Source organism: Micromonospora sp. NPDC020750 (assembly GCF_044334565.1).
Classification (GTDB): domain Bacteria; phylum Actinomycetota; class Actinomycetes; order Mycobacteriales; family Micromonosporaceae; genus Micromonospora.
The window spans coordinates 1-56,216 of the sequence record NZ_JBIRTH010000003.1 but is presented as its reverse complement, the minus strand read 5'-3'; the positions used below and the strand labels follow the sequence as shown (position 1 = coordinate 56,216).

Annotated in this window: 53 protein-coding genes (1 of these 53 running past the window's edge); 33 read left to right on the top strand and 20 right to left on the bottom strand. The window is 73.7% G+C overall.

Features of this window, described 5'->3' with window-relative positions:
- The 6 genes from pgl to tkt form a co-directional block, all read right to left on the bottom strand.
- On the bottom strand, nucleotides 1-626 hold the 5' portion of the coding sequence (gene pgl, locus ACH4T9_RS10465) for a 6-phosphogluconolactonase (RefSeq protein WP_396670818.1). It extends 145 nt beyond the left edge of the window; 626 of the gene's 771 nt are visible here — the first part of the coding sequence; it begins with the start codon at nucleotides 624-626; the stop codon falls past the left edge of the window.
- A gap of 127 nt (nucleotides 627-753) precedes the next feature.
- The gene (locus tag ACH4T9_RS10460; RefSeq protein WP_396670817.1) at nucleotides 754-1,770 is read right to left on the bottom strand and encodes a glucose-6-phosphate dehydrogenase assembly protein OpcA; all 1,017 of its coding nucleotides are present in this window, start codon (nucleotides 1,768-1,770) and stop codon (nucleotides 754-756) included.
- A 31-nt stretch (nucleotides 1,771-1,801) separates the two neighbouring features.
- On the bottom strand, nucleotides 1,802-3,352 hold the full coding sequence (gene zwf / locus ACH4T9_RS10455; RefSeq protein WP_396670816.1) for a glucose-6-phosphate dehydrogenase: 1,551 nt from the start codon (nucleotides 3,350-3,352) through the stop codon (nucleotides 1,802-1,804).
- 2 nt (nucleotides 3,353-3,354) lie between these two features.
- On the bottom strand, nucleotides 3,355-5,001 hold the full coding sequence (locus ACH4T9_RS10450; RefSeq protein WP_396670815.1) for a glucose-6-phosphate isomerase: 1,647 nt from the start codon (nucleotides 4,999-5,001) through the stop codon (nucleotides 3,355-3,357).
- 46 nt (nucleotides 5,002-5,047) lie between these two features.
- Nucleotides 5,048-6,226 carry a transaldolase gene (gene tal, locus ACH4T9_RS10445; protein WP_396670814.1) on the bottom strand — a complete coding sequence of 393 codons (1,179 nt, stop codon included), beginning with the start codon at nucleotides 6,224-6,226 and terminating at the stop codon, nucleotides 5,048-5,050.
- A gap of 16 nt (nucleotides 6,227-6,242) precedes the next feature.
- On the bottom strand, nucleotides 6,243-8,381 hold the full coding sequence (tkt, locus tag ACH4T9_RS10440; protein ID WP_396670813.1) for a transketolase: 2,139 nt from the start codon (nucleotides 8,379-8,381) through the stop codon (nucleotides 6,243-6,245).
- A 251-nt stretch (nucleotides 8,382-8,632) separates the two neighbouring features.
- Here tkt and ACH4T9_RS10435 point away from each other — a divergent pair, with 251 nt between their 5' ends.
- From ACH4T9_RS10435 to ACH4T9_RS10425, 3 genes are all read left to right on the top strand, one after another.
- Nucleotides 8,633-9,592 carry a heme o synthase gene (locus tag ACH4T9_RS10435; RefSeq protein ID WP_396670812.1) on the top strand — a complete coding sequence of 320 codons (960 nt, stop codon included), beginning with the start codon at nucleotides 8,633-8,635 and terminating at the stop codon, nucleotides 9,590-9,592.
- Nucleotides 9,593-9,955: 363 nt separating this feature from the next.
- Entirely contained in the window at nucleotides 9,956-10,291 is a 336-nt protein-coding gene (locus ACH4T9_RS10430; protein WP_387023893.1) for a hypothetical protein, read from the top strand.
- A gap of 7 nt (nucleotides 10,292-10,298) precedes the next feature.
- Nucleotides 10,299-11,225, top strand: a complete 927-nt coding sequence (locus ACH4T9_RS10425) for a RimK family alpha-L-glutamate ligase (protein ID WP_396670811.1) — start codon at nucleotides 10,299-10,301, stop codon at nucleotides 11,223-11,225.
- A 77-nt stretch (nucleotides 11,226-11,302) separates the two neighbouring features.
- On the opposite strand, the gene ACH4T9_RS10420 is transcribed toward ACH4T9_RS10425, so the two are convergent.
- Complete coding sequence (locus ACH4T9_RS10420) at nucleotides 11,303-12,313, bottom strand: heme A synthase (protein ID WP_396670810.1); 1,011 nt, start codon at nucleotides 12,311-12,313, stop codon at nucleotides 11,303-11,305.
- A gap of 96 nt (nucleotides 12,314-12,409) precedes the next feature.
- Between ACH4T9_RS10420 and ACH4T9_RS10415 the strand changes: the two genes are divergently transcribed.
- From ACH4T9_RS10415 to ACH4T9_RS10360, 12 genes are all read left to right on the top strand, one after another.
- Complete coding sequence (locus tag ACH4T9_RS10415; RefSeq protein ID WP_396670809.1) at nucleotides 12,410-13,180, top strand: helix-turn-helix transcriptional regulator; 771 nt, start codon at nucleotides 12,410-12,412, stop codon at nucleotides 13,178-13,180.
- Entirely contained in the window at nucleotides 13,177-14,607 is a 1,431-nt protein-coding gene (sufB, locus tag ACH4T9_RS10410; protein ID WP_387023901.1) for a Fe-S cluster assembly protein SufB, read from the top strand. Before ACH4T9_RS10415 ends, sufB begins: the two co-directional genes overlap by 4 nt.
- A gap of 95 nt (nucleotides 14,608-14,702) precedes the next feature.
- A complete protein-coding gene (gene sufD / locus ACH4T9_RS10405) occupies nucleotides 14,703-15,845 on the top strand; it encodes a Fe-S cluster assembly protein SufD (protein ID WP_396670808.1) in 1,143 nt (380 codons plus the stop codon).
- On the top strand, nucleotides 15,845-16,189 hold the full coding sequence (locus ACH4T9_RS10400; RefSeq protein WP_387023905.1) for a non-heme iron oxygenase ferredoxin subunit: 345 nt from the start codon (nucleotides 15,845-15,847) through the stop codon (nucleotides 16,187-16,189). The genes sufD and ACH4T9_RS10400 overlap by 1 nt, the downstream gene beginning before the upstream one ends.
- Nucleotides 16,189-16,962: a Fe-S cluster assembly ATPase SufC gene (sufC, locus tag ACH4T9_RS10395; RefSeq protein ID WP_387023907.1), complete on the top strand. Its 774-nt coding sequence runs from the start codon at nucleotides 16,189-16,191 to the stop codon at nucleotides 16,960-16,962. Before ACH4T9_RS10400 ends, sufC begins: the two co-directional genes overlap by 1 nt.
- Before the next feature lie 20 nt (nucleotides 16,963-16,982).
- Entirely contained in the window at nucleotides 16,983-18,287 is a 1,305-nt protein-coding gene (locus tag ACH4T9_RS10390; protein WP_396670807.1) for a cysteine desulfurase, read from the top strand.
- Nucleotides 18,287-18,760 carry a Fe-S cluster assembly sulfur transfer protein SufU gene (gene sufU, locus ACH4T9_RS10385; RefSeq protein ID WP_396670806.1) on the top strand — a complete coding sequence of 158 codons (474 nt, stop codon included), beginning with the start codon at nucleotides 18,287-18,289 and terminating at the stop codon, nucleotides 18,758-18,760. The genes ACH4T9_RS10390 and sufU overlap by 1 nt, the downstream gene beginning before the upstream one ends.
- A gap of 76 nt (nucleotides 18,761-18,836) precedes the next feature.
- A complete protein-coding gene (locus ACH4T9_RS10380; protein ID WP_396670805.1) occupies nucleotides 18,837-19,307 on the top strand; it encodes a metal-sulfur cluster assembly factor in 471 nt (156 codons plus the stop codon).
- A gap of 607 nt (nucleotides 19,308-19,914) precedes the next feature.
- Nucleotides 19,915-20,541, top strand: a complete 627-nt coding sequence (locus tag ACH4T9_RS10375; RefSeq protein ID WP_396670804.1) for a LysE family transporter — start codon at nucleotides 19,915-19,917, stop codon at nucleotides 20,539-20,541.
- Between the two features lie 84 nt (nucleotides 20,542-20,625).
- Nucleotides 20,626-21,285: an acVLRF1 family peptidyl-tRNA hydrolase gene (locus tag ACH4T9_RS10370; protein ID WP_396670803.1), complete on the top strand. Its 660-nt coding sequence runs from the start codon at nucleotides 20,626-20,628 to the stop codon at nucleotides 21,283-21,285.
- A 58-nt stretch (nucleotides 21,286-21,343) separates the two neighbouring features.
- Nucleotides 21,344-22,669: a helix-turn-helix domain-containing protein gene (locus ACH4T9_RS10365; RefSeq protein WP_396670802.1), complete on the top strand. Its 1,326-nt coding sequence runs from the start codon at nucleotides 21,344-21,346 to the stop codon at nucleotides 22,667-22,669.
- Nucleotides 22,670-22,739: 70 nt separating this feature from the next.
- Entirely contained in the window at nucleotides 22,740-24,056 is a 1,317-nt protein-coding gene (locus ACH4T9_RS10360; RefSeq protein ID WP_396670801.1) for a helix-turn-helix domain-containing protein, read from the top strand.
- A gap of 88 nt (nucleotides 24,057-24,144) precedes the next feature.
- Here the strand turns inward: ACH4T9_RS10360 and ACH4T9_RS10355 are convergent, their stop codons facing one another.
- Both ACH4T9_RS10355 and ACH4T9_RS10350 read right to left on the bottom strand, forming a co-directional pair.
- Nucleotides 24,145-24,993, bottom strand: coding sequence for a carbohydrate-binding protein (locus ACH4T9_RS10355; protein WP_396670800.1), 849 nt, complete (start codon nucleotides 24,991-24,993; stop codon nucleotides 24,145-24,147).
- Nucleotides 24,994-25,071: 78 nt separating this feature from the next.
- Nucleotides 25,072-26,046 carry a helix-turn-helix domain-containing protein gene (locus ACH4T9_RS10350; protein ID WP_396670799.1) on the bottom strand — a complete coding sequence of 325 codons (975 nt, stop codon included), beginning with the start codon at nucleotides 26,044-26,046 and terminating at the stop codon, nucleotides 25,072-25,074.
- A gap of 190 nt (nucleotides 26,047-26,236) precedes the next feature.
- Here ACH4T9_RS10350 and ACH4T9_RS10345 point away from each other — a divergent pair, with 190 nt between their 5' ends.
- Nucleotides 26,237-27,577: a carbohydrate-binding protein gene (locus ACH4T9_RS10345; RefSeq protein WP_396670798.1), complete on the top strand. Its 1,341-nt coding sequence runs from the start codon at nucleotides 26,237-26,239 to the stop codon at nucleotides 27,575-27,577.
- 76 nt (nucleotides 27,578-27,653) lie between these two features.
- On the opposite strand, the gene ACH4T9_RS10340 is transcribed toward ACH4T9_RS10345, so the two are convergent.
- On the bottom strand, nucleotides 27,654-28,574 hold the full coding sequence (locus ACH4T9_RS10340; protein WP_396671446.1) for a neutral zinc metallopeptidase: 921 nt from the start codon (nucleotides 28,572-28,574) through the stop codon (nucleotides 27,654-27,656).
- A gap of 245 nt (nucleotides 28,575-28,819) precedes the next feature.
- Here ACH4T9_RS10340 and ACH4T9_RS10335 point away from each other — a divergent pair, with 245 nt between their 5' ends.
- Nucleotides 28,820-30,424 (top strand): ABC-F family ATP-binding cassette domain-containing protein, encoded by a 1,605-nt coding sequence (locus ACH4T9_RS10335; RefSeq protein ID WP_396670797.1) that lies wholly within the window; start codon nucleotides 28,820-28,822, stop codon nucleotides 30,422-30,424.
- Between the two features lie 99 nt (nucleotides 30,425-30,523).
- On the opposite strand, the gene ACH4T9_RS10330 is transcribed toward ACH4T9_RS10335, so the two are convergent.
- A complete protein-coding gene (locus tag ACH4T9_RS10330; protein WP_396670796.1) occupies nucleotides 30,524-31,117 on the bottom strand; it encodes a cadmium resistance transporter in 594 nt (197 codons plus the stop codon).
- A gap of 208 nt (nucleotides 31,118-31,325) precedes the next feature.
- On the opposite strand from ACH4T9_RS10330, the gene ACH4T9_RS10325 reads away from it, so the two are divergent.
- The 3 genes from ACH4T9_RS10325 (at nucleotide 31,326) to ACH4T9_RS10315 (ending at nucleotide 34,496) form a co-directional block, all read left to right on the top strand.
- On the top strand, nucleotides 31,326-31,553 hold the full coding sequence (locus ACH4T9_RS10325) for a helix-turn-helix domain-containing protein (protein WP_007462679.1): 228 nt from the start codon (nucleotides 31,326-31,328) through the stop codon (nucleotides 31,551-31,553).
- Nucleotides 31,554-31,599: 46 nt separating this feature from the next.
- Nucleotides 31,600-32,367, top strand: a complete 768-nt coding sequence (locus ACH4T9_RS10320) for an enoyl-CoA hydratase/isomerase family protein (RefSeq protein ID WP_396670795.1) — start codon at nucleotides 31,600-31,602, stop codon at nucleotides 32,365-32,367.
- A 149-nt stretch (nucleotides 32,368-32,516) separates the two neighbouring features.
- On the top strand, nucleotides 32,517-34,496 hold the full coding sequence (locus ACH4T9_RS10315; protein WP_396670794.1) for an ABC transporter ATP-binding protein: 1,980 nt from the start codon (nucleotides 32,517-32,519) through the stop codon (nucleotides 34,494-34,496).
- A 36-nt stretch (nucleotides 34,497-34,532) separates the two neighbouring features.
- Here ACH4T9_RS10315 and mug read toward each other — a convergent pair whose 3' ends face one another.
- From mug to ACH4T9_RS10285, 6 genes are all read right to left on the bottom strand, one after another.
- Complete coding sequence (gene mug, locus ACH4T9_RS10310) at nucleotides 34,533-35,093, bottom strand: G/U mismatch-specific DNA glycosylase (protein WP_396670793.1); 561 nt, start codon at nucleotides 35,091-35,093, stop codon at nucleotides 34,533-34,535.
- 206 nt (nucleotides 35,094-35,299) lie between these two features.
- Nucleotides 35,300-36,061, bottom strand: a complete 762-nt coding sequence (locus ACH4T9_RS10305) for an SDR family oxidoreductase (RefSeq protein ID WP_396670792.1) — start codon at nucleotides 36,059-36,061, stop codon at nucleotides 35,300-35,302.
- Between the two features lie 33 nt (nucleotides 36,062-36,094).
- Nucleotides 36,095-36,577 carry a hypothetical protein gene (locus ACH4T9_RS10300; protein WP_396670791.1) on the bottom strand — a complete coding sequence of 161 codons (483 nt, stop codon included), beginning with the start codon at nucleotides 36,575-36,577 and terminating at the stop codon, nucleotides 36,095-36,097.
- Nucleotides 36,574-37,485, bottom strand: coding sequence for a DUF692 domain-containing protein (locus tag ACH4T9_RS10295; RefSeq protein ID WP_396670790.1), 912 nt, complete (start codon nucleotides 37,483-37,485; stop codon nucleotides 36,574-36,576). Before ACH4T9_RS10295 ends, ACH4T9_RS10300 begins: the two co-directional genes overlap by 4 nt.
- On the bottom strand, nucleotides 37,482-38,393 hold the full coding sequence (locus tag ACH4T9_RS10290) for a TIGR04222 domain-containing membrane protein (protein WP_396670789.1): 912 nt from the start codon (nucleotides 38,391-38,393) through the stop codon (nucleotides 37,482-37,484). Before ACH4T9_RS10290 ends, ACH4T9_RS10295 begins: the two co-directional genes overlap by 4 nt.
- Nucleotides 38,394-38,507: 114 nt before the next feature.
- Nucleotides 38,508-39,080, bottom strand: a complete 573-nt coding sequence (locus tag ACH4T9_RS10285) for a TetR/AcrR family transcriptional regulator (protein WP_396670788.1) — start codon at nucleotides 39,078-39,080, stop codon at nucleotides 38,508-38,510.
- Between the two features lie 148 nt (nucleotides 39,081-39,228).
- Between ACH4T9_RS10285 and ACH4T9_RS10280 the strand changes: the two genes are divergently transcribed.
- From ACH4T9_RS10280 to ACH4T9_RS10270, 3 genes are all read left to right on the top strand, one after another.
- Nucleotides 39,229-40,086: a carbon-nitrogen hydrolase family protein gene (locus ACH4T9_RS10280; RefSeq protein WP_396671445.1), complete on the top strand. Its 858-nt coding sequence runs from the start codon at nucleotides 39,229-39,231 to the stop codon at nucleotides 40,084-40,086.
- Nucleotides 40,087-40,149: 63 nt separating this feature from the next.
- Entirely contained in the window at nucleotides 40,150-40,794 is a 645-nt protein-coding gene (locus ACH4T9_RS10275) for an HAD family hydrolase (protein WP_396670787.1), read from the top strand.
- A gap of 224 nt (nucleotides 40,795-41,018) precedes the next feature.
- Nucleotides 41,019-41,972 carry a serine protein kinase RIO gene (locus ACH4T9_RS10270; RefSeq protein ID WP_396670786.1) on the top strand — a complete coding sequence of 318 codons (954 nt, stop codon included), beginning with the start codon at nucleotides 41,019-41,021 and terminating at the stop codon, nucleotides 41,970-41,972.
- Between the two features lie 52 nt (nucleotides 41,973-42,024).
- Here ACH4T9_RS10270 and ACH4T9_RS10265 read toward each other — a convergent pair whose 3' ends face one another.
- Entirely contained in the window at nucleotides 42,025-42,270 is a 246-nt protein-coding gene (locus ACH4T9_RS10265) for a DUF2630 family protein (RefSeq protein WP_350888148.1), read from the bottom strand.
- 104 nt (nucleotides 42,271-42,374) lie between these two features.
- Between ACH4T9_RS10265 and ACH4T9_RS10260 the strand changes: the two genes are divergently transcribed.
- The 8 genes from ACH4T9_RS10260 to ACH4T9_RS10225 all read left to right on the top strand — a co-directional run bounded on the left by ACH4T9_RS10260 (nucleotide 42,375) and on the right by ACH4T9_RS10225 (nucleotide 51,649).
- Complete coding sequence (locus tag ACH4T9_RS10260; RefSeq protein ID WP_396670785.1) at nucleotides 42,375-43,292, top strand: GNAT family N-acetyltransferase; 918 nt, start codon at nucleotides 42,375-42,377, stop codon at nucleotides 43,290-43,292.
- A 224-nt stretch (nucleotides 43,293-43,516) separates the two neighbouring features.
- Nucleotides 43,517-44,842: a cytochrome P450 gene (locus ACH4T9_RS10255; RefSeq protein WP_396670784.1), complete on the top strand. Its 1,326-nt coding sequence runs from the start codon at nucleotides 43,517-43,519 to the stop codon at nucleotides 44,840-44,842.
- Nucleotides 44,839-45,753: a terpene synthase gene (locus ACH4T9_RS10250; protein WP_396670783.1), complete on the top strand. Its 915-nt coding sequence runs from the start codon at nucleotides 44,839-44,841 to the stop codon at nucleotides 45,751-45,753. The genes ACH4T9_RS10255 and ACH4T9_RS10250 overlap by 4 nt, the downstream gene beginning before the upstream one ends.
- Nucleotides 45,750-47,483 (top strand): prenyltransferase/squalene oxidase repeat-containing protein, encoded by a 1,734-nt coding sequence (locus tag ACH4T9_RS10245; protein ID WP_396670782.1) that lies wholly within the window; start codon nucleotides 45,750-45,752, stop codon nucleotides 47,481-47,483. The genes ACH4T9_RS10250 and ACH4T9_RS10245 overlap by 4 nt, the downstream gene beginning before the upstream one ends.
- 98 nt (nucleotides 47,484-47,581) lie before the next feature.
- Nucleotides 47,582-50,158 carry a nitrate- and nitrite sensing domain-containing protein gene (locus ACH4T9_RS10240; RefSeq protein WP_396670781.1) on the top strand — a complete coding sequence of 859 codons (2,577 nt, stop codon included), beginning with the start codon at nucleotides 47,582-47,584 and terminating at the stop codon, nucleotides 50,156-50,158.
- An 87-nt stretch (nucleotides 50,159-50,245) separates the two neighbouring features.
- Nucleotides 50,246-50,668, top strand: a complete 423-nt coding sequence (locus tag ACH4T9_RS10235) for a roadblock/LC7 domain-containing protein (protein ID WP_350888154.1) — start codon at nucleotides 50,246-50,248, stop codon at nucleotides 50,666-50,668.
- A gap of 5 nt (nucleotides 50,669-50,673) precedes the next feature.
- Nucleotides 50,674-51,060, top strand: a complete 387-nt coding sequence (locus tag ACH4T9_RS10230; protein WP_161689993.1) for a DUF742 domain-containing protein — start codon at nucleotides 50,674-50,676, stop codon at nucleotides 51,058-51,060.
- On the top strand, nucleotides 51,041-51,649 hold the full coding sequence (locus tag ACH4T9_RS10225) for a GTP-binding protein (protein ID WP_396670780.1): 609 nt from the start codon (nucleotides 51,041-51,043) through the stop codon (nucleotides 51,647-51,649). Before ACH4T9_RS10230 ends, ACH4T9_RS10225 begins: the two co-directional genes overlap by 20 nt.
- A 99-nt stretch (nucleotides 51,650-51,748) precedes the next feature.
- Here ACH4T9_RS10225 and ACH4T9_RS10220 read toward each other — a convergent pair whose 3' ends face one another.
- On the bottom strand, nucleotides 51,749-54,601 hold the full coding sequence (locus ACH4T9_RS10220) for an aconitate hydratase (protein WP_396670779.1): 2,853 nt from the start codon (nucleotides 54,599-54,601) through the stop codon (nucleotides 51,749-51,751).
- A gap of 159 nt (nucleotides 54,602-54,760) precedes the next feature.
- On the opposite strand from ACH4T9_RS10220, the gene ACH4T9_RS10215 reads away from it, so the two are divergent.
- Nucleotides 54,761-55,117, top strand: coding sequence for a VOC family protein (locus ACH4T9_RS10215; protein ID WP_396670778.1), 357 nt, complete (start codon nucleotides 54,761-54,763; stop codon nucleotides 55,115-55,117).
- A 102-nt stretch (nucleotides 55,118-55,219) separates the two neighbouring features.
- A complete protein-coding gene (locus ACH4T9_RS10210; RefSeq protein WP_396670777.1) occupies nucleotides 55,220-55,885 on the top strand; it encodes a DedA family protein in 666 nt (221 codons plus the stop codon).
- Nucleotides 55,886-55,976: 91 nt separating this feature from the next.
- Here the strand turns inward: ACH4T9_RS10210 and ACH4T9_RS10205 are convergent.
- The coding region (locus ACH4T9_RS10205) for a C39 family peptidase (RefSeq protein WP_396686826.1) at nucleotides 55,977-56,216 on the bottom strand (240 nt) is incomplete at its 5' end.

Sequence of the window (56,216 nt, the reverse complement as noted above, 5' to 3'; positions counted from 1 at the left end):
TTGTCGGCGCCGCTGGCGACCAGCCAGACCTCCTCGGCGGTGTTGATCGCCGGGAGGGTGAGCGTGGTGCGCACCGGCGGCGGCTTGGGGCTGCCCCGCACAGCGCTGACCGGCCGGCTGTCGTGGTGCACGGGGTGCTCCGGGAAGACCGAGGCGACGTGCCCATCCTCGCCCACCCCGAGCATCAGCACATCGAAGTGGGGGAGCACGGCGTGCCCGGGGCGGGCCGCCCGGGCCAGCTCGGCGGCGTACCCGGCGGCGGCGGCCTCGGGGTCGGCCCCGGCCGGGCCGTCGGACGCCGGCATCGGGTGCACCCGGGCCGGGTCCAGCGGCAGCGCGTCCAGCAGTGCCGCCCGGGCCTGCGTCTCGTTGCGCTCCGGGTCCCCGGCCGGCAGGAACCGCTCGTCGCCCCACCAGACGTCGACCCGGGACCAGTCGACCGCGTCCCGCGCCGGCAGCGCGTCCACCGCCCGGTACACGGCGGCGGCGATCCGGCCGCCGGTCAGCACCATCGCCGCCTGGCCGCGATCCGCCTGCGCGTCGAGCAGCTTCACCAGCAACCGGGCCGCCACCGCCTGCGCCAGCAGTTCGGCATCGGCGTGGACGGCGACACTCGTCTCACTCATGTGTTGTGCCCTCGTCTCCGGACCGCCCTCGCGGTTCCTGTTCGTCGTGCCCGGGGGCCGGCGGCCCTCCGTCGCGCGTGCCCGCGGACCGGGCCGGCGGGCCGGACCCGGCCCGCCGGCGCCGTCGTCAGGGCCTCGCGCTGGTGCCGGTGTGGGCGGTGACCCCCGCCTCGGCCCGCTTCGCGGTCGCCGGGTCCTTCCAGACGTGCACCCGCTGGGCGGGCCGCTCGTCCAGCCCGGAGACACCGGCCATGGCACCCAACGCCTCGGCGTAGACCTGGTCGGCGTCCAGCCGACGCAGCTCCTCGGCCAACTCGTCACCGAGCGGCCGGCGCATCAGCGGCAACTGCCGGTCGTCCTGCCCGGTGCGCCGGAAGGTGGCCAGGCTTTCCTCCCGGGTCAGGGTGAGCACTTCGCCGTTGGCGCAGCTCAGCTGCACCTCCCGCATCCGGGGGGCCGCGTCGCTGGGCTCCCAGCGCGGGGTGATCCCGAGCCGGCTGCCCAGCCAGCCGCACATCAGCGCGGCCGTCGGGTCGGTCGGCGGGGCCACCACCCGGGCCTCGGTTACCCGGGCCTCCGTGGTGTCGAACGCGCCGGCCACCAGGGTGCGCCACGGGGTGATCCGGGTCCACGCCAGGTCGGTGTCCCCCGGGGCGTAGTCCCGGGCCCGCTGGCGTAGCGCCTCGATCGGGTCGGCGGCCTGCGCCGTGTCGGTGATCCGCCGGTCGGCGACCACGCCGAGGAAGTCCGTCGCGATCTCCGCCGCCGGCTCGCCGTGCCACCACGTCACCACCGGAACGTCCGGCACCAGCAGCGGCATCACCACCGACTCGGCGTGCAGCGCCAGCCGGCCGTACATCCGGGTGACCACCGCCTCGCACGGGCCGAGCCGGCCGCCGACGACGATCTCCGCGTCCAGCCGGTTGCGCTCCCGCTCGACGTCCGTGCGGACCACCACGAGCAGCCGGCACGGGTGGGCGGCGGCGGCGATGGTCGCTGCCGCCTCCGCCTCGCGGACCCGCTTCTCGTCGACCACCACGATCAGGGTGAGCGCCATGCCGCTGGCCACCCCGCCCGCGCTGCGCCGCTCCGCGGCGAGCGCCTTGACCACCTCGTTGCCGGTGGTGTCCCAGAGCCCGATCAATGGAACCTCCTGGTTCGCTCGCTGTGCCCGCTCACGCTCTCCGCCACGCCCGGCCCTCGCGGGCCAGCATCTCGTCGGAGGCCCGGGGGCCCCACTCGCCGGCCCGGTACGGCTCCGGCTTCGTGCCCTCCCAGGCGTGCTCCAGGGGGTCCACCACCGCCCAGCTCTGCTCGACCTCGGCGGCGTCGGGGAAGAGGGTACGGTCGCCGATCAGCACGTCCAGCACCAGCCGCTCGTACGCCTCGGGGCTGGACTCGGTGAACGCCTCGCCGTACTGGAAGTCCATCGCGATGTCGCGGACCTCCATCGTGGTGCCCGGCACCTTGGAGCCGAACTTCAGCACCACGCCCTCGTCCGGCTGCACCCGGATGACGAGCTGGTTGTTGCCGAGCATCTCCATGTCGGCCGCGTTGAACGGCAGGTGCGGGGCCTTCTTGAACATGATGGCGACCTCGGTCACCCGCCGGGGCAGCCGCTTGCCGGCCCGGATGTAGAACGGCACCCCCGCCCAGCGGCGGTTCTGGATGCCCAGCTCCACGGCCACGTACGTCTCCGTGGTGGAGTCCGCCGGGACGCCCTCCTCGTCCAGGTAGCCGACCGCCCGCTGCCCGGCGACCCAGCCCGGCAGGTACTGCCCGCGTACGGTGCCCCGGGAGACGTCCTTCGGCAGGGTGATCGCCTTGAGCACCTTCAGCTTCTCGGCCCGGATCTCGTCGGCGTCGAAGCTGGTCGGCTCCTCCATCGCCACCAGCGCCAGGAGCTGGAGCAGGTGGTTCTGGAAGACGTCCCGGGCGGTGCCGACCGAGTCGTAGAAGCCGGCCCGGCTGCCGATGCCGACGTCCTCGGCCATCGTGATCTGCACCGAGTCGACGTACTTGGAGTTCCACAGCGGCTCGAACAGGCTGTTGGCGAACCGCAGGGCCAGGATGTTCTGGACGGTCTCCTTGCCCAGGTAATGGTCGATCCGGAAGACGTCCTGCCGGGTGAACACGTCGTCGACGAGGTCGTTGAGCTCCTTCGCCGAGGGCAGGTCGTGCCCGAACGGCTTCTCCACCACCACCCGGCGCCAGCCGCCGCACTTGTCGTTGTCGGCCATTCCGGTGCGGGCGAGCTGCTTGAGCACCACGGGGAACGCCGCCGGGGGGATGGAGAAGTAGAAGGCCGCGTTGCCGTGGATGCCGTGGGTGCCGCGCAGCTCGTCCAGTGTCCGGTTGAGCTGGTCGAAGGCGTTGTCGTCGTCGAACGAGCCGCCGACGAACTTGATGTTGCCGGCCAGCCGGGCCCAGACCTCCTCCCGCCAGGGCGTCCGGGCGTGCTTCTTGGCCGCCTCGTGGGCCAGCGACTCGAAGTCGCCGTCGCCCCAGTCGCGCCGGGCGAAGCCCAGGACCACGAAACCGGGTGGCAGCAGCCCCCGGTTCGCCAGGTCGTAGACCGCCGGTAGCAGCTTCTTCCGCGCCAGGTCACCGGTCACCCCGAAGATCACCAGAGCGCAGGGCTCCGGGATCCGCGGCAGCCGCCGGTCCTGCGCGTCGCGCAGCGGGTTCACGCCGCCTCCTCGCTCCGCTGGTGTCACATCGTCCATCGTCAGGTTCGTAGTTGCCGGACCGCGTCGAGCAGCTGGGCCACTCCCGCCGACCGGTCGGTCAGGTGCAGCCGCAGCACCGGACGCCCCCGGCCGGCCAGGGCCTGCCGGTCGCCCGCAGCCTGGGCAGCCTGAAGTTCCCCGAAGGAATACGGCTTCCCGGGCACGTGCAGATCATTGTCGACGGTACCGGTCACCTGGAGGTAACGGCCCACCTGAGGACCACCCCTGTGGTACTGGCCGGTGGAATGCAGGAAGCGCGGCCCCCAGCCGAAGGTGACCGGCCGGCCGGACGCCTCGGCGAGCAGCGGACGCAGCCGGGCCGCGTCGGCGTCGGCGAGCCGGTCCAGGTACGCCAGCACGGCGAGGTAGCCGTCGCCGACGCCGTCGAGCAGGTGACGCAGCGCGCCGGCCAGGTCGCCGGGGCTGCCCGCCGGGGCGTACACCTCGATCGCGCCCGCGGTGGACGACGGCGGCTCCGCCGGCGCGGCCGAGGCCAGGACGCGTGCGGTGTTCTCCTTGCTCTCGGCGACGTTCGGCTGGTCGAACGGGTTCACCCCGAGCACCGCGCCGGCCACCGCCGTGGCGTACTCCCAGGCCAGGAACTGGGCGCCGAGCGGACCGTTGACCGCGACGTCCGGCGCGCACCCGCCGCCGGGGACGGCCCCGGGGGGCAGCGCCCCGCCGTAGCTGACGGTGAGCACGTCCGGGCCGGCGCCGCCGGGGGCGTCAGGGGACTCCAGCACGACCGGCAGGATGCCGAGGCCGGCCTTGCCGGTGGACTCGGCGAGCAACTGCTCGATCCAGTCGCCGAGCCCGTCGATCCCGGTGCCGTCGCCGATCAGGGCGATCTTGTCCCGGCCCCCGGTGGCCGCCGCGCCGAGCGCAGCGCCCAGCGCCAGGCCCGGGTTGTCGGTGTCCCGGGCCAGCGACTGCGACAGCGCCTCGGCCTGTTCGAGCAGCTCCGTCACCTCGACCCCGGCCAACGCCGCCGGCACCAGCCCGAACGCGGTCAGTGCCGAGTACCGGCCGCCCACCTGCGGGTCGGCGAGCACGGTGACCGCGCCCAGCTCGGCGGCGACGGACTCCAGCGGGGAGCCCGGGTCGGTGACCACCACGAAGTGCCGGCCGGCCTCCGCCTCGGTCAGCCCGGCGTCGAGGAACGCCTGGAGGTAGGCCCGCCGGTGGCTGTCGGTCTCCACCGTGCTGCCGGACTTGCTGGCCAGCACCACCACGGTGCGTTCCAGCCGGTCGGCCAGCGCCGCCCGGACCTGGCCCGGATCGGTGGTGTCCAGCACGGTCAGCGGCCGACCCAGGGTGCGGGTGATCACCTCGGGGGCCAGCGACGAGCCGCCCATCCCGGCGAGCACCACGTGGTCCAGGTCCGCCAGTTCGGCGGTCAGCTCGGCGAGCTGGGGGATCAGCTCCCAGCTGCGCCGGTGGGTGTCCAGCCAGCCGAGCCGGGCCCTCGCCTCGGCCTCGACCTCCGGCCCCCACAGCGTGGGGTCCTTCGCGGCCAGTCTCGCCGGGACGCCCCGGGTCACCAGGGCGTCCCGGGTCGACGCGGGCGCGGACCGGTCGACCGCATCCGCGCCGTGCACGACCAGCCCGGCGGACGCGTCCGCCGGGCCGGCGAGCAGGTCGCTCACGCGACCGTCCCGGGGTGGTGCCCCGGGGCGGCCACGTGAGCGTCGGTCACGCGTTGCCCCCCGCCTGCTGGGCGGCCTGCGCGTTGCCCTGCGCGGCCTGGCCGGGCCGCCCGGTGCCCTGGCCCGCCGCGGCGAGCGACTTGCGCACCCCGTCGAGCAGCTCCAGCCAGCTCGCCTCGAACTTCTCCACGCCCTCCCGCTCCAGGACGGCGATGACGTCGGACATGTCGACGCCGACGGCCGCCAGGTCGGTGAAGACCTTGCGGGCCGCGTCGTACGCGCCGGTGATGGTGTCGCCGGGGGTCTCACCGTGGTCGGCGTACGCGTGGATGACCGACTCCGGCATCGTGTTGACCGTGCCGGGGGCGATCAGCTCCTCGACGTAGATGACGTCCCGGTAGTCCGGGTTCTTCGTCGAGGTGGACGCCCACAGCGGGCGCTGCGGGTGGGCGCCCGCGTCGGCCAGGGACTGCCACCGGTCGGAGGAGAAGACCTCGCCGTAGCGCTCGTACGCGAGCTGGGCGTTGGCGACGGCGGCCTTGCCGCGCAGCGCCTTGGCCTCGTCGGAGCCGATCTTCTCCAGCCGCTTGTCGACCTCGGAGTCGACGCGGGAGACGAAGAACGACGCCACCGAGCCGATCTTGGACAGGTCGTGGCCGTTGGCCCGCGCCTGCTCCAGGCCGGCGAGGAACGCCTCCATCACCTGCGAGTACCGGTCCAGGCCGAAGATCAGCGTGACGTTGACGCTGATCCCCTCGGCCAGGGTCGCGGTGATCGCCGGCAGGCCCGCCTCGGTGGCCGGGATCTTGATGAACAGGTTCGGCCGGTCGACCAGCCACCACAGCGCCTTGGCCTCGGCGACCGTCTTGTCGGTCTCGTGGGCCAGCCGCGGGTCCACCTCGATGGAGACCCGGCCGTCGACGCCGTGGCTGGCGTCGTACGACGGTCGCATCACGTCGCACGCCCACCGCACGTCGTACGTGGTGAGCATGCGCACCGACTCCTCCACCTCCACCCCACGGGTGGCGAGGTCGCGCAGCTGCCAGTCGTACTCGTCGGCGTCGGCGAGCGCCTTCGCGAAGATCGTCGGGTTGGTGGTCACCCCGACCACGTGCTTCTCCCGGCGGAGCTGGTCCAGCCCGCCGGAGCTGAGCCGCACGCGGGAGAGATCGTCGAGCCAGACCGCCACCCCGGCGGCGGTGAGCTTGCTAATCCTGTCCGTCATGCCGTCCACGCTCCCCTCAGTTGCCGGTCGTGAAACCGGTGATGTCGCCCACCCGGGTCAGCGCCGCGTGCGCGGCGGCCACGATCCGGTCGGGGGTGAACCCGAACTGCTCGAAGAGCACGGAGTGCGGGGCGCTCGCGCCGTAGTGCTCAAGGCTCACGCTCTCGCCGGAGTCACCGACGATCCCGCGCCAGGACATGCCGATGCCCGCCTCCACGCTCACCCGTGCCTTTACCCCGCGCGGCAGGACCGACTCCCGGTACGCCTCGTCCTGCGCGTAGAACCACTCCTGGCACGGCATCGACACCACCCGGGTCGGGGTGCCGTCGGCCTCCAGCCGCTCCCGGGCGGTGAGGCAGAGCTGTACCTCGGAGCCGGTCCCGACGATGATCACCTGCGGCTTGCCGTTGGACGCCTCGGCCAGCACGTAGCCGCCCTTGGTGACGCCCTCGGCGCCGCCCAGCGTCGAACGGTCCAGGGTCGGCAGGGCCTGCCGGCTCAGCGCCAGCGCGGTCGGCCGGTCGGTGTGCTCCAGCGCCTGCCGCCATGCCCACGCGGTCTCGTTGGCGTCGGCCGGCCGGACCACGTCCAGGCCGGGGATCGCCCGGAGCGCGGTCAGGTGCTCCACCGGCTGGTGGGTCGGGCCGTCCTCGCCGAGGCCGATCGAGTCGTGCGTCCAGACGTAGACAACCGGCAGCTTCATCAGCGCGGCGAGCCGCACTGACGGGCGCATGTAGTCGCTGAACACCAGGAAGGTGCCGCCGTACGGGCGGGTGCCGCCGTGCAGGGAGATGCCGTTGAGGATGGCGCCCATGGCGTGCTCGCGGATGCCGAAGTGCAGCGTGCGGCCGTACTCGTGGCCCGGGAAGTCCTTGGTCGCGTGCGCCGCCGGGATGAACGACGGCTCGCCCTTCATCGTGGTGTTGTTGCTCTCCGCCAGGTCGGCCGAGCCACCCCACAGCTCGGGCAGCACCGGGGCGAGGGCCTCCAGCACCTTGCCGGACGCGGCCCGGGTGGCGACGCCCTTGGCGTCGGCCGGGAAGGTCGGCAGCGCCTCGGTCCAGCCCTCCGGCAGCACCCGCTGGGACATCCGGTCCCACAGCGCCTTGCGCTCCGGGTTGGCCTTCGCCCAGCCCTCGTACGCCTTCTCCCACTCCTGCTGGGCCTGCGCGCCGCGCTCCAGCACCCGGCGGGCGTGGCCGAGGACCTCCTCGTCGACCTCGAAGCTCTGGGCCGGGTCGAAGCCGAGGAGCTGCTTGGTGGCGGCCACCTCGTCGGCGCCCAGCGCCGAGCCGTGGATCTTGCCGGTGTTCTGCTTGTTCGGGGCGGGCCAGCCGATGATGGTGCGCAGCGCGACGAACGAGGGGCGGCCGGTCTCGGCCTTCGCCGCCAGCAGCGCCCGGTGCAGCGCCTCGACGTCCTCGTGGTAGTCGCCCTGGTCGGCGTCGCCGGTGCGCCAGTCGACGGTCTGCACGTGCCAGCCGTACGCCTCGTAGCGGGCCGCGACGTCCTCGCTCTTGGCGATGCGGGTGTCGTCCTCGATCGAGATCTCGTTGTCGTCGTAGATCACCGTGAGGTTGCCGAGCTGCTGGTGCCCGGCGAGCGCGCTGACCTCGTGGCTGATGCCCTCCTCGATGTCACCGTCGGAGACGATGCACCAGATGTCGTGGTCGAAGACCGACGCGCCCGCCTCGGACTCCGGGTCGAACAGGCCGCGCTCGCGGCGGGCCGCCATCGCCATGCCGACCGCGTTGCCCAGGCCCTGGCCGAGCGGGCCGGTGGTGGTCTCCACGCCCGGGGTGTGCCCGTGCTCCGGGTGGCCCGGGGTGAGCGAGCCCCACTGCCGCAGCGCCTTGAGGTCGTCCAGGGCCAGCGGGTAGCCGGAGAGGAAGAGCTGGATGTAGAGGGTCAGGCTGGAGTGGCCGGCGGAGAGCACGAACCGGTCCCGGCCCGCCCAGTTCGGGTCGGTCGGGTTGTGCCGGATCACCCGGTTGAACAGGAGGTACGCCGCGGGGGCGAGGCTCATCGCCGTACCGGGGTGGCCGTTGCCGGACTTCTCCACGGCGTCCATGGCCAGCACGCGGACGAGGTCGACGGCCCGGCGGTCGAGGTCGGACCAGTTGAGTGCGGGTTGCTCGGGTCGGTTGGCAGCCACGATGGTTGTGCTCCTCGGCAGTTGGGCGGAACCCTCACTGATGACCCTATCGAGCGGCCCTAAACCTGCGCCCGGGGATCTCTGCACGCCAGGCCGTGCGGTTCCGAACTTCCACCGGGGTGTGACGACCCGCACCGTTGTCGGGTCGCGCGGGCAGCCAAAACGACGACGCGTAGTGTGTGGATCGGTGTGTGGACCCGGACGGGTCCGACCGACCCAACCCCCCTGCCGACGCCGGAAGGTGGCTATCCGTGAGCATGATCACCGAGCGCCCCGTCAGCAACCCTGCCGGGCAGCCGCCGGTGCGCACGGTGGCCGAGACGCCGGCGGCGTCCCGGCGGGACGTCCGGGCGGTGGTCTCGGCGTACGTCTCGCTGACCAAGCCCCGCATCGTCGAGCTGCTGCTGGTCACGACCGTCCCGGCGATGATGCTGGCCCAGGGGGGCCTGCCGTCGCTGTGGCTGATGGCGGTGGTGCTGGTGGGCGGCTCGCTCGCCGCCGGCGCGGCCAGCGTGCTCAACTGCTACATCGACCGGGACATCGACCAGCTCATGCGGCGCACCAAGCGCCGCCCGCTGCCGACGCACATCGTCTCGCCGCGCAGCGCGCTCACCTTCGGGCTGGTGCTGGCGGTGATCTCGGTGACCCTGATGGCCGCGTTCACCAACTGGCTGGCCGCCGGGCTGACGCTGGCCGCGATCGCCTACTACGACCTGGTCTACACGCTCTGGCTGAAGCGGACCACGCCGCAGAACACCTTCTGGGGTGGCGCGTGCGGCGCGGCCCCGGTGCTGATCGGCTGGGCCGCGGTGACCGGCTCGCTGGCCCCGGCGGCGTGGGCGTTGTTCGCGGTGGTCTTCTTCTGGCAGATGCCGCACTTCTACCCGCTCGCCATGAAGTACAAGGCGGACTACGCCCGCGCCGGCATCCCGATGCTGCCGGTCGTCGCCTCGACCCGCCGGGTCAACGCCGAGATCATCGGCTTCGCCTGGCTGACCCTGCTCTCCTCGCTGGCCGTCTGGCCGCTCGGGATGAGCGCCATCTACGGCGTCACCGCGCTGGTGTCCGGCGGGGTCTTCGTGTACGAGGCGCACAAGCTGTGCCGCCAGGTGGCCCGGGGCGGGGCGGTCAGGCCGATGCGACTGTTCCACTGGTCGTACGTCTACCTGACCATCCTGTTCGCCGCCGTCGCCGTGGACGCCCTGATCTAGACGCGGTCTCCGCGAGGGCGCGGGCCGGGGCCGTTCGGGTCCCGGCCCGCGCCGTATCACCGCCCGGGCCCGGCGGTCCGGCTCCGGCGGTCCGGGTTACGCCGGCCTTCCGGGTCGCTCCGACAAATCATCATCGTTGATGAGTTGTCCACCTTTGGTGACCTATCGGAATGATTTTCGCCCTGAGTCGGGTTCACTCAACTCAGGTAACAACGGGTGACTTTGTCGCTGAGTTATAGGAGTTTAAGTCGGATAAATCCGCGCAAAGCGCCTGTGGGCTTCCTTAAACGGTCGGGTAATGGGTATCACAAATAGTTCATGGTTCTGGCACCTCAGAAGGGAACTCTGCTTAGGCTTCGCGTCATGGCAGAAGGTTCCGATACGACGCTGGCGGCTCAGCAGACCGTCGCCGACCAGACCCCCAACGGTCTGGTCGCGGGCATCAAGTCCTTCGCCGCCGGGCACGGCGGGGCGAAGGCGGTCATCGAGTACGTCGGCAAGCGCGGCGCGCGCATCGTCCTCGTAGGCTCCGACGGGGCCTGGGGCGACCAGTTCGCGGAGGACACCGGCGTCGCGCGGGAGGCGTGCGCCAGGGCGGGAGTCACCGTCGAGAACGCCTGGGAGCGCGAGCTGATGGACCAGATGCGTCCGAGCAACGACCTCTGGCGGTCGATGGCCCGGCGCGCGATGGCCCGTTGACACCCGGATGACCGAACAACACCACCACCAGTCGACCCGGGGGGAACCCCGGGTCGCCCTCGTGACGTGCGCCGAGCTGTCCGACCTCGACCCGGACGAGCGGCTTCTGTTCGCCCCGTTGACCGGGCGCGGCGTTTCGGTCACCGTCGCCGTCTGGGACGATCCGGCGGTCGACTGGGCCGCGTACGACCTGGTCGTGATCCGCTCGCCCTGGGACTACGCGCTACGTCGCGACGAGTTCGTGGCCTGGGCCGACACCGTGCCCCGGCTGGTCAACCCGGCCGACGTGGTGCGCTGGAACACCGACAAGCGCTACCTCGGCGAACTGTCGGCCGCCGGCGTGCCCACCGTGCCGACCGGCTGGGTCCTGCCGGGGGAGAGCTGGGAACCACCGGCCACCCACGGCGAGTACGTGGTCAAGCCGGCGGTCAGCGCCGGCAGCCAGGACACCGGCCGGTACGACCTGGCCGACCCCGGGCACCGCGAGCTGGCCACGGCCCACGTGCGTCGGCTGTCCCGGGCCGGCCGGGTGACCATGGTCCAGCCGTACCTGACGGCGGTGGACACCGCCGGGGAGACCGCGCTGCTGTACCTGGCCGGACCGGACGGGCTCCGGTTCAGTCACGCGATCCGCAAGGGCCCGATGCTCACCGGCCCCGACCTGGGCCCCGACGGGCTGTACAAGGTCGAGGACATCAGCTCCCGGACGGCCACCCCCGACCAGCTCGCCGTCGCCGAGCGGACCCTGGCGGCGGTCCCCGGCGGGTCGGAGCGCCTGCTCTACGCCCGGGTCGACCTCATCCCGGGCCCCGACGGGTCACCCGTGCTGGTCGAGCTGGAACTGACCGAGCCGTCCCTGTTCCTCGGGTACGCCGACGGCGCCCCCGACCGCCTGGCCGAAGCGATCCTCACCCACCTGTCCCACCCCCGCTGAACCCAACCCGCCCCGCCCCGCCCTGCCCCGCCCCGCCCTGCGGGCCTGCGGGGGCGCGCCGCCCCGGTCGCGCAAATTCACGGAATGAGTGGCCCCGCACCCTCGCGGAGGCCACTCATTCCGTGAATTTGCGCCGCGTGCGGTCGGGCCTCGCGCGGGGTGGGGGGCGCCGGGGTCTCGGTCGGGTGGCGTTCCCGGGTCGACCAGAGCACCGCCAGGGTGGCGAGCAGGACCAGGCAGGAGCCGAGCATGTGCGCTGCGACCAGCACACCGGGCAGGTGGGTGAAGTACTGGACGAAGCCGATCAGGCCCTGACTCAGCTCCACGGCGACCAGCACGAGGGCAGCCCGCTCGGCCCGTCGGGCGCCGACCGCGCGGAACGCGAAGACCAGCGCCACCGAGAGCCCGATCAGCAGGAACACCCCGTCGGCGTGCACCTGCGAGATCGACTGTGGGTCGAGGCCGTTGCGGGCCGCGCCCTGGTCGCCGGCGTGCGGGCCGCTGCCGGTGACCCAGGTGCCGATCACCAGCACCGCGACGCTCACCACGGTGGTGACCAGCGCCAGCGTCCGCAGCGGCCCCGGCACCGTGGGCGCCGTCGGGCCGTCCGGCTCGCCGACGCGCCGCCAGAGCGCGTACGCCACCGCGATCACCGCCATCGAGGCCAGGAAGTGCAGGCCGACCACCCACGGGTTGAGGTTGGTCAGCACGGTGATCCCGCCGATCACCGCCTGCGCGGGGATGCCGAACAGCACCCCGACCGCGAGCGGGAGCAGGGCCCGCCGCCGCGCGCCGTGCAGCAGCACGGCCACCACCACCGCCAGCGCGATCGCGCCGACGGCGAAGGTCAGCAGCCGGTTGCCGAACTCGATGACGCCGTGCACGCCCATCTCCGATGTCGTCGTGTACGACGCGTCGGTGCACCTGGGCCAGGTGGGGCAGCCGAGGCCGGACGCGGTCAACCGGACCGCCCCGCCGGTGACCACGATGGCCACGTTCGCGATGATGGAGGCGAGCGCCAGGCGGCGCAGCAGGGTGGTGGAGGCCGGGAACCGGACGGATCGCTTCACGGGGCAAATCCTACGCAACGTAGTGGAGCCCGATCGGGTGACTCCGCCGCGCCGGTGGCTCGGATCACCGTCCCGGGTTTGCGGGCCTCCGGCGAATTACGTAACGTTGGCGTTGTGAAAAACGCGGCGGCGCTTTCCGGGCGACAGCCGGTGACCGGTCCGGTCACCGGTGCGCCCATGTCCGCCGGTTCCGCCGCGACCGACCTCTCCACCCGGGACCGGGTGACCCAGCTACTGCTGGAGCGGGGGGCGACCACCGCCGCGCAGCTCGGCTCGGCGCTCGGGCTCAGCCCGGCGGCGATCCGCCGGCACCTCGACGCGATGCTCGTCGAGGGCGACGTGACCGCCCGCGAGCAGACCGTCCGGGGCAGCCGGGGGCGGGGCCGCCCGGCGAAGGTGTTCGTGCTGACGGACGCGGCCCGGGGCCGCTGCGGCACCCACCACTACGACAACATCGCCACCGCCGCGCTCCGCTGGATCGCCCGCAACAGCGGTTCCAAAGCGGTGGAGGCGTTCGCGGCCGACCAGGTCGCCGCCCTGGAGGACCGCTGTCGGGCCGCCATGGAGGACGCCGGCGACGACCCCCTCGCGCGGGCCGAGGCGCTCGCCGGAGCGCTGACCGCCGAGGGCTACGCCGCCAGCGCGTCCACGATCGCCTCCGGCGGCCAACTCTGTCAGCACCACTGCCCGGTGGCGCACGTGGCCGCCGAGTTCCCCCAGCTGTGCGAGGCCGAGACCACGGTGATCTCCCGCCTGGTCGGCACCCACGTGCAGCGTCTGGCCACCATCGCGCACGGCGACGGGGTGTGCACCACGCACATCCCCGCCCAGCCGGGGCGTGCCCAGTCCGGTAGAACCGTCACCACTGTGAGGACAGATAGATGACCGAGCAGATCGTCCAGCCCCTGACCCAGGAGGAGCAGCTCGCTGCCCTCGGTCGCTACGAGTACGGCTGGTCCGACTCCGACGTCGCCGGCGCCACCGCCCAGCGCGGCCTCAACGAGGCTGTGGTGCGGGACATCTCGGCGAAGAAGAGCGAGCCGGCCTGGATGCTCGACCTGCGCCTGAAGGGTCTGCGGCTGTTCGGCCGCAAGCCGATGCCGGCCTGGGGCGCCGATCTCACCGGGATCGACTTCGACAACATCAAGTACTTCGTCCGGTCCACGGAGAAGCAGGCCACCAGCTGGGAGGACCTGCCCGAGGACATCAAGAACACCTACGACCGGCTGGGCATCCCCGAGGCGGAGAAGCAGCGGCTGGTCGCCGGCGTCGCGGCGCAGTACGAGTCCGAGGTGGTCTACCACAAGATCCGCGAGGACCTTGAGGAGCAGGGCGTCCTGTTCCTGGACACCGACACCGCGCTCAAGGAGCACGAGGACGTCTTCAAGGAGTACTTCGGCACGGTGATCCCGGTCGGCGACAACAAGTTCGCCGCGCTGAACACCTCCGTGTGGTCCGGCGGCTCGTTCATCTACGTGCCGAAGGGCGTGCGCGTGGACATCCCGCTGCAGGCGTACTTCCGGATCAACACCGAGAACATGGGCCAGTTCGAGCGGACGCTGATCATCGTCGACGAGGGCGCGTACGTGCACTACGTCGAGGGCTGCACCGCGCCGCTGTACTCGTCCGACTCGCTGCACAGCGCGGTCGTGGAGATCATCGTCAAGAAGAACGCCCGGTGCCGTTACACGACCATCCAGAACTGGTCGAACAACGTCTACAACCTGGTCACCAAGCGGGCCGTGTGTCACGAGGGCGCGACCATGGAGTGGGTCGACGGCAACATCGGCTCCAAGGTCACCATGAAGTACCCGGCGGTCTACATGACCGGCGAGCACGCCAAGGGCGAGGTGCTCTCGGTGGCCATGGCCGGCGAGGGCCAGCACCAGGACGCCGGCGCCAAGATGGTGCACGCCGCGCCGCACACCTCCTCCACGATCATCTCCAAGTCGATCGCCCGGGGCGGCGGCCGTACCTCGTACCGGGGTCTGGTGCAGGTGCTGGAGGGCTCGCACCACAGCCGCAGCACGGTCAAGTGCGACGCGCTGCTGGTTGACACCATCTCCCGCTCGGACACCTACCCGTACGTCGACATCCGCGAGGACGACGTGTCGATGGGGCACGAGGCGACCGTCTCCAAGATCAGCGACGACCAGCTCTTCTACCTGATGAGCCGGGGCCTGAGCGAGGACGAGGCGATGGCGATGATCGTGCGCGGCTTCATCGAGCCGGTCGCCAAGGAGCTCCCGATGGAGTACGCCCTTGAGCTGAACCGCCTGATCGAGCTGCAGATGGAGGGCGCGGTCGGCTGACCCGGCGCGGCCCCGACCCGTTGCGTCGCGTCGCGTCCAGCCCAACCCGCCCTCCGGTTGATGACACCGTCGTCGAAGAACAGACCAAGGAAGAGATGACTATCCAGGCTTCCGCGCCGCCCAGCACCAAGTCGCAGGCGCTCCGCTCGTACGACGTCGCCGACTTCCCGGCCCTCACCGGCCTGGAGGAGGAGTGGCGCTTCACCCCGCTCAAGCGGCTGCGCGGGCTGGTCGGCGAGGCCCAGGCCTCGACCGGCGCGGTCCGGCACGAGTACGGCGACCTGCCCTCCGGCGTCGCCGTCTCCCGGATCGGCAAGGACGACCCACGGGTGGGCAGCGTGCTCACCCCGGTCGACCGGGTCAGCGCGCTGGCGTACGGCGGTGCCGGCGAGGCGCTGCTGGTGGAGGTCGCCCGCGACGCGGTGGTCGGCGAGCCGGTGGCGCTGCGGGTGGTCGGCGACGGCGCCGAGCACCTGGCGTTCGGGCACACCTTCGTCGACGTGGGCCGGTTCGCCGAGGTGACCCTGGTGCTGGAGCACGTCGGCTCGGCGACCCTCGCCGACAACGTCGAGGTGTCGGTGGCCGACGGGGCGAAGCTGACCCTGGTCACCGTGGCCGACTGGGCCGCCGACGCGGTGCAGGCCCAGCACCTGCGGGTGAAGCTCGGCCGGGACGCCAAGGTGGTGCACATCCAGGTCAGCCTCGGCGGCGACCTGGTCCGGCAGTACACCTCGGTGGAGTACACCGGGCGGGGCGGCGAGGCCGAGCTGTACGGCGTCTACTTCGCCGACGGCGGCCAGCACCTGGAGCACCGCCAGCTCGTCGACCACAACGTGCCCGACTGCCGCAGCTACGTCGGCTACCGGGGCGCGTTGCAGGGCGCGGACGCGCACACGGTCTGGGTGGGCGACGTGCTGATCCGGGCCGAGGCGACCGGCACCGACACGTACGAGATCAACCGGAACCTGCTGCTCAGCGACGGTGCCCGGGCGGACTCCGTGCCGAACCTGGAGATCGAGACCGGCGAGATCGCCGGCGCCGGGCACGCCAGCGCGACCGGCCGTTTCGATGACGAGCAGCTGTTCTACCTGATGGCCCGGGGCATCCCGGAGGGCGAGGCCCGCCGCCTGGTGGTCCGCGGCTTCTTCGCCGAGATGATCAACAAGATCCCGGTCGAGGAGTTGCGCGAGCGGCTCGGTGACGCGATCGAGGCCCGGCTGGCCAGGACGGGCGCCTGATGATCCGGATCTGCGCCACCGAGGACGTGCCGAAGGGCACGGTGATCAGCGCCGACGTCGACGGCACGCAGGTCGCCCTCGTACACGGCGAGGACGACCGGTTCTACGCCGTGCACGACGAGTGCTCGCACGCCGCGGTCGCCCTCTCCGAGGGCGAGGTCGAGGGCTGCACCCTGGAATGCTGGCTGCACGGCTCCCGTTTCGACCTGCGTACCGGTGAGCCGACCGGGCTGCCAGCCACCGAACCCATTCCCGTCTACGCCGTCGAGATCCGCGACGGCGACATCTACCTTCCCGTGGGCGCCGACGGCCGCCCGATGCCGAGCAATGGAGTGACCCGATAATGAGCACCCTGGAGATCCGCGACCTGAAGGTGTCGGTCAAGCTGCCCGAGGGTGAGCTCAAGCCGATCCTGGCCGGCGTCGACCTGACCGTGAGGTCGGGCGAGACCCACGCCATCATGGGCCCGAACGGCTCCGGCAAGTCCACCCTGGCGTACTCCATCGCCGGTCACCCGAAGTACGAGATCACCAGCGGCTCGGTGACCTTGGACGGCGAGGACGTGCTCGCCATGTCCGTCGACGAGCGGGCCCGCGCCGGGCTCTTCCTCGCCATGCAGTACCCGGTCGAGGTGCCCGGCGTCTCGGTGGCCAACTTCCTGCGTACCGCCAAGACCGCGATCGACGGCACGGCGCCGAAGCTGCGCACCTGGGGCGGCGAGCTGCGCGGGGCGATGGAGCGCCTCCAGATGGACCCGGCATTCGCCCAGCGCAACGTCAACGAGGGCTTCTCCGGCGGCGAGAAGAAGCGGCACGAGATCGTGCAGCTGGAGTTGCTCAAGCCGAAGATCGCGATCCTCGACGAGACCGACTCCGGCCTCGACGTCGACGCGCTGCGCGTGGTCAGCGAGGGCGTCAACCGGGTCCGCGACACCGGCGACACCGGCCTGCTGCTGATCACCCACTACACGCGCATCCTGCGCTACATCAAGCCGGACTTCGTGCACGTCTTCGTCGCCGGCCGGATCGTCGAGCAGGGCGGCCCGGAGCTGGCCGACAAGCTCGAGGCCGAGGGCTACGAGCGGTACGCCGCCGGGGCCGGCTCGGCGCGGGCCTGAGGAAGGGGCCGGTCACGCAGATGACCACCATCACGATCCCCGAGGGGATGCCGCAGTTCGACGACGTGCCGCGCTTCGACGTGGCGGCGGTGCGTGCGGACTTCCCGATTCTCGACCGGGAGGTCAACGGACACCCGCTGGTCTACCTCGACAGCGCGAACACCTCGCACAAGCCGCGCCAGGTGCTCGACGCGCTCGCCGAGCACTACGCGCTGCACAACGCCAACGTGTCCCGCTCGGTGCACACGCTGGGCACCGAGGCGACGGAGGCGTACGACGGCGCGCGGGCGAAGATCGCCGCGTTCGTCAACGCGCCGAGCGTGGACGAGGTGGTGTTCACCAAGAACACCACCGAGGCGATCAACATCGTGGCGTACGCGTTCTCCAACGCCTCGCTGCGGCCCGACGCCGACCCACGCTTCCGGCTCGGCCCCGGCGACGAGATCGTGATCTCCGAGATGGAGCACCACTCGAACATCGTCCCGTGGCAGTTGCTGGCCGAGCGCACCGGCGCGACCCTGCGCTGGTTCCCGGTCACCGACCAGGGTCGGCTGGACGAGTCGGGGCTGGACGAACTGGTCACCGAGCGGACGAAGATCGTCTCGCTGGTGCACATGTCGAACATCCTCGGCACCGTCAACGCCACCGCCCGGATCACCGCGCGGGTCCGCGAGGTGGGGGCGCTGCTGCTGCTCGACTGCTCGCAGTCGGTGCCGCACCAGCCGATCGACGTGGTCGACCTCGACGCCGACTTCATCGTCTTCACCGGGCACAAGATGTGCGGCCCCACCGGCATCGGCGTGCTCTGGGGCCGGGGCGAGCTGCTCGCGGCGATGCCCCCGGTGTTCGGCGGCGGCTCGATGATCGAGACGGTCACCATGGCCCGGTCGACGTTCGCCGCCCCGCCGGCCCGGTTCGAGGCGGGCACCCCGCCGATCGCCGAGGCCGTGGCGCTCGGCGCGGCGGTGGACTACCTCACCGGGATCGGCATGCGGGCGATCCAGTGGCACGAGAAGGAGCTGACGGCGTACGCGTTGGACGCCCTCGCCACCGTGCCCGACCTGCGGATCTTCGGGCCGACCGTGCCGGTTGGCCGGGGTGGGACGATCTCGTTCGCGCTCGGTGACATCCACCCGCACGACGTGGGCCAGGTGCTCGACTCGCTCGGCGTGCAGGTGCGCGTCGGTCACCACTGCGCCAAGCCGCTGTGCACCCGGTTCGGCGTGCCGGCCATGACGCGGGCCTCGTTCTACCTGTACACCACCACCGAGGAGATCGACGCCCTGGTGGGCGGTCTGGAGCAGGTGCGGAAGGTGTTCGACTGATGCAGCTCGACCAGCTCTACCAGGAGATCATCCTGGACCACTACAAGCACCCGCACGGCCGTGGCCTGCGTGACGCCGAGGACCCGGCCGACCAGGTCGCCGAGGCGCACCACGTCAACCCGACCTGCGGCGACGAGGTGACCGTCCGGGTCGCCACCGACGGCGACGTGCTGCACGACATCTCGTACGACGGCATGGGCTGCTCGATCAGCCAGGCGTCGGCGAGCGTGCTGCACGAGCTGCTGCGGGGTCGGGGCGCGGGTGAGGCGTTCACGGTGCATGAGGCGTTCGTCGAGTTGATGTCCGGCCGTGGCCAGGTCACGCCGGACGAGGACGTGCTCGGTGACGGGGTGGCGTTCGCGGGTGTCGCGCGCTACCCCGCCCGGGTCAAGTGCGCGCTGCTGCCGTGGATGGCGTTCAAGGACGCCGCGGCACGCGCCGGGGTGGGCGCGAGCCCGGAGGTGAAAGCATGAGCGGGCGTCAGCGAGCGAATCATCGGCACAGTGCCGGCACAGCTCATGCCGGTGCCGAGCGAAACGAGGGGACGGCATGAGCAGCGAGGAAACTGCCACTACGCCGGGCGCCGGCGCCGTGGCGACCGACGGTGCGGCTCCGGCCACCGAGGGCACGACCACGTCGGCGGCCAACGGTGCGGCGGCCAACGGTGCGGCGGCCAACGGTGCGGCGGCCGGCGGCAAGGCCGCTGTCGCTGACGTCGAGGAGGCGATGAAGGACGTCGTCGACCCGGAGCTGGGCATCAACGTGGTCGACCTCGGCCTGCTGTACGGCGTCCACGTCGACGACGACAACGTCGCCACCCTGGACATGACGCTGACGTCGGCAGCCTGCCCGCTGACCGACGTGATCGAGGACCAGACCCGGCAGGCGCTGACCACCGGCCCCGGCGGGGGACTGGTCGACGACATCCGGATCAACTGGGTCTGGCTGCCCCCGTGGGGGCCTGACAAGATCACCGACGAGGGACGCGACCAGCTCCGTTCCCTCGGCTTCAACGTCTGAAGTCGGCCCGCACCACGTATCGCGCCGCGAGCGTGTCCCCGCCCAGGGGGGACGCTCGCGGCGTTTTCTTCGTCCGGCCCGCCTGCTCCGCGTCGCGCCCCGGCGGCCCCACCCACTCTCAGCCCGCCCGCCCGGTCTGCCGCCCGCCTGGCCGCCTGACCCGCCGGCTCCTGACATGTCGGGGCGCAGATCGCGTCACCCTCGCGCCCCCACGGTCGCCGCCCTGCGGGCGACACGTGCTACGCCACCTTTGCTCTGCTGCCCCCCATGCAACGCTCGCGGAGCGTGACGATCCCTGCCGTCCGTCCGTGCTGGCCTGCGACGTGAAGCGGCTGCTCAGTGCCGGTGTTGCGCTGACGGCAGCAGAGCAAAGGGGGCGAGTCCATGTCGGTGCCCCGAGGCAGCGGGCCGACGCAGCGTGACCATGCGCACGGGTGGTGCCGCCAGAGGCGCGGTAGCCAGGAAATCGCTGGCGAGCCGAAGGGGTCAGGGCCGATGATGAGTCCATGATCGAGGCGTACTCGAAGCAGGTCCCTGTCCGCGCGGCCGACACCGCGCCCCGACAGCGGACCTCGCCCGGTGGCGTCTCGACCCGCCGCACTTCGTCATGACGGCGGCGTTCCTCGCCGGCCTGGTGGCCGGCTACGGCGTCGCCGTGCCCGTCGGCGCGATCGCCGTGCTGATCCTGGGGCTCAGCGCGCGGACGTCGTTCCGGGTCGGTGCCGCCGCCGCGTTCGGTGTGGCGACCGCAGACGGTCTCTACGCCGCCGTCGCCGTGCTCGGTGGGGTGGCGGTCGCCGATCTGGTGACCCCGATCGCCGGGCCGCTGCGGCTGGTGGCGGCAGCCGTGCTGTTCGCCCTCGCCGGGCACACCGCGTGGCGGGCGCTGCGCCCGCGCCCCCCGTCCGCCGGTGCGGGCGGCGGACGGGGCCTCGGCACCCCCGGGCGGGCCTTCGCCGGGGTGCTGACGCTGACCCTGCTCAACCCGGCGACGGTGGTCTACTTCGTGGCGCTCGTGCTCGGACACGGCGAGGCGGTCGGCCCGGACCGCCCATCCGCCGCCCTCTTCGTGGCCGGAGCGTTCCTCGCCTCGGCGAGCTGGCAGTTGCTGATCGCCGGCGGCGGAACCCTGGTCGGCCGGGCGCTGACCGGGCCCCGGGGCAGGCTGGTGACCGCCCTGGTCTCCAGCGCGATCATCGGGGCGCTCGCGGTCGTCATGCTGCTCGCGCGCTGACCGGGGCCGTTCGGCCGATCGGGCACCGCGACCGGAACCGGATGCCGCTCCCGGCGCGGCCCGGTGGTGCCGTACGGTCGGGCGGTGACCAGTCGACCCGCAGCAGGGGGCGGCCGGTGGGTCGAGGTCGACCCGGCCCGTGTCGCCCGCTGGGCCGAGGGCTTCGCCGACCGGCACGGCCCGCCGACCACCACCCTCCAGGAGTACGGCCTGCTGCTCGCCGCCCCGGACGGGGCGACCGCAGAGCTGCACGCCCCGCCGGGCGTACCCCCGACCCCCGACGTTGCCGGGTTCGTGGCCGCCGTCGTCGCGCCGCGCCGGATCGGGCTGCTTCTCGCCCGTAAGGGCGCGGTGGCGGTCGGGATCGCCGAGGGGGGCGACATCGTGGTGTCCAAGGTCGACACCCGGTACGTGCAGGGGCGCACCGCCGCGGGCGGCTGGTCCCAGCAGCGCTTCGCCCGCCGCCGGGACAACCAGGCGAAGGCGGCGCTGGGCGACGCGGTCGAGCTGGCCGTCCGCCTGCTGCTGCCCGAGGCCGCCACGCTCACCGCCCTGGTCGGCGGGGGCGATCGGCGGGCGGTGGACACCGTGCTGGCGGACCGGCGGCTGGCCCCGCTGGCCGCGCTGCGCGCCGACCGGCTGCTCGACGTGCCGGAGCCCCGGCACGCGGTGCTGGTCTCCGCGGTGGACGCGGCCCGCGCCGTGCGGGTCCTGGTCCGGGATCCCGGGCCGGCCGCCCCCTGACCGATCGACGCGGGTGCCCGGGCCACTAGGCTGGCGGCAGCGCGCGAAGGGGGTCGGGATGGAGGCGACGGACGGCGTCTCCGGTGGCGCCGGCCCGGGCGGGGAGCGTCTCGGCGACCGGATCCGCCGCCTGCGCACCGCCCGAGGGCTGACCCAGCAGCAGGTCGCCGCGCCCCGGTACACCCGGGCGTTCCTCGGCGCGATCGAGTCCGGCACCCGTACCCCCAGCCCGGAGGCGCTGGCTCACGTCGCGGACCGGCTCGGGTTGCCGGTCGACGACCTGCGCTACGGGCGGCCGGCCGACGCGGCGGCCCGACTGGGCGGGGAGCTGGCGGCGGCCCGGCGGGCACTGTCGGCCGGCGATCTCGACGCCGCAGACCGCGCGCTCGCCGACATCGGTCGCCGGGCCGACGACTACCACCTGCCTGAGGTGGGCGGCTGGGCGCGGTACTACGCGGCGGAGGCGGACCTGCACCGGGGTAGGGCACCGGCCGCCGCGGCGGGCTACGCGCGGCTGGCGGCGCAGCCGCCGGCGGACTGCCCCGCGTTGCGCGCGGCGGTGCTCGCCCGGCAGTCCTACTGCCTGCTCGTCGACGGGGACGCCCCCCGCGCGGTGGCCGCGCTCGAGGAGGGGCTGCGGGAGCTGCGGGCGTCGACGCCGGTGGACCCCGACGCCGAGCTGCGGCTGACCAACGCGTTGATGTACACGTTCCTGGAACTGAGCTGGCGACACCGGGCCCGCCGGCTGGAACGGGACGCGCTGCCGCTGCTGAGCCGGGCCACCCGGGGGGAGTGGGTGGCCCAGTTCTACGCCGTCGCGGGCCAGCTCCGGCGCGACGGCGAGCTGGACGAGGCCGACCGCTACCTGCGCGAGGCGGTCCGCCGCTACGCCGAGCTGGGACTCACCCGGGAGATCGCGCTGTGCCACTGGGCCCGGGGGTACGTGCTGCGCCGGGCCGGGCGGCCCGGCGAGGCCGGTCCGGAGCTGCGCCGGGCCCGGGAGATGCTCGGCGCGGTCGGTGCCGTGCTCGACCACGCGGGGGCGACCCTGGAGCTGGCCGAGTCTCGCCGCCGGGAGGGCGCGTTGGACGAGGCGGAGGAACTGGCGGGGGAGGCCGCCCGGACGGCGGCCGAGTATCGGCACCGGGAGCTGATGGCGGAGGCCGACCTCGTGCTCGGCCTGGTGCGCGCGGGCCGGGGCGCCGGCGAGGATGCCCGCCGGTTGCTGTCCCGGGCGGCCGACCGGTACGAGCAGGCCGGGCTGATGGGGGAGGTCGTCGTCGCCTGCCGACACCTCGGCGAGTCGCTGCTCGCCGAGGGGGACCGCCCGGGGGCGGCCGAGGTGCTGCGCCGGGGCCTGCGCGCGGCGGAGCGACTGACGTGAACGCCCGGCGCGCGGTGGGGTGCGGTGGGACGGCTGACGCGGGTGACCGGCGCGCGGCGGGGCGGCGTCGGTGACGCAGCGACGGGACCAGGTGGGTGCCCGCCTCCAGCAGCTGCGCGCCGCGCGAGGGCTCACCCAGCGAGCCCTGGCCGAGCCGCGCTACACCGCGGCCTACGTCTCCGCGGTGGAGGGCGGCCGGCGCACCCCCTCGGCAGACGCCGTCGCCCACTTCGCCGAGCGGCTCGGAGTCACCCCGGTCGACCTGACCACCGGCCGCTCCCCGGCCGAGGTGGTGGGCCTGCACCTGCGGCTGGTCGAGGCCGACTGCGCCGGGCCGGCCGATCCCGCCGGGGCGGGCACGGGCTACCGGGAGGTGATCTCGGCTGCCGCGTCGCTGGACGCCCCGGTCCTGGTCGCCCGGGCCCGGCTCGGCCTCGCCGGCCTCGCCCTGCGGCGGGGGGACGCCGGCGAGGCGGCGGCGCAGCTCGAACGGGCCGAGGAGTTGCTGGCGGAGGCGGCACCGCACGTCCGCGCCGAGGCGACCGCCGTCCGCGCGGTGCTGGTGGGCCGCGGTGGCGACCTCCGGTACGCGACGTACCTGCTGGCGTCGGCCCGGGACGGGCTGGTGCGGGACGGTTATCCGGATCCCGCTGCGCTGCTGACCCTGCACGCGGAGCTCGCGGTCTGCCATCTCCAGCTAGACGACGAGCCGGCTGCGGCGGAGACTGCGGCGGAGGCCCTGGCCCTGACGGTGCTGGCCGAGCCGGCCCGGGTGGCCGGGCTGCACCTGACGGTGGCGGGCAGCCTGCTGGCCGAGGGGCGCACGGCGGAGGCTGCCACGGCGGTGGAACAGGCCCGGCAGGCCGCCCGGCAGGCCACGCTGGACGTGCAGTTGGCGTCGTGCCACCGGGCCCGTGGGCGCGGCCGGTGGGCCGCCGGGGACGTCCCGGGCGCGCTGGCGGATCTCACCACCGCGTACGACGCGCTGCGCGCCGCCGGCCAGCCAGGGCTGGCCGGGGACGCCGCGGTCGAGTTGGCCGAGGCGTACCGGGCGCTCGGACGGCCGGCGACGGCGGACGCCCTGGTGGGGGAGGTGCTGGACCGGGGCGGCGAGGGTCCCGGCGCCGCCCGGGCGGCGCGGGTGCGCGGACTGCTCCGCGCGGACGCCGGCGACCGGCCCGGGGCGGAGCGCTACCTGCGGGCGGCGGCCGAGGGGTTCCGCGCCGCCGGCCGGCGGCGCGAGCTGGCGGGCACCGTGCTGGCGCTGGCCGATCACCTCGCCTCCGCCGGCCGGCCCGCCGAGGCGTTGGACCTGATGCGTGAGGGGTTGCGCGCGGTGGAGCGGCTCGGCGAGCGCCCGCCCTCGGCGGTGCGCCCGGCCACCTGACGCCCGCCAGCCGTCCTCGGTCGCCCACTGCCGGGTGTGGCGGGCCGCCCGCCGGCCACCGCCCTGGCACGGCAGCCTGGTCGGCCGCTCAGTCGCGGGCCCAGAGCGCCGGCGTGTTCGGCGGTTCCCAGCCAGCCTGGGCGGTGTGCGCCTGGAGGCAGCGGTAACCGGCGCCGCCGAACGTCACCCGGTCGCCGGCCCGGTACGTGGTCCCCGCCGCCCAGGTGCCCGACGGCGGCGGGGTGCCGGTGGGGCTGGCGGTGGGGGAGGGGGAGGGGTTCTGCGGCACGTTGAGCACGAAGTCGAAGGTGGCCTCCCGACCGCCGTCCACCGCGCGCACGGTCATCAGCAGGGCCGGGTCGAACAGCGAGTCGGTGCTGTTGCGGGGCTCGCCGGGGAAGTAGAGCTGGGTGGTGAGCACCGGCCGGCCCGGGGCCTGGACCTTGACGTGGATGTGCCGGGTCCGGCCGGGGTAGAGGCCCGGCACGATCGTGGTCAGCCGGTATGCGCCGGCCGCGTCGGTGAACTGGTGCCCGCGAAACCGGTAACCGGCGTTGTCGTAGCCGCCGTTGGTGTCGGCCTGCCAGAAGTCGAGCAGCACGTTGGGGATCGCCTGGCAGCCCAGGCCGAAGACGTAACCGCTGACGGTCAGCCGGGTGCCGACCGTGCCGGCCTCGATCAGGGAGGTGCGGCGCGGCGAGTTGGGCTTGAAGTAGGGGCCCTCCATCTGCGCCGGCGTCGGGTCGTCGCCGTCGTCGCACATCGGGGTGGGCGTCAGCGCCGGCCCGGCGGGGCTGCCGCCCGTCGCCAGCGCCCGCGCCGCGCCGCCGAGGAGCAGCGGGGCGGGCAGGGTGAGGGCCACGGCCCTCAGCACGGTCTTGCGGGTGACACCGGTGGTGTCGCGGGGCTCGTCCGCGCCGGTGGATGCGCCGGTCATGGCAGCTCCTTGTCGCTCGGTGGTGACCTTCCGAGCCGACCCGGTCGGGCCGGCCGCTGCCACCGACCCTAGGGAGACCTATCCGTCCGCGTCGATGTGATCGATGCCCGGGTCGTGGTGTTTTCCACCGTGCAGACGGAAGCCGCCGGGGGTGTCGCCGACCTCGCGGCGGAAGAACCGGCAGAAGTAGGCGGCGTCGGCGAAGCCCAGCCGGGCGGCGATCCGTGCCACGGTGAGGTCGGTCTGGACCAGCAGCCGCTTCGCCTCCAGCACCCGGGCCCGGCGGATGAGCTGGGCCGGGGTGGCGCCGGTGGCCCGGGGGACCGCCTCGTTGAGGTGCCGCACCGAGACACCGAGGCGGCGCGCGTAGGCGTGGGTCGGTGCGCCGAGCAGGGCCGGCTCGGCGAGCAGTTCGTCGAAGCGGCGGGCCACCGTCGCGGCCCGGCCCGCGTGCGCCGGGCCGTCGCCGCACGGATGAACCGCAGGTCCGGCCGGCGTCGAGCGGCCCACCTCGACGACGAGGATGTGCAGGTACGCCCGTAGCACGCTGCGGCAGCCCGGCTCGGCCCGGCGTCGCTCCCCGGCCATCCGTTCCAGCACCGACCGGATCCGGACCGCGTGTGCGGCGTCACGCGGGTGCCACGAGCGGTGGCCCGAGCGGTGCAGCGCGTCCCGGTCGCCCGGGTCGGCCAGCAGGAACTCGGGGGTGCACAGCACGACGTCCCCCCGCAGGTCGTCCGCGTCGCGCCAGTGGTGCACCTGGCCGGGGGTGACAAGGAAGAGCTGGGGCGGCCGGACGGCGTACGCGACGAGGTCGACGACGTGGGTGGCGTGCCCGTGGGTCACGTACACCAGCTCGTAGAAGGTGTGCCGGTGCGGGAAGTCGGCGCGGGACAGCGGCCCGAGCTCGGCGAAGGAGCCGACGGCGAGCGGGAGTTCGTCGGACGCGGGGACGTCCAGCTCGTGCCGGGGCAGCGCCGGCGGTGGGCCGGTGGCTGTCCGGCGGCGGGCCGGGGCGGGCAGGGCCGGGGCGGGGCGGGGCGAGGTGGACAACGGCCACTCCAGGCGGTCACGGCAGCCGGATGCGGCCGATCGGGAAACGCATTGACGCATCCGGATACCTCACTTACCGTACTGGCAACAGAGTTAACAACAAAAGTTGGCTCGCCGGTAGCGCGGCGGGCGGGCGGTCAACCGCGCCCGCCGCCCACCCGGTTCCTCCCCCGTCCCCGAGGAGATCCCCATGCGCCGACGACCCGCCACCATGGCCGTCGCCTTCCTGGGCGCCGCCGCCACGGTGCTCACCTTCACCCTGACCGCGCAGGCCGACCCCGGTGCCGGTCCGGCCGCCGGTGGCCCGGCCGGCGTGGCGGCCCCCGACGGCATCGCGCCGGAGATGTTCGCCGCACTCCAGCGGGACCTGCGGCTGACCCCGGGGCAGGCCCGAGCCCGGCTCGACACCGACGCCCGGGCCGGCCGGGTCCAGCAGGTGCTGATGGCCACCCTCGGCAGCCGCTACGGGGGCGCCTGGGTGACTCCCGACGGCGCCGCCGTGAGCGTCGGAGTCACCACCGCCGCCGACGCCGCGACGGTGCGTGGTCTCGGCGCGGTCCCGGTGCGGGTGCGCCACGGCGAGCAGGCCCTGGCGGCGGTGGTGGACCGGCTGGACCGGCGGGCCGGTGACGTGCCCGACGGGGTGGTCGGCTGGTACGCCGACCTGCCCACGAACAGCGTCGTGGTGCTGGCCCGACCCGGCGGCGACGCCGAGGCCGAGGCGTTCGCCGCCGGCGCGCCGGCCGGCACGGTCCGGGTCCAGGCCACCACGGAGGACCCCCGGCCGTACGCCGACGTGATCGGCGGCAACGCGTACTACATCGGCAGCAGCCGCTGCTCGATCGGCTTCTCCGTGCAGGGCGGGTTCGTCACCGCCGGGCACTGCGGTAGCACGGGTGCCCGGACCTCCCAGCCGGGCGGCACGTTCCGGGGCTCCACCTTCCCCGGCCGGGACTACGCCTGGGTGCAGGTGGATGCCGGTAACACCCCGCGCGGGCTGGTGAACAACTACACCGGCGGCACGGTCGCCGTGGCCGGCAGCACCGAGGCCGCCGTCGGCGCGGCGGTCTGCCGGTCCGGGTCCACCACCGGCTGGCGCTGCGGCACCATCCAGCAGAAGAACGCCTCCGTCACCTACCCCGAGGGCACCGTCTCCGGGCTGACCCGCAGCAACGCCTGCGCCGAGCCGGGTGACTCCGGCGGTTCCTGGCTGGCCGGCAGCCAGGCCCAGGGGGTCACCTCCGGCGGCTCGGGCAACTGCACCAGCGGCGCCACCATGTACTTCCAGCCGGTGAACCCGATCCTGGCCGCGTACGGGCTGAGCCTGATCACCTCCGGCGGCCCGACGCCCACCCCCACCCCCACCGGCACCGGCAATCCGCCCGGTGACACGACCTGGCAGGCGGGCACCTCGTACGCCGCCGGGGCGACGGTGATCTACGGCGGCCAGTCGTACCGGTGCCTGCAGGGGCACACGGCCCAGGTGGGCTGGGAGCCGCCGATCGTCCCCGCCCTGTGGCAGCAGGTCTGAGTCCTCTCGAGGGACGGGACGGGCCCGGTCGCCGTGGTGGCGACCGGGCCCGTCCCGCGGGTACCGGGGCGGCGGGTCAGAGGCTGCCGCCGAAGGTGTCGCAGGACTTCGGGTCGCCGGTGTCGTACCCCTTGGTGAACCACTGCCTGCGCTGCTCGGACGTGCCGTGGGTGAACTCGTCCGGGTTCACCGGGCGGCCCGAGCGCTTCTGGATGGCGTCGTCGCCGATCTTCTCGGCGGTGTCGATGGCCTGCTGGATGTCCTGCTCGGTGATGCTTTTGAAGATCTTCTGGCCCTTCTCGTCGGCGGTGCCGGTGGCGTTCTTGGCCCACGCGCCGGCATAGCAGTCGGCCTGGAGTTCCAGCTTCACCGACAGCGCGTTGGCGTTGTTCGGGTCGCGCTGCTGCTGGCGGCGCATCTGTGCCTCGGTGCCGAGCAGGTCCTGCACGTGGTGGCCGTACTCGTGGGCCAGCACGTACGGCTGGGCGAACTCGCCCTTCGCGCCGAGCTGGTCGGCGAGCTGCTGGTAGAAGGTCAGGTCGATGTAGACCAGGTCGTCGGCGGGGCAGTAGAACGGCCCGACGCCGGAGTCGGCCTGGCCGCAGCCGGTGTTGACGCCCTGGCTGAAGAAGACGGTCTTCGAGGCCCGGTACTGCTCGCCGAAGACCTCCGGCAGCGCGGTGCGCCAGTACGCCTGGATCGAGTTGACGTAGAGGGTGTTGCGGCAGTCGAGCTGCTTCAGGGCGTCCTCGGCCGAGCACTTCTGCGTGAGCGAGGTGTTGTCGCCCTGCTCGGAGCCGCCGTCTCCGCCGGTCATCGCGTTCAGGCCGAAGCCGCCGCCGACCAGGGCGACCAGCACCGCGACGATGATGCCGACGATGCCGCCGCGCCCACCGCCGATCGGGATGGGGATGCCACCCAGGCCGCCGCCTCCTCCGGACCCCCGCCGATCGTCCACCTGACTGGTGTCGACCCGCGCGTTCTCGTTCAGCTCCATGTTGACCCCGATCACCGATTCATCACGTTTGGCGGTTGCGGTACCGGACCGGGTCCGGACGGCGTTTCTGGTACCCGATGATCTTGATCGGTAACCGTGGCGGCGTCCTCGGGGACGCCCGGTACAATTGCGGCGTGCTGCTCTGCGAAGGCTGAACCGCCCCGCGCCGACGGGAACCATCGACCCGCCGGCGCTTTCGCGTGCCCTGAGTCAGCCCTTCCAGACCTCGAGAGCGAGCCCCTCAGATGATCACTGCCACCGGCCTGGAACTGCGCGCCGGCGCCCGGATCCTGCTGTCCGACACCACCCTGCGGGTGCAGCCGGGCGACCGCATCGGCCTGGTCGGCCGCAACGGCGCCGGCAAGACCACCACCCTGAAGGTGCTCGCGGGGGAGGGGCAGCCGTACGCCGGCCAGATCGATCGGCGCAGCGCCGTCGGCTACCTCCCGCAGGACCCACGCACCGGTGACCTGGAGGTCACCGGCCGGGACCGGGTGCTCTCCGCCCGGGGCCTGGACGTGCTGATGGCCCAGATGCAGGAGGTCGAGGCCAGGCTCGCCGACAGCGTCGAAGACAAGCTGGTCCGCCGCTACGGCGCCCTGGAGGACCAGTTCGCCTCCCTCGGCGGGTACGCGGCCGAGGCCGAGGCCGCCCGGATCTGCGCCAACCTCGGCCTGCCCGACCGGGCCCTCGCCCAGACCATCGGCACCCTCTCCGGCGGTCAGCGCCGCCGCATCGAGCTGGCCCGGATCCTGTTCCGCGACGCCGGGGAGAACGGCGGCGGCATCCTGCTGCTCGACGAGCCGACCAACCACCTCGACGCCGACTCGATCACCTGGCTGCGCGGCTTCCTCGCCAACCACAAGGGCGGGCTGATCGTGATCTCCCACGACGGCGCGTTGCTGGAGTCGGTGGTCAACAAGGTCTGGTTCCTCGACGCCACGCGTTCCGTGGTCGACGTCTACAACCTGGGCTGGAAGGCGTACCTGGAGGCGCGGGAGACCGACGAGCGGCGTCGCCGCCGGGAGCGGGCCAACGCCGAGAAGAAGGCCGGCGCGCTGATGGCCCAGGCCGACAAGATGCGGGCCAAGGCCACCAAGACCGTCGCCGCGCAGAACATGGCACGCCGGGCCGAGAAGCTGATCTCCGGGCTGGAGGAGGTCCGGGTCTCCGACAGGGTGGCCAAGGTCCGCTTCCCGAATCCCGCGTCGTGCGGCAAGACGCCGCTCACCGCGTCCGGGCTGTCCAAGTCGTACGGCTCGCTGGAGATCTTCACCGACGTCAACGTGGCGGTTGACCGGGGCTCCCGGGTGGCCATCCTCGGCCTCAACGGCGCCGGCAAGACCACCCTGCTGCGGATGCTCGGCGGCCTGCTCAAGCCGGACACCGGCGAGGTGCACGCCGGGCACGGGCTGCGGCTGGGCTACTACGCCCAGGAGCACGAGACCCTGGACGTGAACCGGACGGTGCTGGAGAACATGCGCGCCGCCGCCATCGAGCAGACCGACACCGAGCTGCGGAAGATCCTCGGCGCGTTCCTGTTCTCCGGCGAGGACGTGGACAAGCCGGCCGGGGTGCTCTCCGGCGGGGAGAAGACCCGGCTGGCCCTGTCCACCCTCGTCTGCTCCGGCGCCAACGTGCTGCTGCTCGACGAGCCGACGAACAACCTCGACCCGGTCAGCCGGGAGCAGGTGCTCGACGCCATCGCCAACTACCCGGGTGCCATCGTGCTGGTCACCCACGACCCCGGAGCGGTGCTGGCACTCAAGCCGGACCGGGCGATCCTGCTCCCCGACGGCGACGAGGACGCCTGGAGCGACGACCTGCTCGAACTGGTCGAGCTGGCCTGAGCCGCCCGCCGCGCCGGTCGCGGAGCAGTGCTGGGCGGAAAGCGAAATTACGCACCTTTCGGGAAGCGCCGCACTCCCTGACCTCCCGGCGGGGCGGGGTCAGGCGGTCAAATGGGTCAGCACGCCGGAGCTGACCAGGATCACCATGCCGATGGCGACGAAGACGGCCGGGACCAGCCAGTGGCCGGCCCGGCCGACCAGCCGGACCACCGCCGGGTGGCCGCCGAGGCCGGCGGCGACCGCGCACCACAGCCCGACCAGCGCGGCGAACACCACCAGCCAGACCAGTCCGTCGACCGGGTCGAGGGCGCGGAACACCGGCACATACACGGCGATGTTGTCGGCGCCGTTGGCGATCGTCACCCCGGTCACGCCCAGCAGCCCGCCGACCACGGCCGGCGGCTCGGCGTCGGCGTGCCGGGCCAACAGGGCGCGCACGCCGAGTGCGATCGGCAGCAGGCCGAGCAGGCCGGTCCACGGGTCGGGCACCACGAGCAGCCCAGCGGCGACCACCACGGCGGCGGCGACCAGCGCGCCGATGCCCAGGTACTGGCCGCCGACGATGTGCCACGGCCGGGGCCGCCCGGTGCTCCGGGCTGCCACGAAGAGCACGGTCAGCACGATGACGTCGTCGACGTTGGTGGCGGCGAACACCAGCGCCGCGGCGGCCGCGGTCGCGATCAGGTCGGTCACGCCAGGCAGGGTACGGCCGCCGCGCGCCCGCCCCGGCTGCCGCCCGCAGGGGCACAGTCAGCCGTCCGCAACCGTCACCCTATCGGTTAACCGACACTGCATAGCGTGTCGGTTGGCGAATAGTTGATATCTGGCGCATGATCGTTCGAGGCGGTCTAATAGGTGGGACCGTATCCGAACCGCACAGTCTGGGACGTGAGGAATCAGCATGGCAGCCACTGGCACAGCCACCAGCACTGAGAAGGGTCGCCGGATCGTCGGAGCCGAGCGTCAGACGCTCGCCAAGGACCTGGTAAAGCGGTACACCTCGGGGGAGAGCATCCGCGCGCTCGCGGCCTCCACCGGGCGTTCCTACGGGTTCATCCACCGGGTGCTCACCGAATCCGGCGTCCAGCTGCGTCAACGCGGCGGCGCCCGGCGTCGCAAGAAGGCGTGACCCGCCCACCGACGTCGTCCACCAGCGCCGTCCCCCGGGCCGCCCGGTGACCCCCGGCGCGGCCGGGGTACGACTCGACTGCGACGGGCCGGTCGCGACGGTCACGTTGTGCCGGCCCGACGTGCTCAACGCCCAGACCCCGGCGATGTGGCGCGCGATGAGCGACTTCTCCCGCGACCTGCCCGGTGACGTGCGGGTCGTCGTCGTGCGCGGCGAGGGGCGGGCGTTCTCCGCCGGTCTCGACCTGTCGGTGGCCGGTGCCTCCGGCCCAGGCTCCTTCGCCGAGCTGGCCACCCTGCCCGAGCAGGAGTGCGCCGACCAGATCGCGGAGTTCCAGGGCGGCTTCACCTGGCTTCATCGGCCGGACGTGATCTCGGTGGCGGCCGTGCAGGGGCACGCCATCGGCGCCGGGTTCCAGCTCGCGCTCGCCTGCGACCTGCGGGTGCTGGCCACCGACGCCAAGGTCTCCATGGCCGAGGTGACCCTGGGCCTCGTCCCCGACCTGGCCGGCACCAAGCGGCTGGTCGAGCTGGTCGGCTACGCCCGCGCCCTGGAGATCTGCGCCACCGGCCGGCGGATGGACGCCGCCGAGGCCGACCGGCTCGGGCTGGCCACCCTGGTGGTGCCGAACGCCGAGCTGGATGCCGCTGTGCGTGACCTCACCGCCGGTCTGCTCGCCAACGACCGGAACGCCGTGGTGGAGATCAAGGCGCTGCTCGCCGGCGCCGCCGGCCGGTCCCACGCCGAGCAGCAGCGGGCCGAGCGGGAGGCCCAGACCCGCCGCCTCCGAGACCTCGCCGGCCGCGGCGAATAGCCGCGCCGGGCAGGCCGGAACGGTCTCGCCGGGCGGTCCGGACAGTAAGGACTGCCCGGGAAGATTCGGGTTACGGCCGAGGTTGTCGTAGGCGTCGGGAGAATCGACCTGACGGCACGAGTCCGCCCACGACCCGGAGGTGACGCGCGATGTCTGACGGCGGCATGGCCGGCTGGAACATGATCCGGTCGATGCGCAACCGGGACGAGGTCTCCGCCCACCAGCTCAAGAGCGGCACCGCCCGGCGGATCGTCGAGTTCGCCCGGCCCTACCGGCGGGACATGGTCGTCTTCCTGGTCACCGTGGTGATCGCCGCGGTGATCGGCGTCGCCACCCCGGTGCTCGCCGGTGACGTGATCAACGCGATCAGCCGCAGTGGCCCGGACGCCGGGTCGACCGTGGTCCGGCTGGCCCTGGTCATCGCCGCCCTGGCGGTCGCCGACGCGCTCTTCTCGCTGGCCCAGCGGTGGTACTCGGCCCGGATCGGTGAGGGAATCATCCTCGACCTGCGGACCCGGGTCTACGACCACGTCCAGCGGATGCCGCTGCAGTTCTTCACCCGCACCCAGACCGGCGCGTTGGTCAGTCGGCTCAACAACGACGTGATGGGGGCGCAGCGGGCGTTCACCTCCACCCTCTCCGGGGTGGTCAGCAACGTCATCCAGCTGGTGCTCACCGCCGTGGTGATGCTGACCCTCTCCTGGCAGATCACCGTGCTGTCGCTGATCCTGCTGCCGATCTTCATCATCCCGGCCCGCCGGGTCGGCCGACGGCTGGCCGACATCACCCGCGAGTCGTACGACCTCAACGCCAAGATGAGCGCCACGATGACCGAGCGGTTCGGGGTGGCCGGGGCGCTGCTGGTCAAGCTGTTCGGGTCGCCCGACATGGAGGCGCGCCGGTTCGCCGGCCGGGCCGAGCGGGTCCGCGACATCGGCATCCAGTCAGCCATGTACTCCCGGACGTTCTTCGTGGCGATGCTGCTGGTCGCCTCGCTGGCACAGGCGCTCACCTACGGCCTCGGCGGCTGGCTGGCGGTCACCGGCGGTGTCAGCGCCGGCACGGTGGTGACACTGGCGCTGCTGCTCACCCGCCTGTATGGCCCGCTGACCGCGCTGTCCAACGTCCGGGTGGACGTGATGAGCGCGCTGGTCTCCTTCGACCGGGTCTTCGAGGTGCTCGACCTGCGCCCCGGCATCGAGGAGAAGCCGGACGCCGTCGCCGTGCCACGCGGCAACGGCCGGGTCGAGTTCCACGACGTCCGGTTCCGCTACCCGAGCGCCGCCGAGGTGTCGCTGGCCTCCCTCGAAGAGGTCACCACGCTGGACCGCACCGTCAACGAGCCGGTGCTCAAGGGCGTCTCGTTCGCCGTGGAGCCGGGTCAGATGGTGGCCCTGGTCGGCCCGTCCGGGGCCGGCAAGTCCACCCTGTCCATGCTGGTCTCCCGGATCTACGACGTCAGCGACGGCCAGGTGCTGGTCGGTGGGGTCGACGTCCGGGACGCCACGCTCGCCTCGCTGCGCGACGAGATCGGCGTGGTGACCCAGGACTCCCACCTCTTCCACGAGACGATCGCCGAGAACCTGCGTTACGCCAAACCGGGCGCCACCGACGACGAGATCTGGGCGGCCCTCGCGGGGGCGCAGGTCGCCGACCTGGTCCGGTCGTTGCCCGACGGGCTGGCAACGACCGTCGGCGAGCGGGGGTACCGCTTCTCCGGCGGCGAGAAGCAGCGCATCGCGATCGCCCGGCTGCTGCTCAAGGCCCCGTCGATCGTGATCCTCGACGAGGCGACCGCGCACCTGGACTCGGAGAGTGAGGCGGCGGTGCAGCGGGCCCTGTCGGTGGCGCTGACCGGGCGTACCGCGTTGGTGATCGCGCACCGGTTCTCCACCGTCCGGGACGCCGACCAGATCCTCGTCCTCGACGAGGGCCGGATCATCGAGCGGGGCCGGCACGAGGAGTTGGTTGCTGTCGGCGGGCTCTACGCCGAGCTGTACCGCACCCAGTTCGCGCTGGCCGAGTCGCCCGCCCCGTACTTCGACGCGACCGGGCGGGAGACCGTGATCACCATGCCGATGGCCAACTACGTCGCCGACGAGGCGATGCCCCCGGCCACCGCCAACTGACCGGCCCGCCTGCCGGCACAGGTCAGGCCGGCCAGGTCAGGCCGGGGTGGCGGTCGCGGCGCGTAGCTCGCCGAAGGCCACGCCCAGGGTCTCCGCCGTGAAGTGGGCGTTCAGCCCGCTCGGGTTGGGCAGCACCCACAGCCGGGCGTCGCCGAGCAGTTCCGGCTGCGGCCCGAAGGCCGCCTTCGGCCGACCGAACCCGATCCGGTACGCGGTCACCCCGACCACCGCCACCCAGGCAGGCCGGTGCCGCCGCACCTTGTCGGCCAGGATGTCTGCCCCGTCGACCAGCTCGGTGGCGGTCAGCTCGTCGGCCCGGGCGCTGGCCCGGGCGACCATGTTGGTGATGCCCAGCCCGTACCCGGGCAGCGCGTCCTGCTCGCTCGGGTGCAGCTGCCGGGGTGTGAAGCCGCCCCGGTGCAGGGCCGGCCAGAACCGATTGCCGGGCCGGGCGAAGTGCCAGCCGGTCGCCGCCGACCAGAGCCCGGGGTTGATCCCGACGAAGAGCACGGCCAGCCCCGGCGCGATGACGTCGGGGATCACCCGGTCCGCCGCGGCGACCAACTCCTCCCGCGTCGGCCGCCGGCCCCGGTCCACCCCGCCGGCCCTGGCTGGGGCCGCTCCGGCGGGCTTCGCTCCGGTCGGCTTCGCTCCGGTCGGCTTCGCTCCGGTCGGCTTCGCTCCGGCGGGCTTCGCTCCGGTCAGGGCCGATCCCCTCGGCGTCGGTCCGGTCGGGGCAGATCCGGTCGGTGCCGGGGAGGTCGGCGTCGGCTCCCGGCTGGGCCCGGGCGCACGGGCGGGCATCAGAGGCCGCGCAGCGCGCCGCCGTCGACCGGGAGGGTGATCCCGGTCAGGTAGCCGGCGGCGGGGGAGAGGACGAACGCGGCGACCCGGCCGAACTCCGCCGGCTCGCCGATGCGGCGCAGTGGGATGCCGGCCTCGGCCTCGGCCCGGGCCCGCACCGCATCCCCGGAGGCGGCGAGCAGCTCCCGGTTCCGGTCGGTCATGATCCGCCCCGGGAGCAGGCCGACGACCCGCACGCCCCGGGGGCCGTACTCGTCGGCCATGTCCTTGGCCACCCCGGCCAGGCCCGGCCGAAGCCCGTTGGAGATGCCCAGCCCGGCCAGTGGGCTGCGCACCGAGCTGGACAGGACCAGCCCGATCGCCCCACCGTCGGACAGCCCGGCGGCGACCGTCCGGGCGGTGCGGACGGTGCCGAGGAAGACGGTCTCGAAGGACTCGCGCCACTGCGCGTCGGTCGCCCCGGCCGCCGTGCCCGGGGGTGGGCCGCCGACCGACACCAGCGCGCCGTCGAGCCGGCCGAAGTGTTCCCGGGCGGCGGCGACCAGCCGGTCGGGGGTGGCCGGGTCGGCCAGGTCGGCGGCCAGCCCGATGGCCCGTTCCGGGCCGCCGAGCCGCTGCACCGCCCCGGCCACCCGCTCGGGGGCCCGGGCGGAGACGACCACCCGCGCCCCGTCGGCGACGAGACACTCGGCGGTGGCGAAGCCCAGCCCGCGCGAGGCGCCGGTCAGCACGTACACCCGGTCGGTGAGTCCCAGATCCATGGCACCGATCCTGCCGTACGACGCGGGAGCTGGTCAGCGACGGGCCGGGCGAAGCAGGCGTACCCGGCCGGCGAGCTGCACCGCGACGGCGCCGCCGGTGCGGGCCACGGCCGGCAGCCGGCGACGGCGCGGCGCCCCCGCGCCGTCGTAACGGCTGGCCGCTTCCCGGGCGGCCAGTTCCTCGGCGCCCAGCGGCGGCAGCTGGCCCCGTTCGCGCAGCTCCCGGGCCAGGTCCCAGCCGTCGCGCAGCGAGCCGCTGGTGGGCCGGCCGGCGGCCCACCCGGCGAACGTCGCCGGCCAGGCCGCACCGAGCCCGGCGGCGAGTAGTGGCCAGTGCCGGGCCACGTCGCCGGCCCGCTTGCGCAGCAGGGCCCGGCGGGCGGCATCGACCGGCCCCGGGGCGAACCCGGGCGGCAGCGGCCCGCCCGCGACCAGGGCCGCCACCAGCTCGGCCTGCCGGGCGGCCAGGGTGCCGGGCCGGTGAGACGCAGCGGGGTGGCCCCGGTCGTCGCTCACGTCACCACCGGGTACCCGGACGCGGCGGCGATCGCGTCCAGCTCGGCGCGCAGCTCCGGCGCGGGCGGCCAGCGACCGTCGCGCTCCAGCAGCAGCGCCGGCGGGCGGTGCCGGGCGCACAGCGCGCCGACCAGGTCGAGCACGACCGGCGGCACCGGGTCGGTGTGCGTGTCGTGGTAGAAGCCGCCCTGCTCGGCGCCGCCGGCGACGTGCACGTACGCGACCCGGTCCAGCGGCAGCCGATCCAGCAGGGCGAGCGGGTCCGTGCCCCGGTTGCGGGCGTTGGCGTGCACGTTGGCGATGTCCAGCAGCAGCGTCGCGCCGGTGGCGTCCAGGATCTCGGTGAGGAAGTCCGCCTCGTCCAGCTCGTCGTCCGGCCAGTCGAACAGCGCCGCGATCGGCTCCAGCGCCAGGGGCACCGGTAGCTCGGCCTGCGCCCGGCGGACGTTTGCCACCACCGCGGCGACGGCCTCTCGGCTGCGCGGCAGCGGCAGCAGGTGACCGGCCTCCAGCCCGCCGGCCCGGACGAAGGCGATGTGCTCGCTGACCAGCGGTGCCCCGACCAGTTCGGCGACCCGCGCCAGGTGGGCGACCCGGGCCGGGTCGACCGGCTCCGCGCCGCCGAGGGAGAGCCGCACACCGTGCGGTACGACGGTGACGCCGCGCTCGACCAGTTCGGCGAGCCCGGCCGGCGGCGGCCCCTGCGGGGCGACGGCCTCCGCCACCACCTCGACGAACCGCAGCCCCGGCAGTTCGGCCACGAAGCCGGCGATCTCCGGCCGCCAACCGATGCCGACCCCGGCGGGACCCGGGCCGCCCCCGGCCGCCTCGCCTGCGCCGGCGGCGTCCCGGCCCGCCTCGGCCACCCAGGCGCCCGGGTCGGTCGTGGCGGTTGCCGGGCCGGTCATCCGCCGCACCCGCCTCCACAACCGCCCCCGCCGCCGCAGGAGCTGCCGCCGCTGCACGAACTCCCCCCGCCGCTGCACGAGGTGCCGCCGCTGGAGGCGCCACCGGAGGAGAGCGCCTGCCGCTGGATCTCGGCCTGCTCGGCGAAGCCCGGGTCCATCGCCCAGAGCGAGGCGGTGCCGAACAGGGCGACGCCCAGCGCCGCGCCGGCCGCTCCGTAGGTGGCGTATGCCGGGGCGGAATCGGGGGCGAGGTGCAGGTTGCGCCGGCGCAGCTCGCGCAGGGCGACGTCGGCGGCCCGGGTCCGCCAGGGCACCCGGGCGATCAGCGCGGCGGCGACGGCCAGCGGGATCAGGGCGAGGATCAGGAAGCCGACCGGGTGGTCGTTGGCCAGCCCGGCGACGACCCGGGCAACGCCGAGCAGCACGAGCGAGAGCAGCAGGAACGACCCGCGTCGGGCGGAGAGCCGCTGCGCCTGCGTCAGCGCCAGGCCCTGCCGCTGCAGGCCGTCACGCAGCTGTTCGAGCGCCCGCAGCACCGACCTGTCGCGGCCCAGCTCGCTGGCGTACAGGTTGCGGCTGGCGGCGTGGTGGACCGCCCGGTCCAGCGGGGTGGACCCGGGCGGCAGTTGGCCGCCGACCGCCAGCCGCCGGTTGGGTTGGACGCCGATGATCCCGGTGCCGCGCAGGCCGCTGACCGAGGTCCAGATCGCGAGCTGGTTGCCGCCGTTGAGGAAGGCCGCCTGCTGGGGACCGAGCTGGCTGACGTCGGCGGCCGGGGGGCCGGCGAGGACCCGGCGCCGGTGCACGATCGAGCCGACGACGACCACGAGGGCCGCCAGCAGATAGACCCGGAGGAAGGTGGGACCGGAGATGCCCCAGGTGTCGCCGGGCGCCGCGATGACGGTCATGCTGCTCTCCTGTCGCGCGAGGGGACGCGGCCCCATTGTGGAACAGGCCCGCCACGGTGGGCCCCGGCCGGGGAGCGCAGTTACCGGACCGAGACCGGGCCGGGCGGGTGCCGGTCAGCGGCGACGGACGGCCTCCTCGACCAGGTCGAGCACCGGGCCCAGGTCGCCGGCCGGGCGCCCCATCGCCAGGTGCAGCACCAGGCCGTCGTAGGCGAGTTCGAGGAACTGGGCCAGCACGTCGATCGGCACGTCCTCGCGGAGCACGCCGGCCTCCCGCTGGCGGACCAACCGCTCCCGGGTGGCCTCGGCGATGGCGGCGGAGCGCTCGGCCCAGCGCCGGGCGAACGCGGGGTCGGTGCGCAACCGCCGGGACACCTCCAGCTGGCTGCCCAACCAGCCGGTGGTGTCGGGCGAGACGGCCCGGGCCAGCAGGTCCCGCATCACCTGGACCAGGCCGTTGCGGGCGACCGTCTCCACCATGGCCGCCGCGTCGTCCTCGGCCACCGCCAGGAAGAGCGAGTCCTTGTCCCGGAAGTGGTGGAAGATGGCGCCGCGGGAGAGCCCGGTGGCCTCCTCGAGCCGCCGAACCGTGGCGCCCTCGTACCCGTGCCGGGCGAAACACGCCCGGGCCGCGGTGAGGATCTCCTGCCGGCGGGCGTCGAGCTGGTCCTGACTTACTCTGGGCACGGCACTGATCGTGTCAGGTGCCCGGACGCTCTGCAAACCGTACGTACGGCTTGGAGGCGGTGGCGGGAGGTCGCCCACAGCGGCGACGGGTGCCGGCGGGCCGCGCGCGATGATCGACCGCCTGCGGCCCGGCTACGATCACCCGGTGATGACACCCCCCGCCGCCCCCGCCGCGCCCCTGACTGTGGCGGCCGTCCAAGCCAATTCGGTGCCCGGGGATGTCGCCGGCAACGCCATCACCGCCGCCCGGCTCACCGGCCGGGCCGTCGCCGAGGGCGCGCGGGTGGTGGTGCTGCCGGAGCTGTTCCTGCCCGCGTACCACCCGCCGACGCTGGCCGCCGACCCGGCCGGCACCGACCTCGCGGCGGCCGGGGACGGCACGGTGGACGACGCCCGGCTCGACCCGCTGCGGGCCGCGGCCCGCGACGGCGCCGCGGTCGTGGTGGTCGGCGCGGCGGTCCGGCACCCGGACGGCCGGCGGACCATCTCCGCCCTGGCCGTCGACCGCGGCGGCGTCGCCCGCGTGGCGTACGACAAGCAGCAGCTCTGGGGCGACGAGCGCGAGCTGTTCCAGCCCGGCCGGCGTGGGGCGACCCTGCTCGTCGACGACTGGCGGTTCGGCCTGGGCATCTGCTACGACGGCTGCTTCCCCGAGCACGCCCGCGCCGCTGCGGCCGACGGAGCGCACGGCTACCTCTGCCCGAGCGGCTACCTCGCCGGCTCCGCCCACCGCAGGGACCTCTACTACGCAGCGCGGGCCCTGGACAACACCATGTTCGTCGTGTTCGCCAACGCCGTCGACGGGGCGGACCCGTGGCGGTTCAACGGCGGCGCGGCGGTCTACGACCCGCAGGGCCGGCCGCTGGCCCGGGGCGCGGACACCGGCGAGGACGTGCTGGTGGCCGTCCTCGACCCGGCGGTGCTCGCGGACACCCGCGCGGAGCACTCCATGCTGGCCGATATTCCCGCTGACGCCGGGGCGGCCCGCGCGGCGCTGCGCGGCTGAGCTGACCGAGGTGGCCGCGGCTGACCCTGTCGGCCGGCGGCTCCTCTGCCTTAAGGTGCCCGAGTGCCGTTGCTCCTGCTGGATCTGGACAACACTCTGCTCGACCGGGCCGGCCCGTTCCGTGTCTGGGGCGAGCGCTTCCTCGACGGTGTCGGCGCCCCGGCCACCGACATCGACTGGCTGCTGTCCGTCGACGCCGACGGGCTGACCGACCGCTGGGACGTCGCGGACGCGATCCGGGACCGGTACGGGCTGCTCATCCCCTCGATCGACCTGGTCGAGCAGCTGCACGACGGGGTGCTGGCCAACAGCCGGCTGGATCCGCTGGTGGCCTGCGCACTGCGCATCGCCGACGGGGCAGGCTGGATGCCGGTGGTGGTCAGCAACGGCGCCGTACGCCAGCAGGGCGCGATGATCCGTCGAACCGGCCTCGACCGGTTCGTCGCCGACTGGGTGATCTCCGAGGAGGTCGGTGTCAGCAAGCCCAACCCGAGGATCTTCGCGCTGGCGGCCCGGCGGGTCCGGATGCCGCTGCACGGGGCCTGGGTGGTGGGGGACAGCCCGGAAGCGGACATCGGCGGGGCGGCGGCGGTGGGTCTGCCCAGCGTCTGGCTGCACCGGGGCCGGGCCTGGACGGACACCCGCTTCGCCCCGACGTTCACCGTGGACGGCCTGATCGCCGCCGTCGCCACGGTGCTCGCCGCCTGAGTCCTCCGGGCCGTGGCGGTGCGCCCGCCCGAGCCCCGTCGTCCCGGGCCGGCGTCGGCGGGGCGGGTAAATCGGTTGCGGAGCGGGTCGGCGCGGCCGAGCATGGTGCCGCGCGAGTGCGCAGCCGGGGTGTTCCCGGTCGAGGAGAGGAGGTCGGTCATGGCCGTCTTCGCAGGGCGTTTCCACCTGCCTCCACCAGCCTCGATCAAGGGATCACCAGCACAGTGCGTGACGATGACTTCCCGGCGCGCGGGCGCCGGACCCGCGGCAAGAGCCGCTTCGACGACGACGAACCGCAGTTCCTGAAGCGTGGCCGGCCCGCCGAGCCGGTCCTGACCGACCCGGACCACACCTCCGACGACGACGCCCCCGGCGACCAGGCCCCGAACGACGCCTGGTCGAGCTGGGACCGGGCCGTGCACGGCCCCGAGCCGCACCCGGCCTGGCTGGTCACCGAGCTGGCCGCCCGGGACACCGAGTTGGGCGTGCTCAAGACCGGCAAGGAGGCGGACGTCCACCTGGTCCGCCGCGCCGTGCCGGAGACCGACCGGTCCTGCCTGCTGGCGGTGAAGCGCTACCGGGACGCCCAGCACCGGCTGTTCCACCGGGACGCGGGCTACCTGGAGGGCCGCCGGGTGCGCCGGTCCCGGGAGAACCGGGCGATGGCCGGGCGGACCGCGTTCGGCCGGCAGATGATCGCCGGGCAGTGGGCCGCCGCCGAGTTCGCCGCCCTGGCCCGGCTCTGGGAGATCGGCGCGGCGCACGGCCGGATCGCCGTGCCGTACCCGGTGCAGCTGATCGGCACCGAGCTGATGCTGGAGTTCGTGGGGGACCCGGCCGAGGGGCGGGCGGCACCCCGGCTGGCGCAGTGTCGCCCCGAGCCGGCCGAGCTGCGCTCCCTGTGGGAGCAGCTCGTCGACGCACTGGTGGTGCTGGCCCGGGCCGGGCACGCCCACGGGGACCTGTCCCCGTACAACCTGCTGGTGCACGACGGGCGGCTGGTCATGATCGACCTGCCGCAGGTGGTCGACGTGGTGGCCAACCCGCAGGGCCCGGAGTTCCTGGCCCGGGACGTCCGGGTGGTGGCGGCCTGGTTCGCGGCGCGCGGCCTGCCGGCCGAGCGGACCGACCCGGCCGCCCTGACCGGGTTGTTGCTGCGCGAGGCCGGCATCCGCTGAGTCGGCCGTCGGCTCCGGGGGCGGGCGGTGCGCCGTCCGTCCCCGGCGTCGGCTACTGCAGGTACCGCTCCACCTCCGGCCTGGGGCGTACCCCCGAGGCGTCGGGGTCGCCGTGGGTCTCGCGCGCGGCCCGCCGCCGGCGCAGCAGGTCCCAGCACTGGTCCAGGGACTCCTCCAGCGCGCGCAGCCGGTCCCGGTCGCCCTCGGTGCCGGACTCGTGGGCCTGCGCCGTCGAGCGGAGCCGGTGCTCCTCGTCGACCAGCTCGGAGATCCGGTTCAGAATGGTCTTGTCGTCCATGCCCTGAGCCTGGCACAGCGGCCGGGGGCGTGCCCGCCTCTCCCGCGCGCCGGCCCGCCGGGAACTGTCGCGCGGGCCGGGCGGCTACGATACGTTGCCACACCATGACGCTCACCGTGCGGCCGTTCACCGATGCCGACACCGGCGCCGTCGTCGAGGTGCTCCGGGCGACCCACCCGCATCTGGTGGCCACCCCTGCGTTCATCCGCTGGCAGGTCGGCGGCGTCCGGGCCGCCGAGCGGTTCGGCGCTCTGGTGGCCGAGGGGGACGGCGTGCCGGTCGGGCTGGCGCGCACCGGGCTGCTGCACGAGAGCGCCGAGCCAGGGCTGGGGTTCGTCAACCTGGCGGTGCGGCCGGACCGGCGGGGCCGGGGGGCCGGTTCGGCCCTGCTCGCCGCCGCCGAGCGTCGGCTGGCCGGGCTCGGCGTCCGGACGGCGTACGCGACGGTCGCCGACGTGCCTGCGGACCTGGCCTTCGCGGGGCGGCGCGGCTACCGGCGGGGCCGGCGCTCCCGGCTGCTGGTCCGCGATCTGGCGGCGCCGCTGCCCCCGGCGCCGGCGCCGGCGCGGGGCGTCCGGGTGCTCAGCGCCGCCGACCTGCCCGACCCGCGCCCGCTGTACGAGGCCGACCTGGACGCGGCGCGAGACGAGCCGGGCGAGGTCGGGATGGACGAGATCGGGTACGCCGACTGGCTGGCCGCCTACTGGGACCGCCCCGACCTGGACCGGACGCTGACCACGGTGGCCGTGGTGGACGGGGAGGTGGCCGCGTTCACCGTGGCGCTGACCGACGGCCGGGACCGGCACCAGTCCGGGATGACCGGCACCCGGCAGGCGTACCGGCGGCGCGGCCTGGCCCGGCTCGTCAAGCACGCCGCCCTGGCCCGGGCCAGGGCAGCCGGTTTCCGCCACGCGGTGACGGTCAACGACGCCGGCAACGACGCGATGCTCGGTCTCAACGCCTGGCTCGGCTACCGGCCGGTCGCGGACCAGTGGCGCTACCGGCGGGATCTGCGCTGGTAGGAGGCCCACGCCGGATCTTTTGTGGACTCGTCAAATTTCGTCCGCGAAAATTTCTCCCCTTGCCTATGGAGAAGTTGCCCTGCTCAATGGCATGCTCGGGCAGACCGTGACTTTGCACAGTCGTCCCGCGACGCATTGCGATAAGGGGAGCTCAACCAGCCGTGGCAACCCCACACACCGGCCCGACCCGCGCCCGGCGAGCGAGATCCGTTCCACTGTGGCACGTGCTTTCGGGCCTGGCACGAGACCCGGTCCGGGCCCTGCTCGGGTTCGGCGAGCGTGCCGCCGGCGAGGTCGTCCGGCTCAACCTCGGCTCGTTCCGCCCCTACCTGGTTACCGACCCGGCCCACGTGCAGCAGGTGCTGGGCGATCGGGCCGACAACTTCGGCCGCGCCGGTGACGGGCCGTTCTGGGGCCCGCTGCGCCGGCTGTTCGGCGATGGCATCCTCAGTGACGGTCCGGCGTGGTCGGACAGCCGGCGCATCCTCCAGCCCCTGTTCACGGCCAGACGGGTCGAGGCGATGATGGGCGGGATCGCCGAGACGATCGCCGACGCGGTCGCCGAGCTGGACGGCCCGGCCCGGGCCGGCCGCCCGGTGGACATCGGCGCCGAACAGGCCCGGATCGTCTGCCGGGCGATGATGAAGGCGTTGTTCGCCGACCGCATCTCGGTTCCCGACGCGCTGCGCGTCATCGAGGCCCAGGACGCGATCGCCACCTCGGTCATCCCCCGGGTGCTGGTGCCGTTCGTCCCGCTCTCGCTGCCCATGCCGGGCGACCGGACCTTCCGCGACGCCGTCCGGCGCATCGACGAGGTGCTGGTGCCCATCGTCCGCTCGGCGCGGGCCACCGCCGCGCACGGCGGCGACGACATCATCTCCACCCTGTGGCGGGGCACCACGGACGACGGGCGGCCACTGAACGAACGGCAGGTCCGCAACGACACCGTCGCGATGGTCGCGGTGACCACCGAGACGACCATCAACGTGCTGACCTGGCTCTGGCCGCACCTGGAACGCTCGCCCGAGGTCGCCGCCCGGCTCCAGGAGGAGATCGACCAGGTGGTCGGTGGCGACCGGGTCGGCCCGGAGCACCTGCCGCAGCTGCGCTACACCCGGATGGTGCTGGACGAGCTGATCCGGCTCTACCCGGTGGCCTGGCTGGCCCCCCGACAGGTGGTCCGGTCGGTCTCCCTGGGCGGGGTGGAGCTGGAGGAGGGGGCGACGCTGCTGGTCAGCCCGCTGATCACCCAGCGGCTGGAGCGGTACTGGGAGCGACCCGAGGTCTTCGACCCGGACCGGTTCGCCCCGGACCGGGTCCGGGCCCGGCACCGGTACGCCTTCTTCCCCTTCGGCGGCGGGCCGCACCAGTGCCTGGGGATGCACCTGTTCTATCTGGAGGCCCAACTGATCGTGGCCAACGTGCTGAGCCGCTACCGGCTGCGAGTGCACAGCCCACGCCTGCCCACCATGCAACTCGCCGCCGCGCTGCGCACCAAGGACCGCGTGGAGCTGGAACTGCGCCCGGCCCACCCCGTGGGCGTCGCATGAACGTCTCCGCCCTCCCCTCGGCGGTGCTGCCCGACCAGCTCTCCGCCGCCGCCGAGCAGGGCCGGATCTGCGCGCTCGCCGCCAAGGGACAGCGGGACCTGCAACGGCAGGCCGCCCGGTACCCGGAACTTTTCTCCGGCCCGCCCTTCGACGGCGCACTGTTCAGCAACATCGCCCTGGCCATCGCCTTCGGGGCGCCCTGGTGCACCGCCGAGCAGCTGCGACTGACCAACCGGGCGGTGCTGTGGGGGTTCGCCCTGGACTGGCAGATCGACTACCTGGCGAAGTCCCGGGCGGACGTCGACCGGGTGGTGGCCGGCGCCCTGGCGGTCGCCGACGGCGCCAGCCCGGACGCCGACGACCCGCTCGGCCGCCTGCTCGCCGAGCTGCGCGACGAACTGGCCGGAGTTCCGGCCTTCGCCGAACTGGGCGACGCCTGGCGGGCGGCGGTACGCCGGACGGTCACCGCGATGGCCCGCGAGTGGGACTGGAAGACCGGCCGGGAGCGCGACGGCGCGCCGCTGCCCGGCTTCGCCGAGTACCTCGACAACGCCGACAACCTCGCCTGCACCGTGGTCAACGTCGCGCACTGGATCTGGACGGGGGACGCCGAGACGCACCGGCGGCTCGACCGGCTTGTCACGGTCAGCGACGAGGTTCAGCGGGTGCTGCGGCTGGTCAACGACCTGGCCACCTACGAGCGGGACCTCCAGTGGGGGGACCTGAACGCCCTGCTCCTCGTCGCCGACCGCGCCGAGGTGGACCAGCGCATCGTCGAGCTGGTCGAGCGGTGCACCGAGCTGCTCGCCCCGTTGGCCGGCGGCTGCCCGTTGCAGGCGGCGTACCTGTCCCGGCAGATCGGCTTCAGCAGCGGCTTCTACCGGTCGGCCGACTTCTGGGGGGAACGGTGACGGCCGTCCGGTCGTGGACCCGCCGCGACGGTGGGTCCGGGAGCGCCGCCCACCGGCCCCCGCAGGCCACCGGCGACGGCGTCGCCCACCCGCCCCCGCGGGACCCGGAGTCCGCGGCGGACGCCCGCGAGCTGGTCTCCGCGATGACCCTCACCTCCTCGGGGCAGTCCTCCGTGTCGGTCTACGAGACCGCCCGCCTGGTCGGCCTCGCGCCGTGGTTGACCCACCACGTGGAGCGGATCGCGTACCTGCTGGACGCCCAGCGCCCGGACGGGGCGTGGGGCGGCCCGGAGGGGTACGCCCTGGTGCCGACGCTGAGCGCCACCGAGGCGCTGCTCACCGCCCTACGACGCGGCGACGCCGCCTGGCTGCGCGAGGCCCGCGCCGCCGAGCGGCTGACCCGGGCCGTCGACGGCGGCCTGCGCGTCCTGTACGCCCGGCTCACCGGCCCCGCCGACCCCGAGCTGCCCGACCTGCCGGCCATCGACCTGACCGTCCCGGCGCTGGTCGGCTCGCTCAACGCGCACCTCGACGCGCTGCGCGCCGACCCGCTGCCCGGCCTGACCGCCTGGCGTGACTCCCGGGCACTGCCGCTGCCGTCGGGGCTGGACGGCGCACGGCTCGACCGGGTCCGCGCGCTGCTCACCGCAGGCCGGCAGCTGCCGGAGAAGCTGCTGCACGCCCTGGAGGTCGGCGGCCCGGCGGCCCACCGCGCCGCCGATGTCGCCCCCGTCGGGCCGGGCACCGTCGGTGCCTCGCCGGCGGCCACCGCGGCCTGGCTCGGCGTGCCCGTCCCCGGGGTCGGGGTCCGCGCGGCGGTGTCCTACCTCGAGGACGTGGCCCGTCAGCAGGGCGGGCCGGTGCCCTGTGCCACCCCGATCACCGTGTTCGAGCGGGCCTGGGCGCTGAGCACGATGAGCCGGGCCGGCATCGCGCTGCCGGTCCCGCCCCGGCTGCTGGCCGGCCTGGTGGCGACGGTCGGTCCCGCCGGCACCGCCACCGCCCCCGGCCTGCCCGCCGACGCCGACACCACCGCTGTGACCCTGTACGCGTTGGCCCGGCTCGGCCGCCCGGTCGGCCCGGACAGCCTCTGGGGGTACGACAGCGGCGAGCACTTCTGCACCTGGCGGGGGGAGGACGGGGCCTCGGTCACCACCAACGCCCACGTGCTCGACGCGTTCGGCTGGCACCTGGGACACCGGGCACCGGACGACGCCCGGCTCGCCGAGGTGGTGCGGCGGCTCACCGGATGGCTCGTCGAGCGGCAGCAGCCCGACGGTCGGTGGTCCGACCGCTGGCACGCCTCGCCGTACTACGCCACGAGCTGCGCGGTGCTCGCCCTGGCCGGCTACGGCCGGGGGGCGGCCGTGGCGGGCGCGGTGAGCCGGGCCACCGGGTGGGTGTTGGCGGGGCAGCGCGCCGACGGCTCCTGGGGGCGCTGGGGCGGCACGGTCGAGGAGACCGCGTACGCCGTGCACGCCCTGCACGCCGCCGGGCCGGCCGCGCCGGCCGGCGTCGGGGCGGCGCTCGGGCGGGCCCGGTGCTACCTGGCCACCATGGAGGGACGCGACGGGGAGCCCGCGCTCTGGCACGACAAGGACCTGTACCGGCCCGCCGTGATCGTCCGCGCCGCCGTCGTCGCCGCCCGCCATCTCGTCCGCGCCGGGGCCGGTGACGGCACCGCCGAGGGGCCCGGGAATCGGACGCCCTCGTTGATCAGTGCCGCTTGAGTGATCAATCGGACGCTGCTAGCGTGCGCCCGTGGCCGACGGTGTACCGGCCACGGGCGCTCCGGCATCCCCCTCGAACACCCGGCCAGGACGGTGTGATGCGTTCCCGCAGTACGAATCTCCGTACCAAAGTCGTCGCTCTGCTGGCGTCGCTCGTCGCGCTCTGGGCCTTCGCGGCGTGGGTGACCGTGCGGGACGGGTTCAACCTCCTCGGTGTGCAGACGCTCAACGAGTCGGTGTCCGAGCCGAGCGAGACGCTGGTGCTCCAGTTGCAGCGGGAACGCCGGACATCGCTGGCGTACCTCGGACGACCGGACGATGCGCGGCGGGAGACGCTGGGCGCGGAGCGGCGGCGCACCGACGAACTGGCGGCGGCGTTCCGCGAGTCGTCCGGCGAATGGCTCACCGCCGTGGCCGCCAGCGACACCCTGGAACAGCGGCTCGACGTGGCCTACGGGCAGCTGTCCCGGCTGGGGCAGGCCCGCTCCGAGGTGGACGCCCGTAGCGCGGACCGGGCGTCGACCTTCACCGCGTACGGCAGTGTGGTGCGGTCCATCTTCGACGTCTACACGGCCCTCGGCCTCCTCGACGACGAGCAGGTCGCCGAGGACACCACCGCGTTGATCGAGCTCAACCGCGCCCGCGAGCTGCTCTCCCAGGAGGACGCCCTGCTCACCGGCGTGCTCGCGGCGGGCCGGGTGACCGACGCCGAGCGGGCCCAGGTCACCCAGATCATCGGCGCGCAGCGGTTCTCCGCCGACCTCGCGGTGAGCCGGCTGCCGGCCGCCGACCGTCAGCGCTACGACGCCATGGTCGGCGGTTCGGCGTTCGAGAAGCTGCGCGCCCTGGAGGACGGCATCCTCCAGAGCCGGGGCAGCGACCCCCGACTGGGGTTCGAGGCCCCCGAGTGGGACGAGGCCGTGGCGCCGGCGCTGGCCCGGTGGAGCGAGGTGGTGGTCGAGGGCGGCGACGACGTCGTGGAACGGGCCGTCCCGGTCGCCGTCATGGTGGTCATCCGGCTGGTGCTCGCCACCGGCCTGGGCCTGCTCGCCGTCGTGGCGTCCATCATCGTGTCGATCACCACCGCCCGGGCGCTGCTGCGGCAGCTGGAGCGGCTGCGCGAGGCGGCCTTCACGCTCGCCAACGACCAACTGCCCAGCGTGGTCGAACGGCTGGGCCACGGCGAGGAGGTGGACGTCGCCAAAGAGGCGCCACCGCTGGAGTTCGGCGACGACGAGGTCGGGCAGGTGGGCAAGGCGTTCAACGCGGTCCAGGAGACCGCGCTGCGCACCGCCGTCGAGCAGGCCGAGCTGCGCCGCAACGTCCGCGAGGTCTTCCTCAGCCTGGCCCGGCGCACCCAGGCCCTGGTGCACCGCCAGCTCACCCTGCTCGACGCGATGGAACGGCGCGAGCATGACGCCGAGGAACTGGAGGACCTGTTCCGGGTCGACCACCTCGCCACCCGGATGCGGCGTAACGCCGAGAACCTGATCGTGCTCTCCGGCTCCACCCCGGGCCGGGCCTGGCGACGCAACGTCCCGATGGTCGACGTGGTGCGCGGCGCGGTCGCCGAGGTGGAGGACTACACCCGGGTCAACGTGCTGCCGCTGGGGGCGGTGTCGCTGGCCGGCCGGGCCGTCGGCGACGTCATCCACCTGCTGGCCGAGCTGATCGAGAACGGCCTGTCCTTCTCGCCCCCGCACACCACCGTCGAGGTGCGCGGCCAGATGGTGGCCAACGGGTTCGTCCTGGAGATCGAGGACCGGGGCCTCGGGATGAGCGACGATGACCTCGCCGCCGCGAACCACCGGATCGTCGACCGGTCCGAGCTCAACCTGGCCAACGCCGCCCGGCTCGGGCTGTACGTGGTCAGCAGGCTCACCGAGCGGCACGGCGTCCGGGTGCAGCTCAAGGAGTCGGCGTACGGCGGCACCACCGCGGTCGTGCTGATCCCGCCGGACATGGTCGCCGACCCGAACGGCGATGCCGCCGCCCCGGAGCGTCCCGGCCTGCCGGGGACGTCCGCCCCGGTCGCGGTGGCCCCGCCGGCCCCGACGGCCGAGAGGCCGGCCACCCGCCCGGCCGCGCCCGTCGCGGTGGCGGAGCCCGTGACGGCCCCGGTCGCGCCGCCGGCCCCGGAGCCCGCCGGGGCCGGCGGCGGACCGGCCCTGCCCACCCGCGCGCGCCCGCGCACGGCTCCGGCCACCCTGGACGCGCCGGCCGGGGAGAGCGCGGGGCTGCCGGTACGCCCGCGCCGCCCGGCCGGGCAGTCGGCGTTGGACGCGCCGACCGTGCCGGGCGGGTTCCCGATGACCGCGCCCCGGCCGGTCGCGGAGGAGGCCGGCCCGTCGGCCCCGGACAGCCCGCACGCCCCGGACGCGTCGGCCGGGCTGACCCCGGCGGCGTCGCCGGCGCAGCGGACCGGCTCCGGGCTGCCGGTGCGGGTCCGGCAGGCGAACATCGTGCCCGAGCTGCGGGAGGATTCGTCCGCGCAGCAGGTGGACGACGACGAGGACACGATCCGGCCGCCGGAGCAGGTCCGCCGGATGATGAGCTCCTACCAGACCGGCACCCTCCGTGGCCGCACCGACGCGGCCCGGCTGCTCGACGGTGCCGGCGGGACCGATGGGACGGAGCCCGCCGACGGCGACGCCGGTGGGCGCGAGGCCACCTGAGGGGCGGCGCGGAAAAACCCGCCCCTTGGCGGGACGGCAGGTCCCAGACGACAACGGCGACACCAGCCGGGAAGAAGAGGACGACGAGTGGGGCAGAAGACGGCATCGAGTGCCGACCTGACGTGGTTGCTGGATGATCTGGTCGGCAGGGTGAAGCAGGCCGAACACGCTGTCGCGCTCTCCACAGACGGCCTGCTGATGGCGTCGTCGCGGGAGTTGGGCCGGGACGACGGCGAGCACCTCGCGGCGATGGCGGCCGGGATCCAGAGCCTGGCCCGGGGCGCGGGGAAGCGGTTCGGTGGCGGGCAGGTCCAGCAGACCATCATCGAGATGCAGTCGTCCTTCCTCTTCGTCACAGCCGCCGGCCGCAACGCCTGCCTCGCGGTGCTGGCCTCCGAGGACGCCGACGTCGGTCTCATCGCGTACGAGATGGCCATGCTGGTCACCCGGGTGGGCAAGTACGTGGCCTCCCCGACCCGGCTCCCCGAGCCGCCGGTTGGCGAGAAGTAGCCGCGATGACGGCCCCAGGGGAGTCCACGGAGGAACAGTGGGTCGACGACCACGCAGGCCCGGTCGTCCGCCCGTACGCGGTGACGCGTGGCCGGGCCCGGCCGGTCACCGGCACGTTCGACCTGATCTCCCTGGTGACGGCCACCCGCGTGGAAGCGTCACCGGAGGTCGGGCTGGGCCCCGAGCACCTGGCCATCGTCGCGCTCTGCCAGCGGATCCAGTCCGTCGCCGAGGTCGCCGCCCACCTGGACCTGCCGGTGGGCACCATCCGGGTCCTGCTCGGCGACCTGGTGGCCCGTGACCTGGTCGAGGTGCGCGAGCCCCGGGTCACCGCGGGCCTTCCCGACGACAGCATTTTCGAGGCGGTTATCAATGGACTACGGGCACTCTGAGCGGCCGGCGGGAGCCGTGCCGCTGCCCACCGCGATCAAGATCCTGATCGCGGGCGGTTTCGGCGTCGGCAAGACCACCATGGTCGGCGCGGTGAGCGAGACCCGGCCGCTGCGCACCGAAGAGGTGCTGACCGAGACCGGGGTCGGGATCGACGACCTGTCGGGGGTGGAGGGCAAGACCACCACCACGGTGGCGATGGACTTCGGCCGGATCACCATCAGCGACGATCTGGTCCTCTACCTGTTCGGTACGCCCGGGCAGGACCGCTTCTGGTTCGTCTGGGACGAGTTGGCGCTCGGCGCGCTCGGCGCGGTGGTGCTCGCCGACACCCGCCGGCTGGCCGACTGCTTCCCCTCGATCGACTACTTCGAGGGGCGCGGCACCCCGTTCGTGGTGGCGGTCAACTGCTTCGAGGGGGCCCGCCAGTACCGGCTGGACGAGGTGCAGGCCGCGCTCAACCTCGACCCGGGGGTGCCGGTGCTGCTCTGTGACGCCCGGCAGCGGGAGTCGAGCAAGGAGGTGCTCATCACGCTGATGGAGCACGCCATGAAGACCCGCGACGCCCGCCGCGCCGCGTCGACCGAGTAGCCCGGCTCCGGCCGGCGCGTGTCGCCGGGCAGCCGCTCCGGTTCCCGACGAGGGGCCCCTGCCGCCGCGGCAGGGGCCCCTCGTCGAGCGGGGTACGGGTCAGCTGGCGATCATGCGGCGCAGGACGTACTGCAGGATGCCGCCGTGGCGGTAGTAGTCCGCCTCACCGGGAGTGTCGATCCGGAGCACGGCGTCGAACTCGACGCCGGTGTCGGTGGTGACCTTCACGGTGCGCGGGGTCTCGCCGTCGTTCAGCGCGGTCACGCCGGTGATCGAGAAGGTCTCGGCACCGGTGAGGCCGAGCGATTCGGCGGTGCAGTCGACCGGGAACTGCAACGGCAGGACGCCCATGCCGATCAGGTTCGAGCGGTGGATCCGCTCGTACGACTCGGCGATGACCGCCCGGACGCCGAGCAGCATGGTTCCCTTGGCCGCCCAGTCCCGCGACGAGCCGGAGCCGTACTCCTTGCCGGCCAGGATGACCAGCGGCACGCCCGCCTCCTGGTAGGCGGTGGAGGCGTCGTAGATCGAGGTCTGCTCGCCGGTCAGGTGGTTGACCGTGAAGCCGCCCTCCACACCCGGGACGAGCTGGTTGCGCAGCCGGATGTTGGCGAACGTGCCCCGGATCATCACCTCGTGGTTGCCCCGGCGCGAGCCGTACGAGTTGAACTCGTGACGCGGCACGCCGTGCTCGGCGAGGTACGTCCCGGCGGGGGAGTCGGCCTTGATCGAGCCGGCCGGGGAGATGTGGTCGGTGGTCACCGAGTCGCCCAGCTTGGCCAGCACCCGGGCGTCGGTGATGTCAACGACCGCCTTCGGCTTCCGCTCCATGCCCTCGAAGTACGGGGGCTTGCGGACGTAGGTGCTCTCGCTCTCCCAGGCGAAGGTGTCGCCGGTCGGGGTCGGCAGCGACTGCCAGCGCTCGTCACCGGCGAACACGTCCGCGTACGCCGCGCTGAACCCGGTCGCGCCGATCGCCTGGGCGATGACGTCCTGGATCTCGGCGCTGTTCGGCCAGATGTCGCGCAGGAAGACCGGGTCGCCCTGGCTGTCCTCGCCGATCGGCTCGTTGGCCAGGTCGATGTCCATGGTGCCGGCGAGCGCGTACGCGACCACCAGCGGCGGGGACGCCAGGTAGTTCATCTTGACGTCCGGGTTGATCCGGCCCTCGAAGTTCCGGTTGCCCGACAGCACCGAGACGACGGCGAGGTCGGCCTCGTTGACGGCGGCGGAGACCTCCTCCGGCAGCGGGCCGGAGTTGCCGATACAGGTGGTGCAGCCGTAGCCGACCAGGTTGAAGCCGAGCTTCTCCAGGTACGGCGTGAGGCCGGCGCGGTCGTAGTAGTCCATGACGACCTTGGAGCCCGGCGCCAGCGTGGTCTTCACCCACGGCTTGCGGGACAGGCCCTTGTCGACGGCGTTGCGGGCCAGCAGCGCCGCGCCGATCATCACCTGCGGGTTCGAGGTGTTGGTGCAGGAGGTGATCGCGGCGATCACCACGGCGCCGTGGTCCAGATCGTAGGAGACGCCGTCGGGGCTGGTGACCCGGACCGGGTTGCTGGCCCGGCCGCCCGAGCCCATGGCGGCGGTCTCCAGGTCGCGCGGCTCGTCGGCCGGGTCGCTGAACTCGTTGGCCGGCGGGTCGCTGGCCGGGAACGACTCGGCGCTGGCCTCGTCGGCCGGGCCGTTGGCGCCCCGGGGGAGCTGCTCGCGGGCGACGCCCGGCTTGAGGTCCCGCTCACCGGCGGAGTCGTCGGCCACGTAGTCGGTCAGCGCGGAGCGGAACAGGGTCTTGGCGCTGCCCAGCGGCACCCGGTCCTGTGGGCGCTTCGGGCCGGCCAGGGACGGCTCGATGGTGCCCAGGTCGAGTTCCAGCCGCTCGGAGTACTCCGGCTCGGCGGCCGGGTCGTGCCAGAGGCCCTGCTCCTTGGCGTACGCCTCGACGAGCGCGACCTGCTGCGGGTCCCGGCCGGTCAGCTCCAGGTAGCGGATCGTCTCGGCGTCGATCGGGAAGATCGCCACGGTGGAGCCGTACTCCGGGGACATGTTGCCGATGGTGGCCCGGTTGGCCAGCGGCACCGCGCTGACGCCGGGGCCGTAGAACTCGACGAACTTGCCGACCACGCCGTGCTTGCGCAGCATCTCGGTGATGGTGAGCACCAGGTCGGTGGCGGTGGTGCCGGCCGGCATCTCGCCGTGCAGCTTGAAGCCGACGACCCGGGGGATCAGCATGCTGACCGGCTGGCCGAGCATCGCGGCCTCGGCCTCGATGCCGCCGACGCCCCAGCCGAGCACGCCCAGGCCGTTGACCATCGTGGTGTGCGAGTCGGTGCCGACCACGGTGTCCGGGTACGCCTGGCCGTTGCGCTCCATGATCGTACGGGCCAGGTACTCGATGTTGACCTGGTGCACGATGCCGGTGCCCGGCGGGACGACCTTGAACTCGTTGAACGCGCTCTGGCCCCAGCGCAGGAACTGGTAGCGCTCCTTGTTGCGCTCGTACTCCAGCTCGACGTTGCGCTCGAAGGCGTCCGCGCGGCCGAACAGGTCGGCGATGACCGAGTGGTCGATGACCAGCTCGGCCGGGGCGAGCGGGTTGACCTTGGTGGCGTCGCCGCCGAGGTCGCGGACCGCCTCGCGCATGGTGGCCAGGTCGACCACGCAGGGCACGCCGGTGAAGTCCTGCATGAGCACCCGCGCCGGGGTGAACTGGATCTCCACGCTCGGGTCGGCCGTCGCGTCCCAGCCGCCGAGCTGGCGGATGTGGTCGGCGGTGATGTTCGCGCCGTCCTCGGTCCGCAGCAGGTTCTCCAGCAGGACCTTCAGGCTGTATGGCAGCCGCTCCTGCCCCTCCACCTTACTGATCTTGAAAATCTCGTAGCTCGCGTCTCCGACGCGTAGCTGGGTCTTCGCACCGAAGGTGTCGAGGCTCGCCACGTCGTACTCCTTCACACCAGCGACCGTGAGTAGTCCTGAGCAGTCTTTCGCACCGTCCGGGACGACGCCCCGGTTAGGTGACACTTACCGTGATTCCCGCTTCCTACAAAACCGTACGTCCGTCTTGCTATCCGCGCAACCTCGTGCCAGGCTCCGGGACGAGGAGGTGCCACCATGATCCATCACGTTCTGCTCGCCTGCCCACCCGGCTCCGAGGCCGCTTCCCGGGCGTTCTACGGCGGGCTGCTCGGCATGGCCGAGAAGCCCAAACCCCCGGCCCTCGCCCGCCGCGGTGGTTGCTGGTTCACCGGGTACGGCGCCGAGCTGCACCTCGGCGTCTCCGATGACTTCCGCCCCGCCCGCAAGGCCCACGTCGCCCTGCTCCGCCCCGACCTCGACGATCTCGCCGCCCGGCTGGCCGCCGCCGGCCACCCGGTCGACTGGGGCGGCGAGGACGAGCTGCCCGGGATGCGGCGCTTCCACACCGAGGACGCCCACGGCAACCGCCTGGAGTTCGTCACACCGCTCTGACCAGCCACCGGGCCGCCCGAGCGGGTGGTGCCGGCGGCGAGGGGCCGCGGTGCCCCGGCGGCGCGGGTAGGGTTCGAGGCCCGGACCTGAGAGGGGGGGGCCGTGATCGATGTGTCGCACTGGCTGTCCGCGCTGCCCCCGGTCGCGGTCTACCTGATCGTCGCCGGGGTGATCGGCGTGGAGAGCATGGGCGTCCCGCTGCCCGGCGAGATCGTCCTGGTCAGCTCCGCCCTGCTCGCGGCCACCGGCGTGGTCGAGCCGGAGTGGGTGGCCATCGCCGCGGCCTTCGGCGCCATCGCGGGCGACTCGATCGGGTACGCGGTGGGCCGTCGGGGCGGCCGTCCGCTGCTGGCCCGGCTGGGCCGACGCTTCCCCAAACACCTCGGCCCCGCACACCTCGCCCGCGCCGAGCAGAGCTTCGCCCGGCACGGGGTGTGGGCGGTCTTCTTCGGCCGGTTCGTGGCGCTGCTGCGGATCCTCGCCGGCCCCCTGGCCGGTGCGCTGCACGTGCCGTACCGCCGGTTCCTGCTGGCCAACGCGGCCGGCGGCCTGGTCTGGGCCTTCGGCACCACCTACCTGCTGTACAGCGTCGGCCGGGCCGCCGAGCACTGGCTCAAGGACATCTCCTGGGCCGGGCTGGTCCTCGCGGTGCTCGCCGGCCTGGGCAGCACCTGGTGGCTGCGGCGGCGGGCCCGGCGGCTGGAGCCGGTGGAGCCGGCCGATGCGGACGCCGCCGCCGAGCCGATCCGCGCGGGCATCGACCGCTGACCCTCCTGGGCGGGTGCCAGACACGTTTCCCTCGTACGACGAAAGGGCCGGTTCCCCGGGTGGGGGCCGGCCCTCGTCGTTTGTGGGTGGGTCAGGAGGTGGCGTAGCCGCGGGTGGCGATCCAGTCGGCGAGGTTGTCGTCGGTGATGTCGTAGCTGGCCTGGGCGGGGTTGGCGGAGTCGGCGATCTTCACGACATGCCCGTTGTCGCGGTAGCCGACGACGCTGATGTAGTGGCCGCCCTCGAAGGAGTGCACCGTGCCGTCGGTGTCGGTGGTGGTGCCGGCGATGTTGGCGACCACGGCCCGGCCGTCGTCGACGGTGCGGACGAC

What these genes read in the sequence shown, in the direction of transcription:
- zwf (WP_396670816.1), bottom strand. Translation starts at nt 3,352, where the DNA reads ATGGACGATGTGACACCAGCGGAGCGAGGAGGCGGCGTGAACCCGCTG.
- tal (WP_396670814.1), bottom strand. Translation starts at nt 6,226, where the DNA reads ATGACGGACAGGATTAGCAAGCTCACCGCCGCCGGGGTGGCGGTCTGG.
- ACH4T9_RS10430 (WP_387023893.1), top strand. Translation starts at nt 9,956, where the DNA reads ATGGCAGAAGGTTCCGATACGACGCTGGCGGCTCAGCAGACCGTCGCC.
- ACH4T9_RS10425 (WP_396670811.1), top strand. Translation starts at nt 10,299, where the DNA reads ATGACCGAACAACACCACCACCAGTCGACCCGGGGGGAACCCCGGGTC.
- sufB (WP_387023901.1), top strand. Translation starts at nt 13,177, where the DNA reads ATGACCGAGCAGATCGTCCAGCCCCTGACCCAGGAGGAGCAGCTCGCT.
- sufD (WP_396670808.1), top strand. Translation starts at nt 14,703, where the DNA reads ATGACTATCCAGGCTTCCGCGCCGCCCAGCACCAAGTCGCAGGCGCTC.
- ACH4T9_RS10400 (WP_387023905.1), top strand. Translation starts at nt 15,845, where the DNA reads ATGATCCGGATCTGCGCCACCGAGGACGTGCCGAAGGGCACGGTGATC.
- sufC (WP_387023907.1), top strand. Translation starts at nt 16,189, where the DNA reads ATGAGCACCCTGGAGATCCGCGACCTGAAGGTGTCGGTCAAGCTGCCC.
- ACH4T9_RS10390 (WP_396670807.1), top strand. Translation starts at nt 16,983, where the DNA reads ATGACCACCATCACGATCCCCGAGGGGATGCCGCAGTTCGACGACGTG.
- sufU (WP_396670806.1), top strand. Translation starts at nt 18,287, where the DNA reads ATGCAGCTCGACCAGCTCTACCAGGAGATCATCCTGGACCACTACAAG.
- ACH4T9_RS10380 (WP_396670805.1), top strand. Translation starts at nt 18,837, where the DNA reads ATGAGCAGCGAGGAAACTGCCACTACGCCGGGCGCCGGCGCCGTGGCG.
- ACH4T9_RS10375 (WP_396670804.1), top strand. Translation starts at nt 19,915, where the DNA reads ATGACGGCGGCGTTCCTCGCCGGCCTGGTGGCCGGCTACGGCGTCGCC.
- ACH4T9_RS10365 (WP_396670802.1), top strand. Translation starts at nt 21,344, where the DNA reads ATGGAGGCGACGGACGGCGTCTCCGGTGGCGCCGGCCCGGGCGGGGAG.
- ACH4T9_RS10355 (WP_396670800.1), bottom strand. Translation starts at nt 24,993, where the DNA reads ATGACCGGCGCATCCACCGGCGCGGACGAGCCCCGCGACACCACCGGT.
- ACH4T9_RS10345 (WP_396670798.1), top strand. Translation starts at nt 26,237, where the DNA reads ATGCGCCGACGACCCGCCACCATGGCCGTCGCCTTCCTGGGCGCCGCC.
- ACH4T9_RS10340 (WP_396671446.1), bottom strand. Translation starts at nt 28,574, where the DNA reads ATGGAGCTGAACGAGAACGCGCGGGTCGACACCAGTCAGGTGGACGAT.
- ACH4T9_RS10335 (WP_396670797.1), top strand. Translation starts at nt 28,820, where the DNA reads ATGATCACTGCCACCGGCCTGGAACTGCGCGCCGGCGCCCGGATCCTG.
- ACH4T9_RS10325 (WP_007462679.1), top strand. Translation starts at nt 31,326, where the DNA reads ATGGCAGCCACTGGCACAGCCACCAGCACTGAGAAGGGTCGCCGGATC.
- ACH4T9_RS10315 (WP_396670794.1), top strand. Translation starts at nt 32,517, where the DNA reads ATGTCTGACGGCGGCATGGCCGGCTGGAACATGATCCGGTCGATGCGC.
- ACH4T9_RS10305 (WP_396670792.1), bottom strand. Translation starts at nt 36,061, where the DNA reads ATGGATCTGGGACTCACCGACCGGGTGTACGTGCTGACCGGCGCCTCG.
- ACH4T9_RS10295 (WP_396670790.1), bottom strand. Translation starts at nt 37,485, where the DNA reads ATGACCGGCCCGGCAACCGCCACGACCGACCCGGGCGCCTGGGTGGCC.
- ACH4T9_RS10290 (WP_396670789.1), bottom strand. Translation starts at nt 38,393, where the DNA reads ATGACCGTCATCGCGGCGCCCGGCGACACCTGGGGCATCTCCGGTCCC.
- ACH4T9_RS10280 (WP_396671445.1), top strand. Translation starts at nt 39,229, where the DNA reads ATGACACCCCCCGCCGCCCCCGCCGCGCCCCTGACTGTGGCGGCCGTC.
- ACH4T9_RS10265 (WP_350888148.1), bottom strand. Translation starts at nt 42,270, where the DNA reads ATGGACGACAAGACCATTCTGAACCGGATCTCCGAGCTGGTCGACGAG.
- ACH4T9_RS10260 (WP_396670785.1), top strand. Translation starts at nt 42,375, where the DNA reads ATGACGCTCACCGTGCGGCCGTTCACCGATGCCGACACCGGCGCCGTC.
- ACH4T9_RS10250 (WP_396670783.1), top strand. Translation starts at nt 44,839, where the DNA reads ATGAACGTCTCCGCCCTCCCCTCGGCGGTGCTGCCCGACCAGCTCTCC.
- ACH4T9_RS10240 (WP_396670781.1), top strand. Translation starts at nt 47,582, where the DNA reads ATGCGTTCCCGCAGTACGAATCTCCGTACCAAAGTCGTCGCTCTGCTG.
- ACH4T9_RS10230 (WP_161689993.1), top strand. Translation starts at nt 50,674, where the DNA reads ATGACGGCCCCAGGGGAGTCCACGGAGGAACAGTGGGTCGACGACCAC.
- ACH4T9_RS10225 (WP_396670780.1), top strand. Translation starts at nt 51,041, where the DNA reads ATGGACTACGGGCACTCTGAGCGGCCGGCGGGAGCCGTGCCGCTGCCC.
- ACH4T9_RS10215 (WP_396670778.1), top strand. Translation starts at nt 54,761, where the DNA reads ATGATCCATCACGTTCTGCTCGCCTGCCCACCCGGCTCCGAGGCCGCT.